This is a genomic window from Ligilactobacillus ubinensis, from assembly GCF_024160875.1.
GTDB classification, from domain to species: Bacteria; Bacillota; Bacilli; order Lactobacillales; family Lactobacillaceae; genus Ligilactobacillus; species Ligilactobacillus ubinensis.
Window position 1 is genome coordinate 1 of record NZ_JAIULA010000024.1, and the last position, 44312, is coordinate 44312.

37 protein-coding genes, 4 tRNA genes and 1 riboswitch are annotated in these 44312 nt (G+C 32.8%); of the genes, 10 read left to right on the forward strand and 31 right to left on the reverse strand.

Annotated features, from left to right (window positions below; translation table 11 throughout):
• Positions 1–370: 370 nt before the first annotated feature.
• The 12 genes from LB941_RS10290 to LB941_RS10345 form a co-directional block, all read right to left on the reverse strand.
• Positions 371–2236 carry a monovalent cation:proton antiporter family protein gene (locus tag LB941_RS10290; RefSeq protein WP_253361885.1) on the reverse strand — a complete coding sequence of 622 codons (1866 nt, stop codon included), beginning with the start codon at positions 2234–2236 and terminating at the stop codon, positions 371–373.
• A 509-nt stretch (positions 2237–2745) separates the two neighbouring features.
• Positions 2746–4311, reverse strand: a complete 1566-nt coding sequence (rny, locus tag LB941_RS10295; RefSeq protein WP_253361886.1) for a ribonuclease Y — start codon at positions 4309–4311, stop codon at positions 2746–2748.
• A gap of 295 nt (positions 4312–4606) precedes the next feature.
• Positions 4607–5689, reverse strand: coding sequence for a recombinase RecA (gene recA, locus LB941_RS10300; protein ID WP_253361887.1), 1083 nt, complete (start codon positions 5687–5689; stop codon positions 4607–4609).
• 93 nt (positions 5690–5782) lie between these two features.
• Positions 5783–7021: a competence/damage-inducible protein A gene (locus LB941_RS10305; RefSeq protein WP_253361888.1), complete on the reverse strand. Its 1239-nt coding sequence runs from the start codon at positions 7019–7021 to the stop codon at positions 5783–5785.
• Between the two features lie 382 nt (positions 7022–7403).
• Positions 7404–7997, reverse strand: a complete 594-nt coding sequence (gene pgsA, locus LB941_RS10310) for a CDP-diacylglycerol--glycerol-3-phosphate 3-phosphatidyltransferase (RefSeq protein WP_253361889.1) — start codon at positions 7995–7997, stop codon at positions 7404–7406.
• Between the two features lie 66 nt (positions 7998–8063).
• Positions 8064–8969, reverse strand: coding sequence for a helix-turn-helix domain-containing protein (locus LB941_RS10315; RefSeq protein ID WP_253361890.1), 906 nt, complete (start codon positions 8967–8969; stop codon positions 8064–8066).
• 149 nt (positions 8970–9118) lie between these two features.
• On the reverse strand, positions 9119–9844 hold the full coding sequence (gene ymfI / locus LB941_RS10320) for an elongation factor P 5-aminopentanone reductase (protein ID WP_253361891.1): 726 nt from the start codon (positions 9842–9844) through the stop codon (positions 9119–9121).
• Positions 9841–11145: an EF-P 5-aminopentanol modification-associated protein YfmH gene (gene yfmH / locus LB941_RS10325; protein ID WP_253361892.1), complete on the reverse strand. Its 1305-nt coding sequence runs from the start codon at positions 11143–11145 to the stop codon at positions 9841–9843. Before yfmH ends, ymfI begins: the two co-directional genes overlap by 4 nt.
• A complete protein-coding gene (gene yfmF, locus LB941_RS10330) occupies positions 11145–12416 on the reverse strand; it encodes an EF-P 5-aminopentanol modification-associated protein YfmF (RefSeq protein ID WP_253361893.1) in 1272 nt (423 codons plus the stop codon). The genes yfmH and yfmF overlap by 1 nt, the downstream gene beginning before the upstream one ends.
• 83 nt (positions 12417–12499) lie before the next feature.
• Positions 12500–14848, reverse strand: a complete 2349-nt coding sequence (locus tag LB941_RS10335; RefSeq protein WP_253361894.1) for a DNA translocase FtsK — start codon at positions 14846–14848, stop codon at positions 12500–12502.
• A gap of 269 nt (positions 14849–15117) precedes the next feature.
• Positions 15118–15630 (reverse strand): tRNA (cytidine(34)-2'-O)-methyltransferase, encoded by a 513-nt coding sequence (locus tag LB941_RS10340; RefSeq protein WP_253361895.1) that lies wholly within the window; start codon positions 15628–15630, stop codon positions 15118–15120.
• A 211-nt stretch (positions 15631–15841) separates the two neighbouring features.
• The gene (locus tag LB941_RS10345; RefSeq protein WP_253361896.1) at positions 15842–16342 is read right to left on the reverse strand and encodes an aminoacyl-tRNA deacylase; all 501 of its coding nucleotides are present in this window, start codon (positions 16340–16342) and stop codon (positions 15842–15844) included.
• Between the two features lie 215 nt (positions 16343–16557).
• Between LB941_RS10345 and LB941_RS10350 the strand changes: the two genes are divergently transcribed.
• Positions 16558–17538: a GMP reductase gene (locus tag LB941_RS10350; protein ID WP_253361897.1), complete on the forward strand. Its 981-nt coding sequence runs from the start codon at positions 16558–16560 to the stop codon at positions 17536–17538.
• Between the two features lie 319 nt (positions 17539–17857).
• Positions 17858–19135: a dicarboxylate/amino acid:cation symporter gene (locus LB941_RS10355; RefSeq protein WP_253361898.1), complete on the forward strand. Its 1278-nt coding sequence runs from the start codon at positions 17858–17860 to the stop codon at positions 19133–19135.
• 73 nt (positions 19136–19208) lie between these two features.
• Here LB941_RS10355 and LB941_RS10360 read toward each other — a convergent pair whose 3' ends face one another.
• Both LB941_RS10360 and LB941_RS10365 read right to left on the reverse strand, forming a co-directional pair.
• Positions 19209–20021, reverse strand: a complete 813-nt coding sequence (locus tag LB941_RS10360) for a putative ABC transporter permease (protein WP_253361899.1) — start codon at positions 20019–20021, stop codon at positions 19209–19211.
• Between the two features lie 17 nt (positions 20022–20038).
• Positions 20039–20395, reverse strand: coding sequence for a PTS glucitol/sorbitol transporter subunit IIA (locus LB941_RS10365; protein WP_253361900.1), 357 nt, complete (start codon positions 20393–20395; stop codon positions 20039–20041).
• A 167-nt stretch (positions 20396–20562) separates the two neighbouring features.
• On the opposite strand from LB941_RS10365, the gene LB941_RS10370 reads away from it, so the two are divergent.
• The 4 genes from LB941_RS10370 (at position 20563) to LB941_RS10385 (ending at position 23332) form a co-directional block, all read left to right on the forward strand.
• Positions 20563–21579, forward strand: a complete 1017-nt coding sequence (locus LB941_RS10370) for a lactonase family protein (protein ID WP_253361901.1) — start codon at positions 20563–20565, stop codon at positions 21577–21579.
• 211 nt (positions 21580–21790) lie between these two features.
• A riboswitch (PreQ1 riboswitch) is annotated at positions 21791–21835 on the forward strand.
• 7 nt (positions 21836–21842) lie between these two features.
• Complete coding sequence (locus LB941_RS10375; protein ID WP_253361902.1) at positions 21843–22331, forward strand: QueT transporter family protein; 489 nt, start codon at positions 21843–21845, stop codon at positions 22329–22331.
• Positions 22332–22349: 18 nt separating this feature from the next.
• On the forward strand, positions 22350–22577 hold the full coding sequence (locus LB941_RS10380) for a DUF2829 domain-containing protein (protein ID WP_253361903.1): 228 nt from the start codon (positions 22350–22352) through the stop codon (positions 22575–22577).
• Between the two features lie 2 nt (positions 22578–22579).
• Positions 22580–23332 carry a 3-oxoacyl-ACP reductase gene (locus LB941_RS10385; RefSeq protein WP_253361904.1) on the forward strand — a complete coding sequence of 251 codons (753 nt, stop codon included), beginning with the start codon at positions 22580–22582 and terminating at the stop codon, positions 23330–23332.
• An 83-nt stretch (positions 23333–23415) separates the two neighbouring features.
• Here the strand turns inward: LB941_RS10385 and mgtE are convergent, their stop codons facing one another.
• From mgtE to yjbM, 4 genes are read right to left on the reverse strand one after another with little or no spacing between them, the layout of a single operon-like run.
• On the reverse strand, positions 23416–24780 hold the full coding sequence (mgtE, locus tag LB941_RS10390; protein ID WP_253361905.1) for a magnesium transporter: 1365 nt from the start codon (positions 24778–24780) through the stop codon (positions 23416–23418).
• A 19-nt stretch (positions 24781–24799) separates the two neighbouring features.
• A complete protein-coding gene (locus LB941_RS10395; RefSeq protein WP_253361906.1) occupies positions 24800–25690 on the reverse strand; it encodes an RluA family pseudouridine synthase in 891 nt (296 codons plus the stop codon).
• Positions 25680–26498 (reverse strand): NAD kinase, encoded by an 819-nt coding sequence (locus LB941_RS10400; protein ID WP_253361907.1) that lies wholly within the window; start codon positions 26496–26498, stop codon positions 25680–25682. Before LB941_RS10400 ends, LB941_RS10395 begins: the two co-directional genes overlap by 11 nt.
• Positions 26476–27162: a GTP diphosphokinase gene (yjbM, locus tag LB941_RS10405; RefSeq protein WP_253361908.1), complete on the reverse strand. Its 687-nt coding sequence runs from the start codon at positions 27160–27162 to the stop codon at positions 26476–26478. The genes LB941_RS10400 and yjbM overlap by 23 nt, the downstream gene beginning before the upstream one ends.
• 177 nt (positions 27163–27339) lie before the next feature.
• On the opposite strand from yjbM, the gene LB941_RS10410 reads away from it, so the two are divergent.
• Positions 27340–27993 carry a ClpXP adapter SpxH family protein gene (locus LB941_RS10410; protein ID WP_253361909.1) on the forward strand — a complete coding sequence of 218 codons (654 nt, stop codon included), beginning with the start codon at positions 27340–27342 and terminating at the stop codon, positions 27991–27993.
• Between the two features lie 178 nt (positions 27994–28171).
• Here LB941_RS10410 and pepF read toward each other — a convergent pair whose 3' ends face one another.
• The 4 genes from pepF to spxA all read right to left on the reverse strand — a co-directional run bounded on the left by pepF (position 28172) and on the right by spxA (position 32510).
• Positions 28172–29986, reverse strand: coding sequence for an oligoendopeptidase F (gene pepF, locus LB941_RS10415; protein WP_253361910.1), 1815 nt, complete (start codon positions 29984–29986; stop codon positions 28172–28174).
• A gap of 65 nt (positions 29987–30051) precedes the next feature.
• Positions 30052–30999, reverse strand: coding sequence for a competence protein CoiA (locus tag LB941_RS10420; RefSeq protein WP_275980028.1), 948 nt, complete (start codon positions 30997–30999; stop codon positions 30052–30054).
• A gap of 215 nt (positions 31000–31214) precedes the next feature.
• Positions 31215–31982 (reverse strand): adaptor protein MecA, encoded by a 768-nt coding sequence (locus tag LB941_RS10425; RefSeq protein WP_253361912.1) that lies wholly within the window; start codon positions 31980–31982, stop codon positions 31215–31217.
• Between the two features lie 129 nt (positions 31983–32111).
• Entirely contained in the window at positions 32112–32510 is a 399-nt protein-coding gene (spxA, locus tag LB941_RS10430) for a transcriptional regulator SpxA (RefSeq protein WP_253361913.1), read from the reverse strand.
• A gap of 368 nt (positions 32511–32878) precedes the next feature.
• Between spxA and LB941_RS10435 the strand changes: the two genes are divergently transcribed.
• On the forward strand, positions 32879–33442 hold the full coding sequence (locus tag LB941_RS10435; protein WP_253361914.1) for a M15 family metallopeptidase: 564 nt from the start codon (positions 32879–32881) through the stop codon (positions 33440–33442).
• 84 nt (positions 33443–33526) lie between these two features.
• On the opposite strand, the gene cls is transcribed toward LB941_RS10435, so the two are convergent.
• The 3 genes from cls to nrdD all read right to left on the reverse strand — a co-directional run bounded on the left by cls (position 33527) and on the right by nrdD (position 38165).
• Positions 33527–35095 (reverse strand): cardiolipin synthase, encoded by a 1569-nt coding sequence (cls, locus tag LB941_RS10440; RefSeq protein ID WP_253361915.1) that lies wholly within the window; start codon positions 35093–35095, stop codon positions 33527–33529.
• A gap of 237 nt (positions 35096–35332) precedes the next feature.
• Positions 35333–36007: an anaerobic ribonucleoside-triphosphate reductase activating protein gene (gene nrdG, locus LB941_RS10445; protein WP_253361916.1), complete on the reverse strand. Its 675-nt coding sequence runs from the start codon at positions 36005–36007 to the stop codon at positions 35333–35335.
• Entirely contained in the window at positions 36000–38165 is a 2166-nt protein-coding gene (nrdD, locus tag LB941_RS10450) for an anaerobic ribonucleoside-triphosphate reductase (protein ID WP_253361917.1), read from the reverse strand. The genes nrdG and nrdD overlap by 8 nt, the downstream gene beginning before the upstream one ends.
• Positions 38166–38423: 258 nt before the next feature.
• On the opposite strand from nrdD, the gene LB941_RS10455 reads away from it, so the two are divergent.
• Positions 38424–38987, forward strand: coding sequence for a TIGR01440 family protein (locus tag LB941_RS10455; RefSeq protein WP_253361918.1), 564 nt, complete (start codon positions 38424–38426; stop codon positions 38985–38987).
• A 212-nt stretch (positions 38988–39199) separates the two neighbouring features.
• On the opposite strand, the gene LB941_RS10460 is transcribed toward LB941_RS10455, so the two are convergent.
• Entirely contained in the window at positions 39200–40507 is a 1308-nt protein-coding gene (locus LB941_RS10460; RefSeq protein WP_253361919.1) for an ammonium transporter, read from the reverse strand.
• Positions 40508–40742: 235 nt separating this feature from the next.
• On the reverse strand, positions 40743–42392 hold the full coding sequence (locus LB941_RS10465) for a phosphoenolpyruvate carboxykinase (ATP) (RefSeq protein ID WP_253361920.1): 1650 nt from the start codon (positions 42390–42392) through the stop codon (positions 40743–40745).
• Between the two features lie 556 nt (positions 42393–42948).
• On the opposite strand from LB941_RS10465, the gene LB941_RS10470 reads away from it, so the two are divergent.
• Positions 42949–43551 (forward strand): nitroreductase family protein, encoded by a 603-nt coding sequence (locus LB941_RS10470; protein ID WP_253361921.1) that lies wholly within the window; start codon positions 42949–42951, stop codon positions 43549–43551.
• Between the two features lie 234 nt (positions 43552–43785).
• Here LB941_RS10470 and LB941_RS10475 read toward each other — a convergent pair.
• The 4 genes from LB941_RS10475 to LB941_RS10490 all read right to left on the reverse strand — a co-directional run bounded on the left by LB941_RS10475 (position 43786) and on the right by LB941_RS10490 (position 44229).
• Positions 43786–43870, reverse strand: a tRNA-Leu gene (locus LB941_RS10475).
• Between the two features lie 45 nt (positions 43871–43915).
• Positions 43916–43987, reverse strand: a tRNA-Gln gene (locus LB941_RS10480).
• 91 nt (positions 43988–44078) lie between these two features.
• Positions 44079–44151 (reverse strand) — tRNA-His (locus tag LB941_RS10485).
• A 12-nt stretch (positions 44152–44163) separates the two neighbouring features.
• Positions 44164–44229 (reverse strand) — tRNA-OTHER (locus LB941_RS10490).
• Between the last annotated feature and the right edge of the window lie 83 nt (positions 44230–44312).

Sequence of the window (44312 nt, forward strand, 5' to 3'; positions counted from 1 at the left end):
ACAATTCCATCTTGTATGTGATAAGCTATTACCATCTTGTGGCAAGATAAAAACTCCCTTCGATATAGTTTTGGTTGATAGCCGAAATTATTATATCGAAAGGGAGTTTTTTACGCTAAAGCTTTTTTCACCCCCATAAGTAAAACTTGTGGTTTATTCGCATGTATTAATATTAAATAAACGAGTTCGAGACAGAAATCTCAAACTCGTTTTATCTCTTAATATTTAATGAAAAATGTACACCTAAATGTAGCTGTTATGAGTACCATAATCTAGACCATCAAAACCATAAACAACGCGCATACTCTTTATCTGTTTTTGTACTACTCTCAAAATATATCCTATACTCATAAAAAATAACTTATGCTACTTATTCATTTATTTTTTCCAAAGTCTCTCTAATCTCTGGTATTAGATTTTTGCTAGCTGAAAAAATGATATGATCTCCCAGTTGAATTCGCGTATTACCATGCGGAGCAATCGACGCCTTATTACGAAAAATTCGGCTAATTGTTATATTTTCAACAAAAGGTAAACTACTTACTTCCATACCATCAAATTTTGCATTTTTCACAACGATTTCAAAAAGTCGTGCATCACCACTTGTCAAAACTTGCATAATGGATGGTGACTCAATTATTGAACGCATCATGCCAACCCTAGTATCAAAACTGCTATAAAATTCAATACCAGCATGTTTACATTCTTGCTCTTGCTGTGCATTTAATACAGGATCTGGATTATCTAGACGTGCAATAACTCGCTCAACTCCATACTTTTTAGCTGCTAATGCAAGTTTAAAGTTAGCATTAAAATCTAGATAACCTAAAACTAAAATATCTGTATCAAATACTTCATTCTCAATCATTTCGTCTTCACTTCGACTTGCTAACAACTTTATATTTGCTTTTGCATTATACGTATTATAATTTTGCAAAACATCTGTATATAACATTACCTCATACCAATTACTTGGAAGCTGTTGTGCAACTGAAACAACAATCAAATTTGCTCCTATCATATGTACTCGGATTTTTTTTCTATCTTCTTTTTCTGTCCTGTACAATTTGTTAAACAATAATGGGCCAATGAAACAGGTAATAACTGCAGCTAGCAAAAATGCTCCCGATTGCTGTGTTGTCACAACTCCAAGGCCTTTAGCAACCGTTAACGTCGCAAGCACTAATGTAATTGTCGTACTTGAAAGAAGTGACCCAGCTATTGCATTTTCCTTTCCAAAGCGAAGTTTAAAACCAAAATAAGCAGGTAATTTTGCAATAACATATGCAATAAAAAACAATGGTATCAATATTATGGTTTCCGACGAAGTAAGTAAACTAGGAATATTTAATTCGACCCCAGTCATAATAAAGAAAAACGGGATTAAAAATCCATAACCAATAGAATCCAATCTTTGTTCCGTATCTCTTGCCGGTTGTAATAATTTAAACACTATGCCTGCAATAAATGCTCCTAAGATGTTCTCTGCACCCAATTTTTCTGCCATCCATACTAAAAGTATAATAACAAAAACCGCTAAACGTATATCTAACTGAGTAGTAGATTTATTAATTCTATCAAAAAAGCTAAAAAAAGATTTAAATCGGCTAAACAGTATTGCTGCTACAACAAAAAGAATTGAAATTAACCATATACTGCCTCCATTACCCGCTACCAATGAAGAATAAAAAGATAGAACCAACATAGGTACAACTTCTCCAAAAACAGCAAATAATAGAACTGCTTGACCGAACGGTAAACTTAACAATTCCTTTTCCTTTAATAAAGAAATTACAATTCCCAATGAAACAGTCATAAATAGGATAGTTGCAAGGCCAATGTCTGTAAACAAACCTGTAATTCTAAATAAAAGCGCTAATCCAAATGATGTACAAATAGTTAATAGATATGCAAAAACAGCTACCCTCAATGCAGATATTTGTTTTTCATCCTCTTTTGCCTTTTTTTTGGCAAGTGGAGTTTGTGGTGACGCATTCTTTTTAAATAAACTAAAATCAATTTCCATTCCACTCAGAAAAATTAATAAAATAACACCTAAAGTCGAGGCATAATCAAGAAAGGTTCCAGTATGCACAACATTTAAAAAACTTTTCCCTAAAACGACACCTACCAATATTTCTGCAACTGATGTTGGAATAAAATTAATTTTAAACCGTGAAAGAATCATCGGTGTTGCAAATGCAGCAAATGTTACTAATACTACTGAAAAATTCATAGTTAAAAATCCTTTCTACAGAAAGTACTCTGTCCAACATTATACAAGATACTTTAATGAAATTAAACAAATAGCACTTCTCTTAGCTTACTGTATAAATATTTTCTATTTCCCGGGTAATAGATTCCTGCATACTATACATACTCAGTTTCTTTAGCTTTTATCAATTTATTATATATAATTCTTACAGAAATCCTAAATTACTACATATCTAAATCAAGAAAATAAACATTTCATAAATTTCAACACCAAAAGTGTTGCTGTAAGTCTACCAATTTAAACAACACCTGCACCGAAAAGCTAAAGTTTGAATTAAATCGGCCTAAAGCAATCTAATTCCTTTAAAGAATTTATTCGTGTCTTTACTCGAATAACTTACTACATTAAGCATGTGTATACAAAAACTAGGCGACAAGCTGTTAATAATATATCAACACCTTGCTGCCTAGAAAAACAAGCACCTATTCACTTTAACATTGAGTATATGTCATTGTACTATTTTGTATACACTATTTAGCATATTCAATAGCTCTAGTTTCACGAATAACTGTGACTTTAATATGTCCCGGATACTCGAGCTCATTTTCAATCTTATTCTTTATATCCCGTGCTAAAACTGTTACCTCTATATCATTAACTTCATTCGGTCTGACAATAACACGGACTTCTCGACCTGCCTGAATCGCATAACTCTTTTGAACACCCTCAAATTCATTAGAAATATTTTCTAGCTTTTCTAAACGATGAATATAATTTTCTAATGACTCACTTCGTGCTCCTGGTCTAGCAGCAGAGATTGTATCTGCTGCTGCAACCAAAACAGCAATTATCGATTCTGGTTCAACATCACCATGATGCGACGCAATTGTATTAATAACTGTTTTACTTTCTTTATACTTTTTGGCCAATTCGACCCCAATTTCAACATGCGAACCATCAACTTCATGGTCCACTGCTTTACCTATATCGTGTAATAATCCTGCGCGCTTCGCCATTGTAACATCTTCACCAAGTTCAGAAGCCAAAACCCCAGAAATTTTGGCAACTTCCAACGAATGGTCAAGCACATTTTGTCCATAACTTGTACGGTAATTTAAACGACCAATCGTTTTTATTAAATCTGGATGCATTGAATGTAATCCGAGATCAAAAATAACCTCTTCACCTTTTTCCCTAATCTTTGCATCCATTTCTTTTGTAGCCTTCTCAACCATTTCTTCAATTCTAGCTGGATGAATACGACCATCCTGAATTAATTTTTCAAGAGCAAGTTTAGCAATTTCACGCCGTACTGGATCAAATCCACTCAAAACAACTGCTTCAGGAGTATCATCAATAATTAAATCAATTCCTGTCAATGTCTCTAATGTACGAATATTACGTCCTTCTCGTCCAATAATACGACCTTTCATCTCTTCATTAGGTAAACTTACTACTGAAACAGTTGTTTCAGATACCATATCTGCTGCTGAACGCTGAATTGCTTGTGAAATTAAATCTTTTGCAGTTCTATCTGCTGTTGCTTGTGCTTCAGCTTCACTGTCTTTAATCATTATAGCTAATTCATGGTTAAGCTTTTCACGCGTTTGCTTAAATATGATATCACGCGCTTCATCCTGTGTTAAAGCTGCTACTTCTTCTAATTTATCACGTTGTTCCTGTACTAGAGAAGTAACTTCATTCTTCTTGGTAAGAAGTTTTTGTTGATCAACATCCAGTTGTTTTTCTCTTTGAGAAATTTTTGTTTCTCTTTTTTCAAGCATCGAATCCTTACGATCAATAATTTCTTCACGTTGTAACATTCGATTCTCTTGCTTCTGAATTTCTGAACGACGATCCTTTAATTCACTTTCTACTTCACCGCGATATTTATGGCTATCTTCCTTTGCTTCTAGAATTATTTCCTTTTTTTTAGCATCCGCATCCTTACGTGCCTGTGCTAAAATTCCAGCAGCTGTTTGTGTTGCAGCATCTAAAACTTCTTCATAATGCCGCTTACGGTACCAAATACCCCCAGCAAAGCCAAGTAATAAAGTTAAAATAGCGACGGCGAGGATAACAATAATAGAACTCACGATTTGCACCTCCGACGTCAATCAATGTTTTTACATTAATTATTTTTTTAGTTATTTTGATTATACACACAAGAATATTTTAATGTTTTTAACCCACTAATGTCAATATAAATTAGTCACCTTACAAATAAAGATATATGTTTGCATCATCTACCTTATTACATAACCATGTGAAAGGGTTTTATAGTGTTATTTTTATTTCACACTACTTTCTAAAACAAAATTTACTCAAAAAAAGCGGTAAAATTATCAAAAATATCATTGAACTTTACCGCTTAACATATTCTTTGTTATTCTATTTACTATCTATTGAATCTTTTTTGTTCTTTGCGCTTTTAGTAACCGCCTTATCTCCAAGTTTTAATTCAAGCTGTGCTTGTTCATCTGAGTCAGCAATTCCATACGCTTTTCGAACCTTTAAATATATTTCGTTCATTGTGTCTACATGCTCTAACATATATTTTTTAGCATTTTCGCGTCCTTGCCCAATTCTCTCCTCACCATAAGAAAACCAAGAGCCACTCTTATTTACAATGTCTTTTTCAACTGCCATATCAATCAATTCGCCCGTTTTCGAAATACCTTCGCCATACATGACATCAACTTCTGCAATTCTAAACGGAGGAGCAACCTTGTTTTTTACAACTTTAATTTTAACACGATTTCCAATAATTTCAGAACCATCCTTAATCTGTTCTGCTCTTCTTACCTCTAAACGGATAGTAGCATAAAATTTAAGTGCTCGACCACCAGGAGTTGTTTCTGGATTACCAAACATTATTCCGACTTTTTCACGAATTTGATTAATGAATAATGCAATTGTTTTAGTTTTATTTATAGTTCCTGATAGTTTCCTTAAAGCTTGTGACATTAAACGAGCTTGCAAACCAACATGTGCATCACCCATTTCACCTTCAATTTCTGCTCTTGGAACTAATGCAGCAACTGAATCAACTACAACAATATCGATTGCGCCTGAGGAAACTAATGCATCAGCAATTTCCAGTCCCTGTTCACCTGTATCTGGCTGTGAAAGTAGTAACTGATCAATATTTACTCCAAGTGCCGTTGCATATGCCGGATCTAAAGCATTTTCTGCATCAATATAGGCTGCTGTCCCACCATTTTTTTGAACTTCAGCAACTGCATGCAATGCTACTGTAGTTTTACCAGAACTTTCTGGACCATAAATCTCGATAATTCTACCTCGAGGATACCCACCTACACCTAGTGCTTCATCCAATGCTAATGATCCACTAGAAACAGTGGAAATTTGCGTATCAGCTTTTTCACCCATACGCATAATTGAACCCTTACCAAAGTTTTTTTCGATTTTTTTTAATGCAACATCTAATGCCGCTTTTCTTTCATCAGCCACTTATATTTCCTCCTAAGTCTACTTTCTTTAATCATAATACAGTACTTTGTTTATTGAATGCAAGAAAAAAAGAACTTATTTTCGAATTTTGTTTTATAATTCATTATTGATAATAGAAAAAGCTGTTAAAACCGCCCTTTCTTGGACAAATTTTCTACTACGAGAAAAACGATACTCATACGCTACTACTGGTCTATCTTTAAAAGCAATTCCTATCCAGACGGTTCCTGCTGGCTGTCCTTCAAGACTTTCTGGTCCAGCAACACCTGTAAACGAAACTCCAATATCTGTTTTAAGTTTTGCTTTAGCTTGCTTTGCCATCCAAATTGCTGTTGCTTCACTTACAACACCTTTAGTATCTATAATTGTTTGAGGAATATCTAATAAAGAAACTTTTGCTTCATTTGCATAAGTTACAAATCCTCCCGGAAAAACTTTTGATGCTCCGGGAATATTTGTAATCGCTGCTTGAAATTGTCCACCAGTAAGACTTTCTGCTCCTGTAATTGTCAAATTCTGTTCTTTTAGTTTTTCAATAACAACCTTTGGTAAACTATTTTCATCACCATATCCATACATATATTTCCCGACACATTGCATAACTTCATTTTCAGTATCATCAAGCAATTTTGCTGCTTTTTGCCTTGTATCTGCACTAGCTGTTAATCTAAGCGTTACTTCATTATCCTTAGCGTAAGTAGCCATTGTTGGATTAGTTTGGGAATCAATCAAATTACTTAACTTTGTTGCCAGTTGAGATTCACCTATTCCAAAGAAGCGTAATACACGCGACTCTAAAATCTGTGCTACATTATATTCTTTAGCTAATAATGGTTTTGCCTCATGTAACATCATCGGCTTTAATTCATTCGGTGGCCCTGGTAGCAATAAAAAGTTTGGTCCCTTAGGATTTCTATAAAAATCTCCAACAGCTAGCCCTGTTGCGTTTTTTAGCGGCATAGATCCATCAATATATAGTGCCTGTAGTCGATTATTTGGGGTCAATGTCCTTCCACTTATTTTAAAACGTTCAACTATTTTTTTCATTGCATCACTATCTTCGATTAATTCTTTATTCAAATAAGATGCTACAACTTGTTTTGTTAAATCATCTTTCGTAGGTCCTAATCCGCCTGTTAATATAATTAAATCACTGCGTTTAACCGCTGTATTAATGACCTCCAACATTCTTTTTTCGTTATCACCAACAACAGTTTGATAGTAAACATTAATCCCTAATTCTGCCAACTGTTGGCTCACAAATGTTGTATTTGTATCAACAATTTGTCCTAGTAAAATTTCTGTTCCGACTGCAATTATCTCTGTCTGCATTCTAAAGCCTCCACATATAAATACGCATATAAATCTCTTTTTACTTCCAAAAAATATTATTTTTTACTTATTTTTTTAACTTTATTTTCTAATCTAACAGAAAGTTAATTCATCATTTCTGACCCTCTCATTATACGTTTCTTTATTCTCATGTGCAAATCTATCATGTTTATTCTAAGTATCTCATCTAAATTTATCTTGTTATAATCTATGCCATAACAATACTTAAATCATCACTACCGATTACATTGTATTCATACCTTTTTAAGATAACTTGATACACAAAAAAAGATAGGCCTCTTAATTTAACCTATCTTTTTATGATTAATCTTGTTTTTTTATTTCTATTCTATTTTTTTACAAAGAATTGAACTATACACAACTATTTTTTACTTTTGAAAGAATCCGCAAAGATAAAACGCGCATTATAAAAGTATTCAAATCCAGAATAAATCGTAAAAAATAAGCAAATATAGAGCAATACCTGACCTATTGGAAAACTAATATTATCAAAGAAAACATTGTTTAAAAACAAGAAAATAATCGCAAACATTTGCGTAAATGTTTTTATTTTACCAGGCATTGCTGCAGCCATTACTTCTCCATCATTTTCAACCACAATTAAACGCAATCCTGTTACTGCTAGTTCACGGCAGACAATGATTGCTGCCACCCATGAAGGCACCTTACCTATTTCAACTAGAATAATAAACGCAGTCATCACAAGCATTTTATCAGCTAAAGGATCCGCAAATTTACCAAAATTAGAAACTAAATGCTGACGTCTTGCAATTTGACCATCTGCAAAATCAGTAATTGATGCAACTGCGAAAATAATAGCTCCAATGAGCTGCGTTACTGGAATTACCGTACCTACTGCATTAACACTTCCCCACTGTAGTGGTAACAATAACACTAACATAAACACCGGAATTAAAATAATTCGCATAATTGTTAACTTATTGGGCAAATTCATTTACTATTCTTCCCTTCACTTCATAAAAAATATCAAAATTATTTCATATATATTAAGTAATAATCATTATTGAACATCTAGTACTAACGTTCTAACTGTTGTTGATGAATCTTGCTCTAAAAAGTTAAAGTCTTTCCCGTTGATTTTCACCGTTGTCGCTTTAGAGTTACCTAAACTTATCTTAATCGTTGTTGTGTTTTCCGGTAATGTTAAAGTGTGTGAATTATTTGACGTTAAAGTTCCTTGCCAAACCTGTGTACCATTAGAATAAACCGCCATCCAAGCACTCGAACTACCAGCTGTCAATTTAACCTTATTTTTTGTTGCTCCATTTTTTAAACTATATGTGAATGTAGAACCTGATGTCGCTGTACTTGAAATTTCTTGTTTACTTGTCGTCTTTTTGCTAGAACTTGCTTTTTTACTTGATGCCGAACTAGAACTAGACTTACTTGAAGACGAACTACTCGAACTGCTTGACTTACTTGAGCTTGTAACATCTGAAGTTACTGCAACTTTTGAACTACTGTTATCACTTGTTGCGGAGCTTTTACTTTTATTACCTAGTGTAACAAAATATATTGAGCCTAAAATTGCCAGAACAACGATAACAATAATAATTGTTGGCAAATATCTTGTTATATTTTCTAGATGATTGGGTTCTTCATTGCTTTTTAATTGCTGCCTCTTTTGAGTCCGCGTTGTTGCTTTATCATCTTTTGATTCTTCATCTTCGTGTGTGTTGCCTAATTGTTCATCTAATTTTTTTAATAATTCATTTGCATCTAAATCAACTGCTTCTGCATATTGTTTAATAAATGCACGTACATAAAAATCCCCTGGCAATGCTGAAAAATTTTCTTCTTCAATCGCAATCAGGTAACGTTTTTGAATTTTTGTACTTTGTTGCAGATTGTCTAACGTAAGACCTTTATCTGCTCGTGCTTTTTTTAAAATTTGTCCAACATTCATTGATTCTTGCCTCATTACTTTCACTTTCCTTTGGATCAATAACCCATAATTTGTTTCTTATCATTATAGAGTATATCATAGGTTTACATAAATTTTTAGTAGAAACCATTCATTGTTGTTTAAAAATAAGTTATGTTGCCCTTCCGGCTTTATTTTAACCAACCACCACTTATATAAAGTGTTTGTCCTGTCATATACGCTGCCTTTTCATCTAACAAAACTTTTACCCAATAACTAATTTCATCAACCTTCGCAAAACGACCCATTGGAATTGATTCGTTAACTTTATCTCTTTCTTGCTTTGTAAATGTTCGATTCATTTTTGTATCTACAGCACCAGGTGCAACTACATTGACAGTTATTCCAAGTGACGCTACCTCTTTACTGTAGGCATTCACGAAGGAACTCAATGTTCCTTTTAGAGTACTATATGCCACTTCCATTGAACTTCCATTTCCACCATAAACTGAGCCAATAAATACAATGCGCCCACACCTGCTTATCGCCAATTTTTGTTCTAATAGTTGAACTATTCTAAGTGGTGTATTGACTTGCATTTGTGATAAATTATTAAATTGTTGCTGTTCCAAGTCATGAAACAAACCATATTCCGTTGTTCCTTGAGCAAAAATCAGTGCATCTAAAGTAAATAAATTTTCCGTTATTCTAGTAAGATGCTGACTATCAGTCAAATCATACTGCAATAACAAAAAATCCTGTTGTGGATACTTTACTTGCAATTGCGCATACAGTTTTTGCATTTTTATCTTATTATGAAAATAGTGTAAGTAAAGTGACCATCCATTTTCTGCTAAGTCCAGTGCAATTTGGTTGCCAATATCTCCTGATGCACCAAAAATTAAAGCCCATTTCATTTGACATCTTCCTTTGGTAGAACTTGATAGACACTAACTGCCTCAGAGCGAATAAAATCTTGTGCAACTTTCTTAATATCATCTAATGTTATCTTCTCAATAATTGGAACTACATCAAATATAGTTGCATCTTCAAACAAATCACCAGCATATTGGTTAGCAATGCTTTCAAGTGAATTCATACTCGTTATATATCTTCCTATTAATTCACGTTGCGCCAGCTGAAATTCAGACTGCTGATTTACTAATATGTTTTGTGCATTTTCAGCAATACCAATAATTTCATTGGATAGCTCTTGTGGATTTTTCGTATCTCCACTTATAACAGCAAAGTGGAAACCTCTTTCAATTTGAAATTCATATCCAAAGCTATCATCCAGTATTCCTCGCTTATATAATTCTAGATAGTTTTTTGATGACTCACTATATAGTAAGTATAATAACAAATCTATCGTTAGTTTATATTTTAATCCGTCCCGACCTTCAGGAACAACATCTAATCCACGGATACCAACCATCGTTTTAGGTCTTTGAACATCTAATTCAATCATTCTGTATGGAATAATATCTACACTCTCTAAAGTGTTTTCAAACTGAACCCTTTGTATTTTTTGCGCTGAGGGAAAATCTTTTAGGCTTTGATTCTTTTCAATCCAACTTGTTAATTCCTCCACGTCAAGTCTTCCAACAATAAACAAGTTCATATTACTTGGTTGATAAAAAGCGTTATAACATGTATACAAAAGCTCTGGTGTGATTTGTGCAATTGATTCCACACTACCTGCAATATCAACGCTTAAAGGCGTATTAGGATAGAGATTGCCTAACATTCCAAAAAATAATCGCCAATTAGGATCATCATCATACATTTTTATTTCTTGCCCTATAATACCTTTTTCTTTTGCTACTGTTTCATCACTGAAATACGGTGTTTGAACAAAATCTAATAGAATATCTAGACACTCTTTGACGTTTTTGGTTGCAGAAAAAAGATAACTTGTTCGTGTAAAACTAGTATATGCATTTGCATCTGCTCCATACTTTCCAAATAAATCAAACGCATCGTAATTTTTCTTTTCAAACAGTTTGTGTTCTAAAAAGTGTGCAATTCCATCGGGAACTTTGCACAATTCGTCTTTATCTAAAGGAGCAAAAGTGCTGTCAAGCGATCCATAATTTGTAGTTAATATACCATACGTTTTATGGAAGTTGGGACGTGGTAACATGTTTACTTTTAGTCCATTAGGTAAAACAAGTGTATACAACGTCTCCCCAAATTGTTCGTACTCTTTGACTCTCATTAACTACTTTCCTCTCCATTTAAAAAATATACAGCTTGTAAATTAACCATCTTTGCTACATTACAAACCTCTTCTAAAGTAACTGCAGCTATCTTTTCTTCCCATTCAGTTGCTTGTATTGAAACTTGTGTTATTGTATCCATAACTTGTTGCAACATCGCAGTTCCCTGAGAATCATAGCGGCTTTCATAATCTGTCAACAATTCTTTTTTTACATTTTCAAAAGTTTCAACGCTAACATCTCCACTTATCAGGGAATTTAATTGTCTTTCGATTAATCGTAATACATGTTCTTTATTTTGCGCTTCAATTCCTGTTTGCACATATAAAAACTGTCTAAATGAATCAAAATTACTGCTTGCATAGTATGCCATACTTTCTTTTTCTCTAACATTTATGAATAATTTAGAAAGAACTGAGCCTCCAAACAGTGCATTAAATACAAGTGCAGCATAATAATTTTCCGTTCGATATGAGATAGGTAAATGATATGCAACATCTAATTTACTTTGATTTAAAGATTGCTTTTCTTCTTTTTGATAAACTGTATTGGTAATATTTTGTGTATAATAAATATCACCTAATTGTTTTTTCCTTGCTTCAAATGGTAAATGTGTTAATAATTCAGATAAATCACTTGTTATTAAATCTCCGGAAATTACTATATTTATAGTGTCTTCTTGCAACATTTTTTGATAATATTCATATGCCATCTTTGCATTGATGTTTTCTAAATCTGTAACATCACCGTAGACAGGTGTGTATTGAATTGTATCTAAAAAATACCCCGCTTGTAACTGTAACGATGCATACGTTTGTTTATTTTCTTTAATTGTTTGTATATAGTTAATCAAGTTTTCTTTTTGTCTAGCAAATGTCTGCAAATCAAACTTTGCTTGTGGCGAAGTAACTAATGGATTAAAAATTACTTCTTGTAAGAATTCAGCTGCTTGTGTTAATAAATTTTGGTTTCCTTGTAAATACTTGTCATTAACACATGTGAATGAAAAACCGATTGTGTGCATTCTTCCACGACGATTAACTGTCGTTCCAAAACTTGCACCATACATTTCAGCTAATTTATCAGAAATTAACTTTTGATTAGGATATTTTTGACTACTAACTTCTAATAAATTCGCAATTAGTGTCCGCATCGCTAACTCACTTTTATCCTCTAAAATCGTCGTAAAAGACACGTTTATTTTCGTTGTTTTAAATTGCTTTGTTTCAATAAGCGCTGCCGTTACCCCAGTGGTTACTTGTTTTTGCAAAAAAATCCTCCTCTTTTTTCCACCATAATTATCTCTAACTATGATAAGGGATATACAACTATAATACAAATTCTATTTTTTAGCTACTCTTCTTTGTCATTTGGAGGTAAAAAAACCTTTCGTGGTTTACTTCCTTCTTGTGGCCCTATTAAACCAGCACTATCTAATTGATCAACAATTCGTGCTGCTCTATTGTAGCCAATCTTAAACCTTCTTTGGAGAAGAGAAATACTACATTTTTGTTCATGCCTAATGAATTCAATTACTTCACTAAATAATTCATCTGTTTCATTTGAAGTTGAAGAACCACTTTCAATTTCTTCATCACTAACTTCAATTGAACTATCATAATTAGCTGCTTGCTGTTTTTTAACAAATGTCACGACCTTTTCAACATCTGCATCTGAAATAAATGCTCCTTGAACACGAATCGGCTTATTCATTCCCATCGGTAAGAAGAGCATATCCCCACGACCAAGTAATTTTTCTGCACCAGATTGGTCAATGATTGTCCGTGAATCTGTTCCTGATGAAACTGCAAAAGCTATTCGTGATGGAACGTTTGCCTTAATTAGACCAGTAATAACATCCACCGATGGACGTTGTGTTGCCAAAATCATATGAATACCAGCAGCTCGCGCCATTTGTGCCAAGCGTACAATCGAGCCTTCCACTTCATTTGAAGCTGTCATCATTAAATCGGATAATTCATCAACAATAATAACAATATATGGCATTAATTGGTCACTTTTTCCTAATCCATCTTCTTGTTGACGCTTAATCATTGCATTATAACCATTAATATTACGTTGGCCTGTATTTGCAAAACATTCATAACGTCGCTCCATTTCACTAACTAGCTTTTGTAAAGCTCCTGCTGCCTTTTTAGGATTAGTAACCACTGGAGTTAGTAAATGTGGAATATCGTTGTAAACACCTAATTCAACCTTTTTAGGATCAATAAGGACTAATTTTACTTGTTCTGGCAAACAATTCATTAACAAACTGGTTATGATACCATTGATTGCCACAGATTTACCACTTCCGGTTGAACCAGCGATTAAAAGATGGGGCATTTTCGTTAAATCTGCTACAACTAATTCGCCAGAAATATCTCGGCCTAATGGAACCTCCAACGGCTTATTAATATCCTTTTTTTGTGTTGATATTATACTCTTGAAGGACACAGTTGCGACATTTTTATTTGGGACTTCAATTCCAACGAGTGATTTTCCTGGAATAGGAGCCTCAATTCGTAAATCTTTAGCTGCTAATGCTAATGCTAAATCATCACTTAAATTGACAATTTTTGAAACTTTAACCCCAATAGCTGGATGCAATTCATATTTTGTGACAGCAGGTCCTAAAATAGCATTAACAACCTTTACTTGTACACCAAAGCTTGCCAAAGTTTGTTCTAATAATTTTTTGTTTTTTTGCATAGCCATTTTTTCAGTACTTTGATCTGTTGCACCTACAGAACTTAACAAAGAATAACTTGGTAATTTATAATCTGTGTTTTGCATCGTGCTTATTTTAGATACTTCAGCTATTTGTATCGGTTCTTCTTTTTCTATTTTTGGTGAAGCATCCCAAATATTTAATTCTTCAACAGTGTCTACTTCGTTATCAGTACTTTTAATTTTTTCTGGTTTAGAAGCAACTCTATTTGTTAAATTGTTTCTCTCATATTCCATTATATCAGCTGCTGTATTTTGTTCGTGCGTATCAACTGGCTTTTTCTTAACTATAAAACTGGCTTTTTTGAGTTTTGAAAAAGGTATCTTCTTTATTAAAGTAATTACACCAAGTAATATCCATTTTAATAAATTAAATATAAAATACCCACATTTTCCAAGTTCCTTCGCTACACGGCTAAAAGCAATATTAAAACAGACACATATTCCCACTATAATTAATAAAGAACTAATAATATATGTTCCAATTTGAGAAACCAAAAAATACGTTACTGTATATAATGCCGCACCTATAATTCCACCACCAACTGACGTACCGATACTAGCATTTCCAATATCAGCACTCAAGTATTGCCAAGTAATACTGATAAAATGAGTATGTAAGTCCAACTGTGCAAAAAAATACGCATCCAATCCGAGTAAAAAACCAAATGCAACTAATAAAAATCCAAATAAAATATTAGTTTTCATCTGTGGTTGTTTTCCAAAAATCAATAAATAACCGCCCAAGATGATAAAGCCACCAAGGCCAATTTGATAAACATCACCTAAAATTAGTCTAACTAGATTAACCATTAGTGTTCCTATGTAACCCAAATTAAGCAATCCAATTACACCAAATAGTATAAATATTATTCCAATAACTTGCTGTGAAAATTCAATTTTTTTCTTCTTTTTTGTCGTATTACGTCTTCTTTTTCGCGCGGCGGGGCGACTCTTTTTTTGTGTGCGCACCACAACAATCGCTCCCTTCCTTTTTTAATATCTTGATTATAACATATCAAACAAATATTCTAATAAATAAAAAAAGGATAAAAGATAGTTTATTAAACATGTAGTTAAAATCATTATTTATCCTTTAACTGCACCTAAAAAATCTTTAATCCTAAACTATTATAATAATCCTTCTACTCTTAGTACAAATAACCTATTTTCTTAGAATAGCTTCTACAATGTATTTTTCAAATTAATTATTTTACCAGATTTTAAGTTTTTATAAATTACTACTTAAGCTTGTCACTTTCGTACATGTGTGTTGTTTCTAAATTTGGAAAACCTTGTTGCCGCAAAACTTCATAAATAACAATCGCTGCCGTATTAGATAGATTAAGTGCTCTAATATGCTTATCGTTTTGTGGAATACGAATACACTTTTCTGGATTTTGACGCATAAATACTTCAGGTAATCCTGTTGTTTCTTTACCAAATAAGAAATAGTGTTCTGCTACATTATCATTATAATCAATGTCTGTATATGCACGCTCAGCAAATTTAGAAACGATATAAAGTTTGCTAAGATCAGGTATAGTTTCTAAAAAGGCAGGTAAGTTTTTATGATATGTCACATCTACCTTATCCCAATAATCAAGACCTGCTCTCTTTAAATGTTTATCATCCGTAGAAAAGCCTAGCGGTTCAATTAAATGTAGATGGGTATTAGTCCCAGCACAAGTTCGTGCAATATTTCCTGTATTTGCAGGCATTAGTGGTTCAAACAAAGCAATATGATTTGTCATAAAATATCTCCCTTTACAGTTTTAAGGCATAAAAAAAGCGTAACCATTCGGTGTGGGCACGGCGAACAGCTACGTTAATGAAGTACAATTACTTAGCAACTAACAGCGAACCGATAGTTACTAACAACCGATTTCTTGAAATTATATTAACACTAGCTTAAAAAATTTTCAAGCTTTTTTGAAAAATATCAAAAAAATACTTTCAATTAACTTACTTTGCTACTGAAATATACTTTCCTGCAACTAGTTTAACCAAGTCTTCTCTTTTTAAGCGGACGGATCTTCCAAGTTTACCTGCAGAAACAGATATTTCATCGAAATCCATAATTCTTTTGTCAAAATAAATTGGAAATCCTTTTCTAATATTAATCCCTATAGGTGTATTTTCACCATGTATATAACCAGTTATGTTAATTAAATTTTTATTATCTGCTAAATGGACTTGTTTTTTATTCAATTCTTGTGCAATTAATTTTAAATCTAATTCATATTCAAGCGGTAAACAAACCACTAGGTAATCCTTAGGATCCTTATTAGCTTGAAGAACAATTGTTTTTAACATACTTTTAGCTTCAATTCCAAGGGCAGCAGCTTCTTTCAAAGCATCTCGTCCGTTATTAATCCAATCGAAATTTGTTTCAACATACTCAATATGATTTTGATCTAAAATCCGTTCATCATTAGTTTTTTTTATCTTTTCTTTTTTTGTCACGACAATAAACTCCTTTCAGCTATATTATACGTATAATTCTAATCTCAAAAATCAATTTAAGTCAACTCTTAAAAATTACGAACTTTTATAGTACCTTTTTTGCTTTTTAATTGACTTCAAGTGATTTATTAAGTACTATTATCTTGTTTGCGACTTTAAAAAGTTTCAATAGCGAACATTTAAATTAAAATGAGTTTTTTATAGGAGGACTTATTATGCCACCAGTATTTGACTATGAAGATGTTCAACTTATTCCTAATAAATGCATCGTAAAGAGTCGTTCAGAAGTTGATACCAGAGTTAAATTTGGACCAATGACATTCAATATACCCGTTGTTCCTGCAAATATGCAGACCATAATTGATGAAAAATTAGCTATTTGGTTAGCTCAAAATGGTTATTTCTACATTATGCACCGTTTTGATGAAGATGATCGACTTGATTTTATAAAAAGAATGCACAAACTTGGCTTGTTTGCTTCTATTTCAATAGGTGTAAAGCCTCAAGAATATAAACTTGTCGATGATTTGGCAAAAAAAAATATAATGCCTGAGTATATAACCATTGATATTGCCCACGGACATTCTCAAACAGTAATTGATATGATTAAATACATTAAACAAAAACTTTCAGGTGTTTTCTTAATCGCTGGTAATGTAGGCACTCCCGAGGGCGTACGTGAACTTGAAAATGCTGGAGCTGATGCTACTAAAGTTGGGATTGGTCCTGGTAAAGCTTGTATAACTAAAATAAAAACCGGTTTTGGTACCGGCGGTTGGCAATTAGCTGCTGTTCGTCTTTGCGCCAAAGCAGCTAGCAAACCCATAATTGCTGATGGCGGTATTAGAACTAACGGTGATATCGCTAAATCAATTCGCTTTGGAGCTTCAATGTGTATGATTGGTTCTTTATTCGCAGGTCACGCAGAAACTCCTGGTGAGCTAGTTGAAGATGAAGGAAAAAAATACAAAGTATATTTTGGTTCCGCATCTCAATATCAAAAAGGTGAATATAAAAATGTAGAAGGAAAAAAACTCTTAGTCCCATATCGCGGCCATATCGAGGATACATTACACGAAATGCAAGAAGATTTACAATCTTCAATCTCATATGCAGGTGGTCGCAAATTAGCTGCACTACGCAATGTTGATTATGTAATTGTTAAAAACTCAATTTTCAATGGTGACTCCTTATAATCTTTGTATTTAGTTTGAGATTAGATTTTTTTAATTTTTCATTAGTAAATATTTACACAAAAACATACTACTGATGAGTCTGGGATAAAAATTCCAGACTCTCTTTATCTCCACATGTTTAATACCAAAATCTACGTTAAAGAGCATCAAATTGCGCTTAGCCTTATAATTTAGGCAATTTCAACTCACGAATTATTTAATTAATGAAAGTAATACTCTCTTACTTTTTTATTTCATATTTTCCAATTCAATTCGTGCATTTTTATTAAAAATATGTTAAATTAATACCTGTTTAGTATTTTAATTTGGAGTGAAAAAAATGAAAAAATTCAGAGCTTGGCATCTTTCTTTAGGATGGCAAATCTTATTAGGTTTAATTATTGGCATTGCTTTAGGTGCCCTTTTTTATGAAAATCAAAAGTTTATCACAATTTCCACTAATATTGGTGATTCCTTCATCAATTTAATCTCTATGGTTGTTTTACCAATTGTTATGTCAAGTTTAATTGTGGGAATCGCCAATATGGGTGATTTACGAAAACTAGGCAGAATTGGAGTAAAAACACTTATCTATTTCGAAGTTCTTTCAACAATAGCATTTATAATCGGTATGACAGTTTCTAATATTGCTCATCTTGGCTCAATGGTTGATTTAACACAGTTAAATAAAACTGATATTTCATCATACCTAAAAACAGCTAAAACATCACACTCTGATATTACTTCTGTCTTAATGTCAATCATTCCAACTAATATATTCGAAGCTTTAAATAGTGGTGATATGTTACCTGTCGTCTTTTTCTCTGCACTTTTTGGTCTTGGTCTAGCTTCCATTGGTGAAAAAGGTCAAGTTGTTATTGACTTTTTAAATGCCGTTTCTGCAACGATGTTTAAAATTACTGGTTGGGTTATGCATGTTGCTCCCTTAGGCGTTGCTGGCTTAATCGGAGCAACAATAGCTAAACTTGGCTTAAATTCACTGAAACCGCTAAGTCTTTTTATCATTATGGCTTATGCTACCATGATTTTTTTCATCTTGGTTATTTTAGGCTTAACATCTCGCCTTTTTGGTTTTCGTATTATCGACCAATTAATTGTTGTTAAAGATGAGTTAATTTTAGCTTTTACAACCGCAAGTTCTGAAGTTACTCTCCCGCGTTTAATTGATAAATCAACTAAATTAGGTGTTAATCAATCTATTGGTTCTTTTGTAATCCCGACTGGATATACATTTAATTTAGATGGTTCTGCTATATACCAAGGATTAGCTGCAATCTTTGTTGCACAAGCATATCATATTCATCTATCCTTCAGTCAACAACTAACTTTGCTTGTTGTTTTAATGCTGACATCTAAAGGTATGGCAGGCACTCCTGGTGCTTCTTTTGTTGTCTTACTAGCTTCTGTAGGTACAGTAGGCATTCCAACTTCTGGAATAGCTTTAATTGCTGGAATTGATCGTCTTGTTGACATGGGCCGGACTGTAGTTAACGTAATTGGCAACATGACCGCAACCTTAATTATTGGCAAATCCGAAAATGAATTTGACCAAACTGTTCATGATGCCTATGTTGAAAAAATGCGTAAAAAATTATAATTTCAGCAATAGCTTTCCGTTAAAAAGAGCACAGTCTAAGAAAAAAATTTCTTAATACTGTGCTCTTTTTTAGTTATTTTATATTTCTAAATTTTGTCGCAATTTTTTTGATTTCAGTCACGTGTGGTGCACCAAGTAATTTTACATGCGAATAGTTTCGAAGCATTCTTCTTTGATTAAAGTTAAATTGTTTTAACCCATATTTGTGGATATTTTCTGCAAAAATGATATGCCACTTTTCTACTCTATTTCTAATTTCCTCTCGTTGTTCTTCTAATTGAGAAAATTTCTGTTCTACCTCAAATTGAGCATTGGTATGCAATTTTTCTCGTTCTATATTAATTTGTTTTTCCCAACGTGAAAAGCTCTTTCTAAATGCGGCCATATCAGTAATAGTCCATATCGCATCACTACCCATAATAAAGATAACTATCACCGCTAAAGCAGAACCTGTTTTAGTAACTATCAATTGAATTACATATTCAACATATGGATCAACTATTTTGGTTATAATAACAACACCACAACTCCAAAATAAAGAAATAATTGGTGCTACCCTACCGTTAAGATTCCCCCAATAGTTGCTATAATCCCACAGTTTTAAATGAAACCACCTTTCCAAAAACCAACCTGCAACATACTCAAAAATTGTTGCTACTATTCCACCCATAAAAAATAGTGCAATTAGATTGGTACGAAACGGTAGCGTTAAAATAAGAACAACTGTAATTGCAAATCCATATACTGGACAATACGGTCCCATCAAAAATCCCCGATATGCAAATTTATGATCTTGTATTGAACAATACACCGTCTCCCATATCCAGCCTACACAAGAATAAAAAGAAAACAATAGTACTACTTCAGTCATTGAATAATATTGCATCTAATCACATCCTCAAATCAGCAAAAACTTATTGTACTACCAACCTTAATTTGGGGCACTTTCATAGGCGTTAGATATATGGCATTACCTTGTGGCTTTGCTGGAACTGGTTCAAAATGTAATACTGTATGTCCGATTTCCATATAATTTCGATTAACCATATCTCCAACAAACGCTATCTTATATTCTTGATTATCAATTATTAATTTATTTGCTGTCTTTAAATCATAACTTTTATCGATTGGCTTCTCAAATTCTTGAATAATAGAAACTGTCTCCAATTCCTTTGTTGCTGTTTTATCAAACAAGATGACCAGATCATCCTTTTCATCAAGTGCTTTACTGCCAATTGACACTACTTTTGATTTCAACATAAAATCAATCCTTTCTACTCTATCTAACTAGAACTTCTTCTTTTATTTTACACTACTTCGCTAAAATCTACACACAATATATAATTTGTTGGAACTAATTACATATAACGGTTACAATATTTATGTTATACTACCAATGTAAATATACAACGGAAGGTGTTTTATCTATGCAAGAAATTATTCTATTTGGAACATATACCCGAAAGACCAGTAACGGCATTTATCAAGCGGTTCTTGACACAGAAGCTAAAGCAGTATCTACCCCTGAATTATTTTTAAACATTCAAAATCCTACGTATCTTCAATTAAATTCTAAAAAAACTTTAGTAACAGTTGCTAGTCAAGATTCCCTAGGCGGCGTTGCTAGTTACAATTATTCCAATAAAAATTTTTTCAATGATGTCTTTACCGAAGGTGCAAATCCTTGTTACGTTTCAATTGATGAGCCACGTGGCCTTGTTTACTCTGCCAATTATCATAAGGGACAAATCGATGTCTTTAAGCTTAATGTTGATCAAACGTTAACATTAACTGATTCTTTTAAGAATACTGGTAACGGCCCTCTTCCTGAACAAGATAGCGCCCATATGCATTATGCAAATCTAACTTCTGATGGACGTTTAGTTGCTGTCGATTTAGGTTCAGATCAACTTCATGTGTTTAATGTTTCTGATAATGGTAAGCTTTCAAATGTTTCTGTCTTTAAACTGCCTGCTGGTTTTGGACCAAGACATCTTGTTTTTTCTCCCAATAAAAAAAATGTTTACTTAGTAGGTGAACTTAGTAGTAACGTTGCTACTTTAAACTATGATGAGTCTACTGGCTCATTTAACCTTGTCGACATTATAAAAACAATTCCAACAAGTTGGACAGAGCACAATGGTGCGGCAGCAATCCGCATTTCAAATGATGGTAAATTTGTTTATGTCTCAAATCGCGGCCATAACTCGTTAGCTGTTTTTGCTGTTCAAGCTGATAATACACTTGAACTAGTACAACTTATTTCTACTGAAGGGGATTTTCCACGTGACTTTGCTTTAGATAAGAGCGAGAAATTTGTCGTTGTCGCAAATCAAAATACTGACAATGCTACTTTATATAGTCGCAATGAATTAAATGGACAACTAAGTCTTTTACAAAAAGATATTTCTGTTCCAGAAGGTGTTTGCGTAAACTTTATATAATTGCTATGCTACACTTCCAAAAAGTTAGATTTTTATAGAGCGGAGAAATCCGCTCTTTTTTACTTTCAAAATTCTCAATTATTTCTTAACGATAAAATCATTTCTCTAGTTTATTTCTACATATTTCAATTTTTCCCGGCTTGACGTATACAATTAATTTTGCTATCGTGAATACGCATTGTATTTATGTTATATATATCTACAATGCAATTACAAGGTGGTTCGCAATTATCCCACCTAAAAAAACTAAGGAGATTTTTATCTTGAAAACTTTAAAACTAAACACTGCTGACCTAGTAAAAGCCGGTGTTATTGCTGCTTTATATATTGCTCTAACTTTACTAAATCCACTAAGTTACGGAGCCATTCAATTTCGTTTTTCGGAATTTCTTAATAATCTAGCCCCCTTTAATAAAAGATATATTTGGGCATTAACTCTAGGCTGTGCAATTGCTAACTTAAATTCACCTCTAGGCATTTATGATGTTATTTTTGGCTCTTTAGGTACATTAGCAATGACCACTATCAGCTATCTTTTAGGTAAACATATTAAAACTGTAATTGGTAAGCTTGCAATTACAGTTACCGTCTGTACCTTAATGAGTTGGAGTGTAGCACTTGAATATTATCTCTTATCTAACTCTCCTTTTTGGGCAACTTATTTTACAGTAGCGCTTGGTGAATTTGGTGCTGTTTTCTTTGGAGCAATCATTGTCTTTGTTCTAAATACAAGAATTGATTTGACTAAATAATGTGGAGGATTATTTATTATGACATTTGAAGAAGTATTACCATATTTAAAAAATGGCAAAAAAGCCGTTCGAACAACTGGTTGGAGTGGTTATGAAGATTATATTTTTGTAGTTACAAATGATACCTTAGCCGGTGAAGCTATTAATCCATACTTAATGATTCATACGAAAGAAACACCATCACTTTCCCAATATATGCCTACTTCTTGCGATGTCTTAGCAAATGACTGGGAGCTAGTTAACTAATAATGACTTATTTTACACAAAAAGTTGTTCTCCTTACTGGAGTTGCATCGGGAATTGGGTTTGCCCAAGCAGCTAAGATGTTGGAAAACGGGGCTTATGTTTTTGGTGGTGATTTACATTTTAATGCTCAAATCAAGCAACTACAAAAAAAGTACCCTGCACACTTTTTCTTTAAAATTTGCGATGTTCGCAAGAAACACGATTTAGCTATATTGGTTGACTATGCTTTAGCTAAAATGACACACATTGATATCTTACTTAATACAGCTGGAATTCTTGATGCTTACCAACCTAGCTTAAATACTAGCGAAAAAGAATGGGATAATGTCATGAATACCAATTTAAAAAGCATTTTTCGCCTGACTAACTTAGTACTACCATCCATGCTACAACAAAAACATGGCACTATAATCAACATGGCTTCCATTGCAGGTTTAGTTGCTGGTGGCGGTGGTGCTGCCTATACAGCTGCAAAACATGCCATTATTGGATATACTAAACAACTTGACTATGATTACGCTGGTCTTGGTATTCGAGCAAACTGCATTGCTCCAGGCGCTATTGACACTCCAATGAACGCAGCTGATTTTGCTGGCGATGCCACAATGGCTAAAGAGGTTGCCCGACTTACTCCAGCTAAACGTTGGGCAAAACCCGAAGAAGTTGCTGCTTTAACAGTCTTTTTAGCAAGCGACAGCGCCGATTATATTCATGGCGTCGCTATTCCGATTGATGGTGGTTGGACCGAAAAATAAAAAAGGTTTCTGGACTATTATCTAACACTATACGTTGATGTATCCGTGTTTAGATATCCTAATCCAGAAACCTTTTTATTCAGTTACATTTTAAATAATTTGAAAAACACTTGAATAATTCCAAAATAAATTAATATCGAAAAAAAGTTACTTAATATTGCAATTAAAGTTCCTGGAATTCCTGAAAAGTCAATTCTTAAATGATCTAAAATCCAAGGCACTACACATCCCAATAAGTTCGCAATCAAAATGGATAGTATCATTGCAATTCCAAGTGCTATCCCTAAAACATAATTATGCAACCACTGTCCTGTAAAAATTGCAAAAATTATTCCTGCAAAAATTCCTACTACAACTCCTGCTATTAATTCGCCCATAATTAAACGTAAAAAAGTATACGTGTCTTCTTTATCACTTAGCCTTCGCATTGCAACCGCTAAACTTTGTGTTCCAGCATTTCCAGCTACTCCCATAACCATCACAATAAAGATAACGGGTGTTGTTTCCTTTACAATCATATAACGATAAGCATACATTACAATTACAGTTAACAAACTTAAAAAAAGTAAACCAAACGTCCATGGTAATCTATTAAAGGCTGCCTGCAAGGGCTTGCTGCGTTTATCTTCAACATCTACACCTGCTAAGTGCGAATAGTCCTCAGCAGATTCCTCATCAATAACATCAATAACATCATCAACATTAATAATTCCTAATAGTTCACCTTTATCATTCGTAACTGGTAATGCTAAGAAATTATAATCACGAATTATCTGTGCAACTTCTTCTTGTTTATCATTTACACTTACTGACATAACTGGAGTACTCATTATTTTATTTATGCACGTTTCATCCTCATTCGTCAACAAATAGCGTAAAGTTAATACTCCTTCAAGTTTATTACTATCACTGATAACATAAATATAATAGATAGTTTCTGCATCAAGTGCTTCTTTTTTTACCGCGTGTAATGCATTTTTTACCGTTTGATCACTGGAAATGGTCATATACTCAGTCGACATAATCGCCCCAGCTGTTTTATTATCATAATGCAGCAACTGTCGAATTTCATTAGCTTCTTTTTCAGGAACATATAACAAGTATTTTGCTAAGTCTTGTGGTTCAGCATACGCTAATATATCAACTGCATTATCAGTATACATCTCGTAAATAACTTCACCTACATATTTAGTTGGCATTTCTTTGAAATATTCCACAACATCTTCAGCTGGTCCCTCAAATGCATTAAACATATCACCAACTTCTTTTGATGTTAAATATCGATAAACTCTTGCGCGTTGATTTTGATTAAGTGAAGTAAAAATCTGCGCTTGCTCAAAAATATGTAGTTTTAGGTATTCTTCTTTAAAAAGATTTGCTTGTTGTTCGTCTAATAATCGTTGTATATTAACTATTTTATCATGCGTTGTTAAATTTATATCAACCATGATTTAACCCCTTTTTTAATTAATTGCCTATTAAGTATTGTCTCATATCGCTAGGTAACTCACTTTTAAATTCCACTTGCTTTTTTAAAAACGGATGATAAAAACTTAGATACTGGCAATGTAGTGCTTGTCGTTGAATAGGTAACACAATTTTACCACCATATAATGTATCCCCAATCAGCGGATGACCCAAAAAAGCACTGTGAACCCGGATTTGGTGCGTGTACCCCGTATGTAGTCTTATATTACAAACTGTAGCTTTGGAAAGACTTTTAACAACCCAATACTCACTAATTGCTAAATGACCATCTTCTCTTACTTCTCGTTCGATAATACTATTTTCTGAACGTCCTAAAGGCTTTTTTACCATAAAATGTTCTGCTTTTATTTTTCCACTTAAAAAAGCACAGTATTCTTTAAAAATATTATGCTCTACTAATTGTTGATTAATTAATGCATGTGCATATCTATGTTTTGCAAACAACACTAACCCTGATGTATTTCGGTCTAATCGTGTGACCACATGTGGAATAATATCATGATATCCTTGTAAATAATAGTAGCCCGCTACCCGATTTATTAATGAATCTGTCAACTGGTGCACAGTTGGAATTGTTGTAACATATGGTGGTTTTTCAACAATCAGATATGAGTCATCTTCATAAACGATTTTCAGTGGTACAAATGATTTAACAAGATTTCTCTTTCGATTCTTTTCGGGTGGAATGATTAGCTTTATTTCATCGCCCCATACAAGCTTATCTGCTAGGTAACATTTTTGATTATTAATCCAGATTCCACCAGCATCCTTTTTGATATTCGCCAGCAATCGTCTTGATATGCCTTTTTCATTTAAAAAGTTTTTTAACTTCATTGTATTTTCTTGTTCATAACGAAAATTAATCTCCATAATTATCACCGATAAACGCATCTTGTACACGATGCCAAAAATGCGTGTGCCGATATTTAGCAAAACTAATTCTTTCTTTTGCAACTTTATAGCGAATTTGTGTAATACCTAAATTATGATAACTATTTGAATCAATTGTAAGTAATAAATCACGTTTATCTTCCCGACTTAACATTGGTTTCAATGTAATCCAATCGTTCGGAGACACAATCATAGGTGAACTTAATGTCCTAAAAACGCGGTTGTTTATAGAGCCTATCTCCGTTAACTGCATAACTTCCATATCAGGGTGCACAACTGCCCCACCAATCGACTTATTATATCCCGTTGATCCCGTTGGTGTAGATACACACAATCCGTCCCCTCGAAAACGTTCAAAAAGTTCTCCACCAACATAAACATCTGTAACCATTGTCGAACTACTTCTTTTCAAAGTAGATTCATTTAATGCTAAATATCGTTGGGGCTTAGGCTGATTAGCATAGTGCACTAAAACATCTAGCAATGGATAACTGACAGACTGTCCATTATCAGATTGCAAACTAATAATTAAATCGTCAATTTCATCATCACGCCAATCCGTATAAAAACCTAAGTGTCCAGTATGTACACCTACGAAACGAATTGTTTTAAGCTGCTTGCGATAATAGTGGAACGCAGATAATAAAGTTCCATCTCCACCTATTGTTACAACAACTTGCGGACTTTCTTCATCTAAAATAAAATGGCGTTCGATAAACTTTCGTTTTAATTTTTCTTTAACAATTTGTGTTTTACGTTCGTTATTAGCGAAAATTGCAATTCTCATTCGTACTCCTTTTATCTTGCTCGTCCTCGCCATCAAATATTTGATTCGATTGTTTTGTTTGAAACAAAGCTTGAGCTTCCTTAATTTCTTCTCTTATATCTGACATTTCCTTATCCAATAAAAAGGCTGCTTCTGCTGAACGACGCAATCTTTCTTCTAATTCACGCGGGAATGAACCTTTGTATTTATAATTTAATGAATGTTCAATTGTTGCCCAAAAATTCATTGCTAAAGTTCTAATTTGAATCTCTACTTTTATTTCATGTTTACCGCTAAGTCTCTGGATAGGATATTTAATGACAATATGATATGACCGATAACCGCTTTGTTTTTGATTAGTTATGTAATCTCTTTCCTCTATCACTTGCATATCAAAGCGATTTTTCAATACATCTACCACGACATAGATATCTTCAACAAATTGGCACATGACTCTAATTCCTGCAATATCTTCCATGTCTTCTGTTAAACGATCTACCGTAATTTGACGACGTTGCATTTTTTCAATAATACTAGTAACTGGCTTTACTCTACCTGTTACAAATTCAATCGGTGAATGTTTCCTTGTTTGTTGATATTGATCACGTAATTGTCGCAATTTTAATTTTAATTCAGAGACTGCCTGTTCATATGGTTGAAGAAATTGTTTCCAATTTTCCATCATCAAACACACAACCTTTCTGTATCTATCTAGTAGTTTAACACAATTATTAACTCATTAGCTAACGAGGATACTTTTTTGAAAACAAAATAATACAAGCAAATGAATTGCAAAAAAAAAATTTTTTGTTAAAGTAAAGATAGTATAAGGGACGTATTATTATTTATGGAGGAATAGATTGTGTTAGAAATATATCTGTTTATTAACCCTTTAGGGTCTGTTTGCTACCAAACCGAGCAAGATATTTTAAATTTAGTTGCACGATCAAGTGAACGCATTAATTTTCGCTTCATCCCATTATTAAATTTAAATACCGTCACTAGTGTAATGCAGTCCCATCGACTACCTTTAAATGATTTAAATATCCGTAATCAAATGTCAGATTCACTGTATCAGGCTGCACTTGATTATAAAGCTGCATTGTTTCAAGGTAAGAAAAAAGGCCGTGCTTATCTATTATATATACAACATGCCTTCTTAAATTCAAAATCTTCGTATGATGAAGAATTAGTTTTAGCCGCAGCGAAGGCTTGCAAACTCGATGTAGCTATGTTTATGGAAGATCGTCATTCCGACTTTACAGTTAAATGTTTTCGACAAGATCAGGAAATGGCAGCTAAAATGCACGTTTCGGAGCATCCAACGCTCGTATTGTATAATTTAGAAGGCTTTGATTGTGGTGTCTCAGTTAGTGGCTGTGACTCCTATGATGTTTTAGAAAATATTGTTCATGGAAATGTACCACGTGAATTAATTTTGCAACATCATATTAAGCAACGGCTTCACCCTATCGTCCATTCTCAACAAGACAATGATGTTCAGCATCGTTCTTGAAAAAGAGTCCAGAACTAAATGGCATACTGAAATTGTTTCATCCACGCCAAAAAGTTCTAGACTTTTTTTATCTTCAAATATTTGGTGATAGAAAAGTAGCATAAACCAGATAATTCAATTATCCGATTTACACTACTAATAATCTCTAACTAACCATTTACCACTCTTTTGTATAGCGTTATTCTTCACTTTCTAATAATTTTTCTAATTCATTCAATCTCATTTCAAATATCTTAAATGCTTCTTTTAGATACCAACTATCTGTCATATCAATACCAGCCTTTTTTATAATTTCGATTGGATAAGCCGAACTTCCCGATTTTAGAAAGTTTAAATACGCCTCGATTTTCACTGCATCTCCACTTAAAATATTCTTTGCCAGTGTTGAAGCTGCTGCAAATCCAGTAGCATATTGATACACATAAAAATTATAATAAAAATGAGGTATCCTCGTCCATTCTAATGCAATTTCATCATCATTTTCAATGTTGGGTCCATAATAATGTTTATTCAACTTCTTATAATACTCAGCTAAATAATCTGCAGTTAGCGAATTGCCTTTGGCATCTTCTTCATGAATCCACTGTTCAAATTGCGCAAATTGTGTCTGACGAAAAACAGTTCCTTTAAAACCGTCTAAGTAATGATTTAAAATAAAAATACGTGTCTGTTTACTTGTTTCTTTATTTAATAAGTATTGTGTTAATAAATTTTCATTAGTAGTTGAAGCAATTTCAGCCAAAAAAATCGAATAATCTCCATACTGATATGGTTGCGTATGTGTTGTTAAATAACTATGCATACTATGTCCCATTTCATGTACTAACGTAAACAAATTATCTAAATTATCTTGCCAATTTAGTAAAATATATGGTGCTGTATCATACATACCTGATGAATATGCGCCACTTCTTTTCCCCTTGTTTTCTACAACATCAATCCAACGTTCATTAAAGGCCTCTCTAACCTGTTCACTATATTCTGTTCCTAAGATAGCCAATGCATTAAGCGCCTCTTTTTTTGCTTCTGGATAAGTATATTTTAGTCCTGTTTTTCCAACGATTGGCGTATATAGATCATACATATGCACTTTGTCTATATTTAATACTTTCTTTCTTAAATTAACATAACGATGTAATAATGGTAAATGTTCTTCTACTTCTTCTATTAGCTTTTCATATACTACTACAGGTATCTCATTGCTAACTAAAGCAGCTTCCCTTGCAGAATTATAATTGCGAACATTTGCTTCAAAATTGTGCACACGCACTTGATTTGCAAGTATTGCAGCAAATGTATGTTTAAATTGTCCATAAACACCATATAACTTTTCAAATGCTTCTTTTCGAACATTTCGATCTACCGATTCTAATAACCTACTATATACGCCATCAGATAATTCAACCACTTGCTGCGTTTCATCTTTAACAAGTGGAAACTTTAAATCTGTATTATTTAAGATTCCAAAAAAGTTTTCTGAAGCTGAGAAAATATCTGTAGCACCTGCAAGTAACGCCTCTTCTCTCTCACTTAGCGTATGTTCACGTTTAGCCGTTAATTTTTCCAATAAGTGTTGATATTCATTCAGTTTTAACTCAATTTCATAATATTTTGCAAGTTTCTGTGGCTTTATTTGTAATAATTCTGGTTGAAACCAAGATGTTGCTTTAGCAACAATTGAAAGTAATTTCTGAACTCTAGCAAACACATCTTGATAATGTGTATCTGTTGTATCTTGGTCGTTCTTCATATTCGCGTATACATAAACCTTTTCTAAATTACGATTAATAGCTAATAATTCTTTTACAGCTATTAACAAATCTGATGCGCTTTTATTTAATGTTCCTTGCAACTTCTTATAATTATCAGCTTGCTTTTTTATGTCGTTTATGTTTTTTTCAAATACGTCTTCTGTTAAAAAAACCTTCTGTAAATCCCATGTTAGTTCTAGTGGTACTTCATTTCGTTTAGGTAACTTCTCTATTTTATCCATTGTCTACCTCTTCCAATTATTAATTAACATTCTAACCTAAAATAGATTTGAAACGCAATATTTTATCATTCTTTAGTTGCAAGAAAATTTCTCAATTCTAATTTGAAAAAATATTCCATTTTTATAAATGGCATATTATAAAACCGGCTTTTTTGTAATTCTTTAGATGCCAATTCAAGATATGACAAATTACTTTCTCCTTTTAGAAGTAGTACAGACATCTTCCAAATAAATGATGGTACTCTATATATTGGTGGACAATATTTTTGTGGAAATACATCTGTGGGGATTTCATATAGGGTTAATCCTCGTACATAACATTTATTACGTAGATTTCTTAATCCTGGATCATTATAGAATATTCGACTTCTAAAGTTTGCCATTTGTTGTTTTATTTCAATTAGTGTTAGCGGAAAATACTTTGGCTTGTGCTTAATGTGCAAAAAATGATGTAACTCTTTTAAACTATATGCGTAATGTTTTAAATACTTAATTGGTACATAATCTGCTTGCTGAATTGCATAACAAATCTCAAAGCGTTTATGACCAACATCTAAATATATTAAATAGAAACCTAAATTTGGTGTCCACCGTATAAATTGAGCAATTTGCTGTGTTAATTTCTTTTTCAAACGATACCTTTGACCCAAAATCCAAAAAAATTTCAATTTTTTATTTGCATAACCATAAGATCGCGATATCAACTTTTCAGTACTTATAGGAGCACATTGAAATTCAAAAACTATTTTTTCCCCACTTTGTAATGAACTTATTATATCTGGCCGTTGCTTTAAATTACTCATATATGCTTCAATCTGAGAATTTAATCCTATTTCCTTTAACCAATGGTACAATTGATATTTGCCCTGTAGATGTTCTTGCGTCTCACCTTCACTAAATAAATGGCATGTCTTTTTGTAATGTGCAAAATGCATTGCTTTTTGTTTTCCAGCTTTCACAATTAATTTTTGTTTACAGCCTGGGACATAGATATACTTGATCCTTTTTAGCATATAAAATTTGACAATAGCTACCCGTTAATGTAAGTGCATAAAACATTATTTTAACCTCCTCATAATATAGTTTTGTAATCCTTTTTACTACATCTATAAATACGTAAAAAAGAGCGCATTTTTTTGTGAATTTTACTATTTTTTATTTTTAGTTTAAAAAAAGCATCAGCAAACTTTTTAGTTTACTAATGCTTAATTAATATCTATTCTATAACTTATTTTGCCCTTGTATTAAAATAACTACGCGTTAATTCAATTGCTTTATTTTTCATGATTAATTTTGCCCGTTCATGAATAACTGCTGCAGTAAATGGTACACTGTTTCCATATTCATAAATGACTGCCAAGATGTCTCCTATCTCAGCTTTATCTAACGTATTTTTATCAAATATTATCTCAAGATAATATTTATCACCATACTTATATAAACTTGAAATTCTATTAGACATCTTTTTTTCAGATGTCAATTGTATGAAATCTTCAAAACTTGCAAAAACAATCACATGATGTTCTTGGGTTTCCTCATAGTTATTCAAATATCGTGTTTTTTCATCCTTCTCATCATTATCTTCACCGTTAAAAAGCTCATCTGTTGTAGGCTTTTCAAGTGCTGCATCCAGTTGCTTTTTTATAAAACTCGCAATATCATCTGTATCACTCATATTATTAATATCTATTTGCTGCACTTTTTTCCCTTGATTTTCTAAATCTTTTATTGGTGAATAAGGTTCCTCATCACTATTAGGATCTACTTTAGTTATGAAGAGTTCCAATCCATTACGATTAGGCATTAATTGGAATGTAACGGCATCATTTTCCCGAAACTCATGTTTTGTATCTACCTCATCCAAAATACTGTAGAAAAAGCTCTCAATCTCTTTTTGGTTACCTAACAGATCAAGGACGGTAATCCCACGTTCGGTTAAATCTTCACTTTCAAGCGATACTTTAATAGTATTCTCATTGATTTTTTCCATTTCCATTGTGGTCACCCCTTCTCTATCAAACACAATCCTTAAGCAAAATTACACTTAATGGCTTTACCCTTTATAATATCAGAAAAAGCAAAAAAAGACCACCCACAAGTACAAGTGATCTCATAAAATTTTTATTTAAAAGCCAGCTAACTTTTGCGCCTTTTGCAATTCCAAAGCGCGCACCTCACGAGGTAAGAAACGGCGTATTTCATCTTCATTATAGCCTACTTGCAAACGTTTATCATCCATAATTATTGGACGTCTTAACAAGCCAGGGTTTTTTTGAATTAAATCAAATAATTCTTGTAATGGCAATTCATCAATATCAACATTCAAATCAAGATAAGCCTTCGAACGTTTTGATACAATTTCTTCAGTACCATCTTCTGTCATTTGTAAAATTTGTTTAATTTCATTAATTTTAAGCGGTTCAGAAAAAATATTTCTTTCTGCAAATGGAATGTCATGTTTCTTCAACCATGCGCGCGCCTTACGACATGAAGTGCAACTTGGTGATGTGTATAGAGTAACCATAAAATCGCTCCTTTACAGTTAAATTCTTACGCGTAATACGACAATTATTTCCTACAAATATTATTATACATCAAATTTCAAAAAATTAATACCTTAAAAAAGATTTGATCTTTATTTTTTAAAAAAGTTATTTATAATTTTTATAAAGTATATCGCTTGTTATTTTGATATTGCATACAAATTATACAAAGTACGAAACAAGAACTTATGTTTTATCATTAATTTGTTATTTAAAATACTATAAATAAATATATGTTACACAATATATGTTCTTTGGTTAAATCTTTTATTTTTATAAAAAACTCTTTTTTCCAATTAATTAGTGTTACACTTATTAAAACTATCTTTTTTTGCAAGGAGGACTTCCTATGGATTATAATTTAACAGGATTTACTAATATTCAACATCTAGACCCCGATATTATTGTTGATTTGCGCTATGCCACTTTAGATAACTTTACACATCAGGTTGTTTACGACTTCAAAACTGCTATAGCTCGAACTGGAACAGCGAATAAACTTGCAAATGCTAGTGCAATTGTAAAAAAGCAAGGCTTTCGTCTAAAAGTTTGGGATGCCTATCGACCGGTTGCCTCTCAAAAAAAATTATACGAAATATATCCAGATCCAACTTTTGTTGCTGAACCCGATCCAAACTTCAGCCATCAAAAAGGTGTTACTTTTGATCTTACACTGACTGATTCCTCTGGTGCAGAAAAGCCGTTACCTACAAAATTTGATGACTTCACTGAAAAAGCTATGCGTACTTCTAAAAATATGTGGGATGATAATGAAATATATTATTATAATATTTTAAATGATGCTATGCTTGAAGCTGGTTTCACTGGATACATCAATGAATGGTGGGATTTTCGCGATAGTCAAATGGATGAATACAAGCCTTTATCCGCTAATCCCAACGACTATAAATAAAAATTTATAAAAAACGGATATTTATTGAGATATAATTCAATAAATATCCATCTTTTTTATATTATAGCTTTTTTAACGTAACAATTATAATAGTGGAGCTATTGTTTTTGCACAGATTCCTATTAGTTTTATGCTTATTTTTTCTTGTTTTAACGTCTCTAGTGTAACTTTTTCACTACTATTTCTCGTATCTATAAAATCTCTTTCTATTTGCTCAACACAATCTGACATATACATTAGTAATGCACATTCGAAATGATGGTATAAACTACGATAGTCCAAGTTTACTGTTCCCACAATAGCTGTTGTATTATCACTTACAAAAGATTTAGCATGTATAAATCCGGGTGTATATAGATAAATCTTCACGCCTGCAGAAATAAGATTTTTAAAATGTGTCTTAGCTAATGCATATGGTATTTTTTTATCAGGTATTCCAGGCAAAATGAGCTCAACATCCACTCCTCTTTTAGCAGCAAAAATCAAGGCATGCTCCATCTTTCCATCTAATATTAAATATGGCGTCATAATATGAACATATTTCTTTGCTCCATTTAATATATCCATATATACATTTTCTGATACCTTATCCTCTTCTAAAGGGACATCAGCATAAGGAATAATATAGCCACTTGAATTTTGCAATTTTTGGGGTTGAATTTGCATATATTTTAAAAACTCTGCATTACTCTCAGTAATGTTCCACATCTGTAAGAAAAGCTGTGTAAAAGTTTTGACCGCTTCTCCTCTAACCATAACAGCAGTATCCTTCCAATGACCAAAGCGTTCAATTCTATTTATATACTCATCTGCAAGGTTTACCCCGCCTGTAAAAGCAACTTCTCCGTCTATAACTAGAATTTTCCGATGATCGCGATAATTGTAATACGTGGATACAAATGGACGAATTGGTGAAAACATTTTGCAATTTATTCCCAATTTTTCTAGTCGTTTAGGGTAATCATTTGTCAGTGTGGTAAACTCACACATTCCATCATACATTACCCTAACTTCCACACCTTCTGCAGCTTTTTGTGCTAAAATCTCTAGAATTTTTCCCCACATTTCACCTTCTGCTATAATAAAATACTCTACAAATATAAAATGCTGCGCTTTTTTTAATTCTATAAGCATCTCATTAAACTTTGTTTCACCTGATGGAAAATATTTTACTTTACTATTACAATAAACTGGAAATCTTTCATTACAATTTCGTAGATAGTACGCTAAGCCACCTAAACTTGGATTTTCAATTGCTAATTGTTCTAGTGCTTTTTTATCTTCTTTTAAATTTTCCTTGCTTTGTTTTATTAAATCTAAAATTCTCTTGTGCAAAGCTCTATGTCCAATATCTCTTTGTGTGTAAAGTAATAAGCATGAACCCAATAATGGAGCAAGCGTTATTAATAGTAACCATGTCATCTTCGCTGAAGGATCAATATTACTATTAACAAGATATAATACCATGATAATATCAAAAATCACCACAAAAAGAGCATAGTTTGAAAATTCTTGGCTAAACCACTTAAACAACGAAAAAATCCAAAAAATTTGTAATAGTAATAAGCAAATAACTAAACCTATCCGACTAAAAACTACTCGTAATATCCCACTTTTACTTTTTTCAAGTAAAGACATTCCTTTTTTTTCCATTCATTTACCTCCAAACTTATTGTGCCTTTTTAAGAAAAAATAGTCAAATTATACTATTACTATGATATTTAATCCACATTCTCAGCAATTTTTTAAATGACATGATTTTAAAATCGGTCGAATATTTGGTCATAAAAACACCCCATAACTGTTAATTTCTATGTCTAACAATTATGGAGCATGTCCCTTTTATTCAATATAATCTTATATACAAATCATTAAAAAGATGTAATTATTTCATTTTACTAGTTTATTCCATATAACAACTTTATCTTGTGCCAAGGAATTAGGAACATCAATAATTCGCTGATTTGAACTTCCTCTGAACTGCAAAGTTAAATCCTTCTTGTCATTTAAAAAGCGTCCATCCACTAAAATATCAAGATAGGTGAGTAATTCCTTTTTATCTTCTGATTCTTGTTGCAATTCGTCCCATGTATAACCCGTCCATGACCAGATATCTTTACTATTTCCAAAGACTTTTCGAATACGTTTTACTAGTTTTAAACAAATTTGTGTATTTAAAAATGGTTCTCCACCAAGCAATGTTAATCCTTGAACATAATCCTCACTTAAATCTTTTATAATCTGATCTTCCAGTTCTTGCGTATAAACTGTACCATAGTTAAAACTTTGAGCAACCTTATTATAGCAACCTGGACAAGCAAATTTACATCCACTCACATATAAACTACATCGAACACCCTCACCATCCACAAAATTAAAAGGTTTATAATCAGCAATTTTCTGTTGACTTAATTTAGAAGCCAACCATTCTTCAGGTTTAGGATTTCGCGGTTGCTTATTTAAAGAATGTTTTGACGAATTAGCTTTAGTAACTGATGTGCTTTTCATACTCTTATCAACAAACTGCGTATCTCCACCAATACTAATTCGAATTGTACTAGTCATGTTCTTTAACCATTCCTTTTGTCATGTTCTTTGCTCGTGATGCAATTTCAACATGTCGTCCGTGAACCATTGGTCTTTGCAATGGATTTCCTAAATAACCACATGTTCTTTTTACACAATCACACGTTTTAGGGTCATGATTTCCACAATCAGGGCATTCAAACCCACGTTCAGTTGCCTTAAATTCACCCTGGAAGCCGCACTTATAGCAATGATCAATTGGTGTATTTGTCCCTAAATATCCCACTTTATCATATGCCCAATCCCAAACAGCTTCGAGCGCTTTAGGATTTTGACGCAAATTTGGATACTCACAGTAGTGAATAAAACCACCAGAAGCATATTTAGGATAATCCATCTCAAACGTTAATTTTTCAAATGGCGTTGGATGCTTTCTAACATCATAGTGAAAACTATTTGTATAATACTCTTTATCTGTAATATCTTTTATCTTACCAAATTTCTGAGTATCTAAGACACAAAAACGGTCTGTTAAGGATTCGCTAGGCGTTGAATAGACGCTAAAATGATAATCATATTTGCTAGACCAACTATCACAATAGTTCTTCATTTTTTTCACAATTTCTAGCGTAAAATCGTGGGCTTGCTGATTTTTTTCCCAATTAGGACCAAAAAAGTATGTGCCTACCTCATATAACCCAATATATCCAATTGAAACAGTTGCTCGTTCATGTTTAAATAATTCATTAACACTATCAGTTGCAGCTAGACGTTTTCCAAATGCACCGTATTGGTATAAAATAGGTGCGTTTTCCGGTAATGCATCCAATGTTCTTTTAACTTTAAAAACTAATGCATCCTCAGCTAGCTTCATTCGTTCACTAAAAATGCTCCAAAACAATGCAACATCACCCTGTGATTGCAATGCAATCCTAGGTAGATTAACTGTTACAACTCCCAAGTTCATGCGTCCTGAATTTACTTCCTTGCCTTTATCGTCTTTCCAGCCTTGTAAAAAAGAACGACAACCCATAGGTGCTTTAAAACTACCTGTTATTTCTTTTATCTTATCATACATTAAAACATCAGGATACATTCTTTGAGTAGCACATTTAACCGCTAGCTCTTTTATATCATAGTTAGGATCATTAGGTTTCAAATTTAAATCTTTTTTTATCGTAAATACTAATTTAGGAAAAATAGCCGTTCTCTTCTCGCGTCCTAAGCCTTCAATTCTAATATTTAAAATAGACTTTTGAATTTCGCGCGCAATCCACGAAGTCCCTAACCCAAAACCTAAAGTTGTAAACGGTGTTTGACCTTGCGAAGAAAATAACGTATTTATTTCATATTCTAAGCCCTGCATTGCATCATAAATATCTTTTTTCGTTCTCTTCTTTGCAAACTCTTTTTGTTTAACAGGATCATCTATATAATCTTTTGCTTCTTTTATATGCTTTTGATAATTACGCATTGCAAACGGTTCTAAAACTTCATCAACACGATCTGCAGAACAACCTCCATACTGACTTGATGCAACATTAGCTATTATTTGTGCCATTTGTGCAGTGGCAGTTTGAATTGAATGTGGGCTTTCAACTTCTGCATTCCCAATTTTAAAGCCATTTGTCAGCATTTCTTTAAAATCAATTAAACAACAATTAGTCATTGGACTCCATGGTGTATAATCTAAATCATGATAGTGAATATCGCCTCTTAGATGTGCTTTAGCAATATGTTCTGGCATCATTTTCAAACCCAAAGTTTTACCAACTGTCCCTGCAGTTAGATCTCTTTGAGTATTAAATACGTTACTATCCTTATTGGCATTTTCATGTACTAATGCAGGATCTTGTGCTTGTAGACGATTTAATCTATCCGTTGGATTAGTTTGTTTAGCCCACTTTACTTCGTTTTCTTTGAAAATATCAGTGTATTTTTGTGCTTCATTCGTATACTCTAAATCTTTTAATGTTTGTACAAAAGATTTACGCATTTCATCTGCGTGAATTACTTCATCTATATTGATGGAAGTAAATAACACGCCCAATATTTCTTCTTTTTGTTCGCTTAGACCTAATTTATCCAATATATATTCTAGTTTATAAAGCATAAATGGCATTTCTGATCCATCACGCTTGATAAATTTTGTTGGTAAAATTAAACCTATATGTGCGTGTTTCCTTACTTCCATCATCACTAATATCCTCCTAAATTTTTTCTTGATTATCAAAATATTTCTTTCATATATATTCTATACCTTTTACACACCATATACAACATATTGTAGTAATAAAAAATAAATTGTACGATATATAGTATGTAAGTTTTACGTTTACATATATTGCTGTTCATGCTTTCGGCTTATCTTTGAATAATTAAAACTTTTTCTTTTCTTCACTTCAATCTAAGCGTTATAATATAATCACAAAATTCTAGAAAGAAGGATATTGGTTTGACATTAACATTAGAAAAAATTGAACAACAAACAAATAGTGGTTTAAATGAACTTTTAAGCCAAACAACTTTAGAACCAGATTCTCTTTTTGTCCTTGGGTGCAGTACAAGCGAAATTCAGGGCGAACATATTGGTAAACATTCAAATATAGATATTGGACGTACTGTAATTCAAACTATACTTAAAACACTAGCCCCTTTAAAAATTAACCTTGCTGTTCAAGGGTGTGAACATTTAAACCGTGCATTAGTTGTCGAAAAAAAAGTAGCTCAAAAATTAAATCTAGAAGTTGTTTCAGTCTATCCGTCACTCCATGCAGGTGGTGCTGCCCAAGTAGCTGCATTCGAACAATTTGAAAATCCTGTTGAAGTTGAACATATTGTTGCACAAGCTGGAATGGATATTGGAGATACATCAATTGGTATGCATGTTAAATATGTTCAAATTCCTGTTCGTACCTCTATTAAAGAAATTGGTGCGGCACATACTACATTCTTACGTTCAAGGCCCAAGTTGATTGGTGGTCAACGAGCAAAATATTCTTGGGATCCGTTTTCTTAATTCAGCCCTCTTAAAAAATGCTAATATTAAACCCTTAATTTTTGTTTAGAGATTAATCTAACTTTACTAAGGGTTTTTTGCTTTCTTTTTCTAACAGCAAAAAATAACCTTATCTTAGATAATTACTAAGATAAGGCTATTAATCTAATATACAATGAAACTATCATAGTAAATCAAAATTTAAATAATTACATTTAAATAGTGGAATCATATTAATCATATCTATTCTTATCAAAATGGGCTAATTGTCCTCTAAATTCGTCTGGATAACGTTCAATTGTATGTGTATCTTCACCAATTGAATAATCAACTCGTTCTCCATGTTCGCCAAAATCTAAACCTGCTAATTCTTCTTTTTCATCTACACGCATTTTAATAAAGAGTTTTAAAACTGGAATTAAAATCAAACACATCACGGTAACAAAAACTATCGTTGCTAATGTACCTACAATTTGTATTAAAAAAAGATGTATTCCTCCACCATAAAACAGTCCATTTTCTGTGATTCCTGAATTAACTGTCTTTGTAGCTAAAGCCCCTGTTAAAATAGAACCAACTATTCCTGAAACACCATGACACCCGAATGCATCTAAAGGATCATCAAATTTCAAAACCGGTTTTATATAATTCACAAAAACAAAACTTGCTACCGTACATAAAATTCCTATTACAATTGCACCAACAGTAGTCACGTACCCAGCTGCCGGCGTTATGCCAACCAATCCACATAATGCACCTGTACAAACACCAACTAAAGATGGTTTACCACCTGTTTGAATTTCAAGTACCATCCATGTAATCATTGCTGTTGATGCTGCTACAGTTGTAACCAAAAATGCATTCATTGCAATACTGTTCATTACTAAAGCTGAACCAGCATTAAATCCGTACCAACCAATCCACAAAATAGCCGTGCCACATAAAACCCAAGGCAAGTTATAATGCTCATCTTCAAACTTCAAACGTTTACCCAAGAAAATAGATAGTATAAGTGCTGTTACACCAGCATTAATATGTACGACTGTGCCACCAGCGAAATCTAAAACTCCTAATGAAGCCAAGATTCCGTTTGAACTCCAAACCATATGAACAAGTGGATAATATATAAAAATTGACCAAACTGCAATAAAACCGAATAAGTAATTAAAACGCATCCGACCCACAACAGCACCCACAAACAACGCTGGGGTAATTATGGCAAACATCATTTGGAAAACTAAATATGTACCTGTATTTAGCCCTTGATCTTTCAGTGTAACTTTACCTAAATCAATTCCACTTAAAAAAAAGTGCTTAATAGTTCCAATGACACCACCTATATTGCCATTAAAACTTAATTCATAACCTACAGCAACATACAAAACCACTGCTAATCCACAGATTATAAAAACAGAAAGCATTGTGTTAACAACATTTTTTCTCGAAACCAAACCTCCATAAAAGAAAGCTAAGCCTGGTGTCATAAAAAAAACAAGAATTGAAGATATAATTACAAATGTTGAATTAGCTGCATTTAGCATATACACCTCTCCTTTGCCTTTGATGTGATAAATTATAACATCATATATCTTTTTTGTTATTATTTTTTCTTTAATCTAATCATTTTTTAATGTAAAAAAGACAAGCTTTGACTTTTTTTGATTTTAATACCCCTTACATGTTATAAAACATAACCTAAATGAGCATGTGCTTATTTATTTTCACAAAAAAACAAGTTGCTTTTTGATGAAGCTAACTTGTCTAAATTATAGTTATTCATTTCAATTCCTTAAGTAATTGATCTAACTTATCCGATACTTCCATTGGTAACTTATCATACGGAGTATCGAGATTATGTTGTTGAACCCAGTTACGTCTAATTTCGAAACGTCTTTTTAACTTATTCACATACTCTTTATTTGAAAAATCAATTGGATATCCTGAAATATTAGTACAACTAATTCCTGATAATCCACCGAAAGAGCGCCATTTCATTTTATCATTGACTATACTTTCAAGGATATTTAAAGTAACGTTCTTACCTATATCCAAGCCATTGAACTCTGCCGTATTTACAATATAGCAATTAACTTTCCTCTTTTCAAATAGTTCCTTAAAATCATTATAATCCTCAGCCAATGGATATGCTCTAAAGGGATCCGCAAAGGGTTCAATAACTAACATGTTTTCATCTGTACTTTCAGTTAAATTTTCAGCGGTCGATCGCTTAGTTGCTAAAGTTACTCCAAATGTAGTTGCCAAAATCGGATCTTCAAGTTTTAAGATAGGGGGTAAACTATCGTCTTTCATAATCCAAAAAATTGCATCCATCGGCTCATTTTCCTTATCTACACGATTAATAGAAGCATACCGCGATTTAATTGTCCTACCATTTCCATTACGCAAGTCTTCTGTTACAAGTACTTTTTCTCCTTTGCTATTTAAGGTTACACCTACATTCATTATTGTTGTAAAATACGCTGTTTCTCTAGTCCCTGGTAAATAATCACTCGTTTTATCAAAATAAGCTGGTTCTAGCGCTATTGAGCTCCCATCGCTACGCGAAATAACAAATGCATCATCATGTAAAACCGTAATATCAAATTTATCATCGTGTTTTGCATGTGTTAAAGTTGATTTGCCTGATCCTGATAATCCATAAAAAGCAAAAACCTTATCTTTTCGATTCTTAAAATGAAACGCTTTGGCACCACCATGACATGCAGTATACCCATTTCTATGCGCTGTTGCCCAAGCCAATGTTAAAGTAGCCTTTTTTAACTCTCCAAAATAACGTAATCCTAGTATGGCTCCAACATTGTGAGCCGCATCAAATATGACTAACCCATCAGGATACTCACTGTTTGTCCAGAATGGGTCAGCATATAAATAGATATCTCCTTCAGGATATTTTTTTGATTCCGCATATATTTTTGAATACTTAGCATTAAAATTTTGAAAATTAAGCATATATGACAGCAAATTCATTTCAAAACCTTCAGGTAACATCAAATGTGCCTTAAGCATAAAATCCTTATCTAATCCCACAACAACTTCTGTCTTATAAAAATTATGCTTTGCGCCTATGTAAATTGCTTCTTGTAAAATCTTAATTAACTTATCTGTATCTTCTTTAGGATCATCAATTAAATGGCGTGCAGCAGCAGTTCTTCCTACTACAGCTCCATGGTTATCAACTAACATCTTTGCATATGCTGGCAAACCCAGTTCACTTGTATGTTCTATTGCTAAATCAGTAATTATTGTTGCTGGATTATTAGCTGCTAATTTATATGCTGTCATTAAATCTGTAATTTTTCTTACATTATTAGCGTAAAAGGCAGTTTCAATAGTTGTTCTTGTTTGTGAAAAAATAGGATTCTTTTTCGATATATCTCTTTCCAAAAACTTTTCTAATGTACTCATTTTAATAACATCTCCTATATACAAATAAAAAAACGTTTTCTATATATATTTTAACATATTATTATAGATAGTTTACGCTAATATATTTTTTATTGTTCCTTAACAAATCAATAAAACTACATCTCATTTTTTTAAATTCTACTTAATATACATATAATGGTCCCATTTAGCGTACATAAAGCAAAGTTCAACGCAAAAATAGTTGTAACCAAAAAAGCCTCAAACTCTTTTTACCTTCGAGTAATTGATGACAAAATGCATACATATAGACAGCTAGATACTTAACTCTGTATAATATCCAAACCCTCCTCTAGGCTATTCAATTTGAAATATTAATATTCTCTTACTAATCATCTTTTCTCACAATAGCTTCTTATGATTTATATCTAGATTTTATTTTAAATTTCAATATTATCTTACAATTTGATATCTACTATTAAAACGTCCATAGCTATCTTTTGTTAGTTAGGTTACAAAAAATAAATTCGCACTTACTAAAAATAAGTGTTATAATAGTAATATATTTTTGTATCTACATTAAGGAGAATCATAATTTATGACAGAATTAGTAGTTAATGCTTTAAAAAAGCGTCGAACAATATATGCGTTAGGAGAAAACGTTAAACTGACACCTGAAAAAATATCTGAGTTAATCAAAGAAGCTATTAAATACTCACCAACAGCATTTAATAGTCAAACTGTACGTGCTGTAATTTTATTTGGAGAAAAATCAAAGCGTGTCTGGGATATTGTTGAACAGTGTTTAGAAAAGGAAGTTCCAAATGCTGAAGCGTTTAAAAAAACGAAAAAAAAGATTGAAACATTTAGAGCTGGTTTTGGAACAATTTTGTTTTTCACAGATACAGCGATAGTAAAAAATTTAGAAGAAAAATTTCCACTGTATGCAGAAAATTTCTATGATTGGTCTGAACAAGGTATAGGTGGTGCTCAACAAGCTGTTTGGGTTGCTTTGGCACAAGAAAATTTAGGAGCATCATTACAGCATTATAATCCGTTAATTGATGAGTCAATTGCTAAAGAGTTTAGCATACCTAAAAGTTGGCGATTACGCGCTCAAATGCCTTTTGGTTCGATTGAATCAAAAGCTATTGAAAAGAAATTCATCCTTGATGAAGAGCGTGTTCGAATAATAAAGTAGTTAATATAGCACAATTAAACCAATCTAAAATTAGTTCTGATATGAAACGATAAAATAGTTTCATGTCAGAACTTTTTGTTAGACGAAATGGAATATATATTTCATTTATTTCAGTTGATTAGTGATTGATACAAAAATAAAACTGGATTAATCAGCAAAAATCTTAAAAAAATGAGACACACTCACAACATTAGGAGTATGCCTCAAAAATCTCAGATTACTTTTTCAAATAAATACCGGTGATCGGGGTCGAACCGATACGTCCTCAACGGACACTGGATTTTGAGTCCAGCGCGTCTGCCAATTCCGCCACACCGGCATAAACATTTAGCTAAACAATAAAATATATGATCTATATCTTATACTGGGGTAGCTGGATTCGAACCAGCGCATGACGGTACCAAAAACCGTTGCCTTACCACTTGGCTATACCCCAATAATAATTCATATCAGGTAGTTGGATTCGAACCAACATTTATGGAGTCAAAGTCCATTGCCTTACCACTTGGCTATACCAAATATGAAAGGGCGGTAGATGGGAATCGAACCCACGCGTGCCGGAGCCACAATCCGGTGCGTTAACCACTTCGCCACTACCGCCATTATTAAGTTTGGTTGAAATGACAGGAATCGAACCTATATCAACAAAAAGTTGTTTTACCATTAAACTACATTCCATAATAAAAATGGAAGGGAGTGGATTCGAACCACCGAACCCGAAGGAGCGGATTTACAGTCCGCCGCGTTTAGCCAGACTTCGC

Excerpts from the sequence above, each read along its gene's own strand:
- LB941_RS10380 (WP_253361903.1), top strand. The coding sequence starts at position 22,350 with ATGACATTTGAAGAAGTATTACCATATTTAAAAAATGGCAAAAAAGCC.
- LB941_RS10420 (WP_275980028.1), bottom strand. The coding sequence starts at position 30,999 with ATGCTAAAAAGGATCAAGTATATCTATGTCCCAGGCTGTAAACAAAAA.
- pepF (WP_253361910.1), bottom strand. The coding sequence starts at position 29,986 with ATGGATAAAATAGAGAAGTTACCTAAACGAAATGAAGTACCACTAGAA.
- LB941_RS10365 (WP_253361900.1), bottom strand. The coding sequence starts at position 20,395 with ATGTTGAAATCAAAAGTAGTGTCAATTGGCAGTAAAGCACTTGATGAA.
- LB941_RS10435 (WP_253361914.1), top strand. The coding sequence starts at position 32,879 with ATGGATTATAATTTAACAGGATTTACTAATATTCAACATCTAGACCCC.
- LB941_RS10470 (WP_253361921.1), top strand. The coding sequence starts at position 42,949 with ATGACAGAATTAGTAGTTAATGCTTTAAAAAAGCGTCGAACAATATAT.
- LB941_RS10425 (WP_253361912.1), bottom strand. The coding sequence starts at position 31,982 with ATGGAAATGGAAAAAATCAATGAGAATACTATTAAAGTATCGCTTGAA.
- mgtE (WP_253361905.1), bottom strand. The coding sequence starts at position 24,780 with ATGGTTGATATAAATTTAACAACGCATGATAAAATAGTTAATATACAA.
- LB941_RS10460 (WP_253361919.1), bottom strand. The coding sequence starts at position 40,507 with ATGCTAAATGCAGCTAATTCAACATTTGTAATTATATCTTCAATTCTT.
- LB941_RS10305 (WP_253361888.1), bottom strand. The coding sequence starts at position 7,021 with ATGCAGACAGAGATAATTGCAGTCGGAACAGAAATTTTACTAGGACAA.
- cls (WP_253361915.1), bottom strand. The coding sequence starts at position 35,095 with ATGGAAAAAAAAGGAATGTCTTTACTTGAAAAAAGTAAAAGTGGGATA.
- spxA (WP_253361913.1), bottom strand. The coding sequence starts at position 32,510 with ATGGTTACTCTATACACATCACCAAGTTGCACTTCATGTCGTAAGGCG.
- LB941_RS10350 (WP_253361897.1), top strand. The coding sequence starts at position 16,558 with ATGCCACCAGTATTTGACTATGAAGATGTTCAACTTATTCCTAATAAA.
- LB941_RS10340 (WP_253361895.1), bottom strand. The coding sequence starts at position 15,630 with ATGACAAATCATATTGCTTTGTTTGAACCACTAATGCCTGCAAATACA.
- LB941_RS10360 (WP_253361899.1), bottom strand. The coding sequence starts at position 20,021 with ATGCAATATTATTCAATGACTGAAGTAGTACTATTGTTTTCTTTTTAT.
- LB941_RS10395 (WP_253361906.1), bottom strand. The coding sequence starts at position 25,690 with ATGGAGATTAATTTTCGTTATGAACAAGAAAATACAATGAAGTTAAAA.
- LB941_RS10315 (WP_253361890.1), bottom strand. The coding sequence starts at position 8,969 with ATGAATGTTGGACAAATTTTAAAAAAAGCACGAGCAGATAAAGGTCTT.
- LB941_RS10385 (WP_253361904.1), top strand. The coding sequence starts at position 22,580 with ATGACTTATTTTACACAAAAAGTTGTTCTCCTTACTGGAGTTGCATCG.
- nrdG (WP_253361916.1), bottom strand. The coding sequence starts at position 36,007 with ATGACTAGTACAATTCGAATTAGTATTGGTGGAGATACGCAGTTTGTT.
- nrdD (WP_253361917.1), bottom strand. The coding sequence starts at position 38,165 with ATGATGGAAGTAAGGAAACACGCACATATAGGTTTAATTTTACCAACA.
- pgsA (WP_253361889.1), bottom strand. The coding sequence starts at position 7,997 with ATGAATTTGCCCAATAAGTTAACAATTATGCGAATTATTTTAATTCCG.
- yjbM (WP_253361908.1), bottom strand. The coding sequence starts at position 27,162 with ATGATGGAAAATTGGAAACAATTTCTTCAACCATATGAACAGGCAGTC.
- yfmH (WP_253361892.1), bottom strand. The coding sequence starts at position 11,145 with ATGAGAGTCAAAGAGTACGAACAATTTGGGGAGACGTTGTATACACTT.
- LB941_RS10370 (WP_253361901.1), top strand. The coding sequence starts at position 20,563 with ATGCAAGAAATTATTCTATTTGGAACATATACCCGAAAGACCAGTAAC.
- ymfI (WP_253361891.1), bottom strand. The coding sequence starts at position 9,844 with ATGAAATGGGCTTTAATTTTTGGTGCATCAGGAGATATTGGCAACCAA.
- LB941_RS10400 (WP_253361907.1), bottom strand. The coding sequence starts at position 26,498 with ATGAGAATTGCAATTTTCGCTAATAACGAACGTAAAACACAAATTGTT.
- LB941_RS10465 (WP_253361920.1), bottom strand. The coding sequence starts at position 42,392 with ATGAGTACATTAGAAAAGTTTTTGGAAAGAGATATATCGAAAAAGAAT.
- LB941_RS10290 (WP_253361885.1), bottom strand. The coding sequence starts at position 2,236 with ATGAATTTTTCAGTAGTATTAGTAACATTTGCTGCATTTGCAACACCG.
- LB941_RS10355 (WP_253361898.1), top strand. The coding sequence starts at position 17,858 with ATGAAAAAATTCAGAGCTTGGCATCTTTCTTTAGGATGGCAAATCTTA.